Genomic DNA, 57671 nt, shown 5'->3' with positions numbered 1-57671 from the left:
AGGTCGTCACGGCGCAATACTGACGGCCAGCGGCAGGCGTTTGCTGCCAGAGGCCGAAAAAGTGGTCAGGCAGACCCGGCAATTTATGCAGCACGCTGAGCGGGTATCGAAAGGAGTTGAAGGGCATATCGCCGTCGGGTTCGGACTCTCAAGCTTTTATCTGGCACCACGCTGTATCGCTGACTTTCGTCGAGCTTACCCGGAAGTAGAAATGTCATTGACGGATCTGCCTTCCTTCCAGCAGTACGAGCGATTGCAAAACGATGAGCTACAGGTCGGTTTTGTCAGGGTTCCTCCCCCCGTGGCGCTTGAATACCTGCCGTTATTCACCGATCGGCTGGTTCTGGTTGCGCCCGCCGCGTCGCCGACGATGTCTGTTGGAGAGTGGCTGACGAAACGCCCTCTGTTGCGGCTGTATGATGAGCGAGGGCGGGGCTTAAACGCGCAGATTGACCGCTTCCTGCATGACAACGGCCTTTTCGTCTCATCGACTCAGCTGACTGATGATATCCAAACTATTGTCGCGATGGTGGTTGCGGGTATCGGTGCGGCTATTCTGCCCACCAGCGTGACGCATATCGCGCCGCCGGAGCTGACGATTATTCCGCTAGCGGGGGAGTCAATCAGCTGGAAGGTGGGCATCGCCTGGGACGCAAGCAGGGAAGATGTCATCCGTGACAATTTCATTGCTAGCGTAGTTGCTGCGATTCCGGGCCACCCATACTCCGCCGCCATGCCCCAGGCGCCTGACCATACTGACGCTTAAAGCTGCGGTTGAAGGACTGCTGGGAGTCGAAGCCCAGCGCGATCGCCACGTTCAGAATAGGCTCATCGCTGCGGGTTAAGCGCTCAACCGATTTTTGCAGCTTTTGCGCGCGAATATACCCGGCGAGGGGATAGCCCGTATGCTCTTTGAACAGGCGCTGGAGGTGCCATTTTGAGTAGCCGGATCGCCTGGCGACGGACTCAATGTCCAGACGGCTATCCAGGTTGTTGTCGATCCAGTCGAGTAAATCATGCATAAATGCGCCAGTGTTCATCTGGTTACCCCCACGCTGCCTGTCAAAAGGTATCTTTGTCTGTTGCATTAAAAGGTGGCGCGTTTTTGTATTAATTGCAAGTTTTATTGTTGCATTTAAAACCCTCGCCGAAACGGGTCTTTTCACATCCGCTCAAATAGCACATAAAGTGCAACAATTATTCTTGCACTTAGTTAAGCGCCTTCCTACAATCGCCGCGATAGTGTATTCGCAACTGTTACAGTTTTGTGGCGATGAACGACACAAATGGCCTTGAGACAGCCACCGGACAAAGGAAGTGGCGCGGTGCCTCCTGCTGCGTCTTGCCCGGCGGCGACAATTACCGGAATAAAAATAATGAGCCTGCAAAAAACCTGGGGTAACTATCATCTGAACGCGCTGGGGGTCATGTTGCTCTCCGTGCTGCTCGTCGGATGCGATAACAGCGTCGCGCAAAATGCCGCGCCGCCTGCGCCCGCCGTCAGCGCTGCTGACGTGGTGGTGAAATCCATTAGCCAGTGGGATAGCTTTAACGGCCGGATTGAAGCGGTGGAGAGCGTTCAGCTCCGTCCGCGCGTTTCCGGCTACATTGATAAAGTGAATTACACCGACGGCCAGGAAGTGAAGAAGGGCGAGGTGCTGTTCACGATTGATGACCGAACCTATCGCGCGGCGCTGGAACAGGCGCAGGCGAACCTGGCGAGAGCCAAAACGCAGGCCAGCCTGGCGCAAAGCGAGGCTAACCGTACCGATAAGCTGGTCAATACCAACGTTGTCTCCCGTGAAGAGTGGGAGCAGCGTCGTTCGGCCGCCACTCAGGCGCAGGCCGATATTCGCGCCGCGCAGGCGGCAGTGGACGCCGCGCAGCTCAACCTGGACTTCACCAAAGTCACCGCGCCTATCGACGGTCGCGCCAGCCGGGCGCTGATCACCAGCGGGAACCTGGTGACTGCGGGCGACACCGCCAGCGTCCTCACCACGCTGGTCTCGCAGAAAACCGTTTACGTCTACTTTGACGTGGACGAGTCGACCTACCTTCACTACCAAAATCTGGCCCGCAGCGGGCAGGGGGCGTCCAGCAATCACACGGCGCTTCCGGTTGAGATTGGCCTGACGGGCGAGGAGGGCTATCCCCATCAGGGTAAAGTGGACTTCCTGGATAACCAGCTAACGCCGAGCACCGGTACCATCCGTATGCGCGCGCTGCTGGATAACGCGCAGCGTCAGTTCACGCCGGGACTTTTTGCCCGCGTACGCCTGCCGGGCAGCGCGGAGTTCAAAGCCACGCTTATCGACGACAAAGCGGTGCTGACCGATCAGGATCGTAAGTACGTGTATATCGTCGATAAAGAGGGGAAAGCGCAGCGTCGTGATATCACGCCGGGCCGTCTGGCAGACGGTTTACGCATCGTGCGGCAGGGGCTGAATCCTGGCGATAAAGTCATCGTCGAGGGTTTACAAAAAGTGTTTATGCCGGGTATGCCGGTTAACGCGAAAACCGTTGCCATGACCGCAGCCAGCGCCCTCAACTGATCCCTTGACCTGAGAATCCATCCATGGACTTTTCCCGCTTTTTCATCGACAGGCCGATTTTTGCCGCGGTCCTGTCGATTCTGATTTTTATCACAGGGTTAATCGCCATCCCGCTGCTGCCGGTGAGCGAATATCCTGACGTCGTGCCGCCAAGCGTGCAGGTGCGCGCGGAGTACCCGGGCGCTAACCCGAAAGTGATTGCCGAGACCGTGGCGACGCCGCTGGAAGAGGCGATTAACGGCGTTGAGAACATGATGTACATGAAGTCCGTCGCGGGCTCGGACGGCGTGCTGGTGACCACCGTTACCTTCCGGCCGGGAACCGACCCGGATCAGGCGCAGGTTCAGGTGCAAAACCGCGTCGCGCAGGCCGAAGCGCGTCTGCCGGAAGACGTGCGGCGTCTGGGTATTACCACCCAAAAACAGTCGCCCACGCTGACGCTGGTGGTGCATCTGTTTTCGCCAAACGGTAAGTACGATTCGCTGTATATGCGCAACTACGCCACCCTGAAGGTGAAGGACGAGCTGGCGCGTCTGCCCGGCGTCGGCCAGATCCAGATTTTCGGCTCCGGCGAATACGCTATGCGCGTCTGGCTGGATCCAAATAAAGTGGCGGCCCGCGGGCTGACCGCTTCGGACGTGGTCACGGCGATGCAGGAGCAAAACGTACAGGTCTCCGCCGGTCAGCTTGGCGCCGAGCCGCTGCCGAAAGAAAGCGACTTCCTGATCTCCATTAACGCCCAGGGGCGTCTACACACCGAAGAAGAGTTTGGCAATATTGTCCTGAAAACGACGCAGGACGGTACTGTCGTCCGCCTGCGCGACGTGGCGCGGATTGAAATGGGCTCCGGGAGCTATGCCCTGCGTTCCCAGCTGAACAATAAAGACGCGGTCGGGATTGGTATCTTCCAGTCGCCGGGGGCGAACGCTATCGATCTGTCTAACGCGGTGCGCGCGAAAATGGACGAACTGTCGACGCGCTTCCCGGCGGACATGAAGTGGGCGGCACCTTACGATCCGACGGTCTTTGTGCGCGATTCGATCCGTGCGGTGGTGCAAACGCTGCTGGAAGCCGTGGTGCTGGTCGTGCTGGTGGTCATTCTGTTCCTGCAAACCTGGCGCGCGTCGATCATTCCGCTGATCGCGGTGCCGGTGTCGGTGGTGGGTACTTTCAGCATTCTCTACCTGCTGGGCTTCTCGCTGAATACCCTGAGCCTGTTCGGGCTGGTGCTGGCCATAGGTATCGTGGTGGATGACGCCATCGTGGTGGTGGAAAACGTCGAGCGAAACATAGAAGAGGGGCTTGCTCCGCTTGCGGCGGCGCATCAGGCGATGCGCGAAGTGTCCGGGCCAATCATCGCGATTGCGCTGGTGCTGTGCGCGGTGTTTGTGCCGATGGCGTTTCTCTCGGGCGTTACCGGGCAGTTCTACAAGCAGTTTGCGGTGACGATCGCGATTTCCACGGTCATCTCCGCCATTAACTCGCTGACGCTCTCTCCGGCGCTGGCGGCACTGCTGTTAAAACCGCACGGCGCGCCGAAAGATTTCCCGACCCGGCTTATCGATCGTCTGTTCGGCTGGATTTTCCGTCCGTTTAACCGCTTTTTCCATCGCAGCTCGAACGGCTATCAGGGGCTGGTGGGCAAAACGCTGGGACGACGCGGCGCGGTATTTGTGGTGTATCTGCTGCTGCTCTGTGCCGCAGGGGTCATGTTTAAAGCTGTACCCGGCGGGTTTATTCCGACGCAGGACAAGCTGTACCTGATTGGCGGCGTGAAAATGCCGGAAGGTTCGTCGCTGGCGCGCACCGATGCGGTGATCCGCAAAATGAGCGAAATCGGGATGAACACCGAAGGCGTGGACTACGCGGTCGCGTTCCCGGGGCTGAACGCGCTGCAGTTCACCAATACGCCGAATACCGGGACGGTGTTCTTCGGCCTGAAGCCGTTCGACCAGCGTAAACATACTGCGGCGGAAATTAACGCGGAGATTAACGCGAAAATCGCGCAAATTCAGGAAGGCTTTGGCTTCTCCATCCTGCCGCCGCCGATTTTAGGGCTGGGTCAGGGGTCGGGTTATTCCCTGTACATTCAGGACCGCGGCGGTCTGGGGTATGGCGCGCTGCAAAACGCGGTGAACACCATGTCCGGGGCGATTATGCAGACGCCGGGAATGCACTTCCCGATCTCAACCTACCAGGCTAACGTTCCGCAGCTGGACGTGCAGGTCGACCGTGACAAGGCGAAAGCGCAGGGCGTGTTGCTGACCGATCTTTTCGGTACGCTGCAAACCTATCTGGGCTCGTCGTACGTGAACGACTTCAACCAGTTCGGGCGTACATGGCGCGTGATGGCGCAGGCCGACGGGCAGTTCCGCGACAGCGTGGAAGATATTGCGAATCTGCGCACCCGTAATAGCCAGGGCGAAATGGTGCCGATTGGCAGTATGGTGAAAATCACGACCACCTACGGGCCAGATCCGGTGATCCGCTACAACGGCTACCCGGCGGCGGATCTGATTGGCGATGCCGACCCGCGCGTGCTTTCGTCTGCACAGGCGATGACGCAGCTGGACGCCATGTCTAAGCAGATCCTGCCAAACGGGATGAACATTGAATGGACGGACCTGAGCTTCCAGCAGGCGACGCAGGGCAACACGGCGCTGATCGTCTTCCCGGTCGCGGTGCTGCTGGCGTTCCTGGTCCTCGCGGCGCTGTATGAAAGCTGGACGCTGCCGCTGGCGGTGATCCTCATCGTGCCGATGACGATGCTCTCCGCGCTGTTTGGCGTCTGGCTGACCGGCGGCGATAACAACGTCTTCGTGCAGGTGGGGCTGGTGGTACTAATGGGGCTGGCGTGTAAAAACGCGATTCTTATCGTGGAGTTTGCCCGCGAGCTGGAAATTCAGGGCAAAGGCATTATGGAAGCCGCGCTGGAGGCGTGCCGCCTGCGTTTACGCCCGATTGTGATGACCTCCATCGCCTTTATTGCCGGGACCATTCCGCTGATCCTCGGCCACGGCGCGGGTGCAGAAGTGCGCGGCGTCACCGGGATCACGGTCTTCTCCGGGATGCTGGGCGTGACGCTGTTTGGTCTGTTCCTGACGCCGGTGTTTTACGTGACGCTGCGTAAGTTTGTGACGCGCGGGAAAAAAGAGGAAAGGGACGTTCTGCCCGCGTAGGAACGCTGCTGATAATAAAAAACCGCCTTCATTGTGAAGGCGGTTTTTTTTACATCACAATGTGGGCCGGGTAAGCACTGCGCCACTCAACAAGATCGTTAAGACGTTTTTTGATACTGGGCAATAAGGTCCGGGAGCGGATCCCATCCGCTGCTATCGGCGTTTTTGACCGCTTCCAGGGCGCTTGCCACGGTATGGCGGGCCAGTACCGCTAACGAAGCCTCCTCGGCTTCTTCGGATATCGATTTGAAGTACCAGCAGGCGTTAGCGCTGACCACACAGCGGGCCGGCACGTCAGGGCGCGACGCCCACAGCTTTTTATCTTCGATAACCGAAAGGTAGATGTCGCGCAGGGTGATCTCTTCCGGCGGGCGACCAAGATGAATTGAGCCGTTACGGCCAAGCGTTGAGACGATAATGCCGTCACGCGTCAGCGGAACCATCAATTTGCGGATGAAGCTCGGGTTCGCTTCCAGGCCGTAGGCCAGAATCGCACTCGTGGAACGTTCACCCAATTGCTCCGCCATCGCTACGCTGAGAACCATCTGCAAAGCTGTCGGGAAGCGGTAATCTAACATTTCTCTGTCCTGGGTTGCGGTGAATCTTGTTCTTTTTGGCACCGCAGAGGTGAATAAGCAATAAACAACAATATAACAAATACGGTAATTATTTTGAAGCAATCTGCGGCATTTGCGATCGAACTCCCTGTTCTGATTTAGCAAAACGTGCTGTTCGGGAAGTCAACCGTCACCATCAGGCCACCTTCAGCGGAAGTACTGAGGTTTACGCTGCTGTTGTGCTGCTGCGCCACCGTTTTGACGATGGCTAGCCCCAGCCCGCTACCGCTTTGCACCTGATTGGGGTCGCGGAAAAAGCGGTCGAACACGCGCTCGCGCAGTTCAACCGGAATACCGGGTCCTGCATCTGAAACGCGAAGCCGCGCGAAGCCATCTGCTATGCAGACATCAACCTGAATCCGCCCGCCCTCGGGATTGTACTTCACGGCGTTCTCAATGAGGTTATCAATAAGCGACACCAGGCGTTCCCTGACGCCAGCGATCCAGATGTCATCCTCGGCGAAGAATTCCAGTTCAATTCTGCGCGCAGAGGCCAGCGGCTCCAGCTCGGCCATTCGCTCCTGGATGAGCGTCGTCAGCGGCACGGGCTCCATGTCCGTATCAATCCGCGCTTCGCTATGCATCATCAGCAGCAGCTGGTTGACGAGACGCGCTGCCCGGCTATTACTGCGAATCACCCCCGCCAGCAGCTCCTGCTGGCTCTCGCTAATGACCCAGGACTGCAGCGCTTCCACGTTGATGCGCATCGCCGCGAGGGGGGTACGCAGCTCGTGCGCGGCATCCGCAATGAAAACCCGTTCCCTTTCCGCGCTTTCGCGCACTCTGGCAAGGAAGTCGTTGATCGCGTCCACCATCTGGCGAAGCTCCCTGTGCCTGGGAACGGCTTTTAAGGGAGAGAGATCGTCAGGCGCGCGCAGCATAATTTCATTGACCACCTTGTTCCAGGGGCGCATCGCAATACGGATTGACAGCCACGCGGGAAACAGAAGAAAAGGGAAGCAGACCAGCAGCGGCATGATGTAGTAGCCGCGCGAGTTCAGATAGATAAAGAAGTTCCAGCCGCCGGCCGGGGTGAAAAGGGTGACCTCCACGTCGGAATGAGCGGATTTAAGGGTTCGGCTGGTCCAGGTACGACCATCGCTTTGAACACGCTGCATTTCCCCAAACCGGGTGTTGGTTACTCCCGTTGGTGCATCAGGCGATGAAAAAATAATCGCGTTATTTTTGCGCACGATGAAGTTGATTGACAGCGCGGGATCTTCGCCGCCGCCATAGCCCTCACGCAGCGCCTTGCTAAAGGCTTCCAGCACCGTGGTGCGATCCTGCGGGCGTTCGTCCATCCGCTCGACCAGGGTAAAAAGGGTTTCGTAGGTATTACTGCCCGTAAGGATGGGAGGACTGCGCAGGTCCTCCCACAGAATAAAGGTTAAAAATAGACACCACAGCAGGGTAAGCAGCAGCAACTGGGCGATAATAATTCGCCGTACCAGCGTTGGGCGTCTCAGGTGGTACCAGACGTTTTGCATTACCCTGTTACCTTCTGGACTGAAACGGTATCAATGACATACCCGACGCCCCGCACCGTCCGCACATAGCCGTCGCCGATTTTTCGCCGCAAATTTCCCATATGCACGTCGAGCGCATTGCTGAGGTTCTCTTTGTTGCCGAATATCCGTTCTTCCAGAAACCGTCGCGTAATCACGCGGTCCGCGCGCAGCATCAGCGTTTCAAGCAGCGCATATTCACTCGCCGTCAGGTCTACGTGGCGCGCGCTCACCGTCACGCGACGCGTCGGAACATGAAGCGATAAGCCTCGAATTTCTATCGCTTCATTCTCGAAACCGTAGCTGCGCCGCGCCAGGGCTCTGACTCGCGCCAGCAGCTCGGCGAGAATAAAAGGTTTGACAAGATAGTCGTCTGCACCTGCATCCAGCCCGCACAGGCGATCCTGCAGCGTACCTCGCGCCGTCAGGATGATGACCGGGATCCCCTTGAGCTGCTGGCGTAAGCGCGTCATGAGGCTCATGCCATCACCGTCGGGCAGACCCAGGTCGAGCAAAATAAGTTCCGGCACGCAGACGTCCAGCTGATGCAGCGCATCCTCTTTGCGGCGTACCCATATGACGTCAAACCCTTGATCGGAAAGGGCTATACGTACGCCGTTGCCGAGATCCAGGTCGTCTTCGATTAGTAAAATTTTCACACTGGCAACTGTATCAACCGTGAATGAAGAACATCTTAAGAAAAAAACGGTATCAGGAAACCTGCCCGGTTTACAGCGCCTGCTCGCGCTTCAGTGTTTCTTCATGTTCGGCTCATAAGAACCTTAGGGTCGGTATTCAAAATGGGCGTTCTGGCGGTTAACCGCATGCATCGTCATCATTTGAATCCAAAAGGGCTTCTTTAATGAGAAACATCGAACTTCGTCAAACGTTCCCTCATTTACTTTCGGGCCGCAGCCTGAAAAACCTCGTGCCGGGCTTCGTTCTGACGTTACTGGCCATGCCTGCACTGGCGGCAGAACAGAGTCAGGGTAACGTCTTAACGCTGGGGGGCGGCGTTGACGTCGCGCCGCGCTACTCGGGTTCCGATAAAACCCGCGTCAGTGCGGCTCAGGTGGCGGATTACGCCATGGCAAACGGCTTCTTTATCGGCACCACGCGAGGGATCGGTTACGGCAACAACATTGGCAACCTGGATTACAGAGCCGCGCTGAGCTATCGAGTTGGCCGTAAAGATAAAGACGTGAGCAGCGATTCCATCAGCTCCGGCAGCGACGAGCTGCGAGGAATGGGCGAGATAAAAGGCTCGGCAATCATTGTGCCCGGGCTGGAGTACAGGGTGACCGACTGGCTTCACCTGCAGCTCCAGGCAGAGGTACCGGTTTCAGAAAGAGACAACGGTGAGGCGGTTCATTTCGGCATTTCCAGCCCGTTCTATACCTCACCAAAAAATGAGGTGACGCTGGCGCTGACCGGCAACTGGGGATCAGGCAAGTATATGCAGACCTACTACGGGGTCAGTGCCGCCCAGTCGAGCGCATCGGGCTTTGCCCGACATGACGCAGGGGCCGGGATTTATAGCTACTCGATGAATCTGGACTGGACCCACAGGCTGACCTCGCGCTGGAGCGTCCTTGCCTCAGCGGGCGTTACGCAGCTGACGGGGGATGCGGGTGATAGCCCAATTGTGCAACGCAAAACATCGCCCACGGGGAGTTTGAAGGTGACGTACAGTTTTTGATGTTGGCTGCGGTGGCTTAGCGTTTTGAGCACGCATTTGCGGTAATTTAAGCCGCTCCGGTTGAGATGGCGGGGCGGTTCCCTTTGCAGAAAGTTACAGCACTGCACACGTGGTTGACGGATTTATTTAAAGCTCCATTGTGCCGTAATGACAAACACGGAAGGTATGATAATACCCACATCCATTCCAAAATAAGACGTAAAATTATACTGGAACCCATGATATATATAGGGCGAAAATTCTATCCCCGTTGCTTTTTTTAAAATCATGGTATGAACCATGGTCACCACAATCATCGAAAGTATCAAAGAAAAATTCGCCTACATAGCCATAGATTCCTTTAAAAACCCAACCGTTATCCCATCCAGCCCAGTCTCTTCTTACGCCGGCTGCCAGGCATCTGTCATTAAAGCTGTTTTTCATTGTCCCTAGCACAAGACTGTATTTCGACGTATCCGAGAATTTCCTCTCCACGGATATGAACTTATTTTCAAAGTTCTCCGTATATTGTCCTCGATTATGCGTCAGATGATAAACGTATGAGCCGGTGTTTATTGAATACAGATTTATTTCATCTGCAGAGCAATGCAACGTAAAAAGATAAAAACCTCCGCACCACAGCCATGTTGGGCATCTTTTCCGATCTGTCTGCTTATGTGGAATATTATCCATATTCGCTCACTTTGGCTAACGTACTGAAATTATAAGGACTGTTTTCGGTCTTCAGCTGGATAAATTTTAGCATACATACCAAAACTCGAGATATTCACGTCACGGATTGGGGGCTGAAATTACTATAGAACATGTTCTGCGAACCCTTACCTTACGCGCTTACACGAGTGAAAATCAGCCTTTTTGCCGCCGCTAAAATCATAGCCTCTGAGGTATAATCGCTGTTCAGAAAAAGGCAAAGAGGATGTGACAAGATGCTGACTTATATCACTATAGGTACAAATGATCTTCAGCGCGCCGCGGCTTTTTATGACGCTATTTTTAAAGTGCTTGGCTATTCACGCTTGACTGCCTGGACCGAGGACTGGGCAATGTGGGGAGATGAAAATAATCCGGATGAGGGATTTAGCTTCTGTATTTGCCCTCCATTTGACCGACAACCCGCAACGGCGGGAAACGGGACAATGTTCGCACTCCGAGCAGCTAACGCGGAGCTTGTCAGACGTTTCCATGCAGCAGGCCTTCTTGCGGGAGGGAAGAGTGAAGGCATGCCAGGGACACGAACCGCGTACGGCCCCGATTTTTATGTTGCCTATCTGCGCGATCCTGACGGGCATAAGCTGGCATGCGTTTGTCAGCATTATTCTTCTGAAGCCGATACGTTCCCAGACGAAGAATAGTCACAAGCGGTCGTTTTTGAACTATGTTTAACACCAGTCAGAATAATAAATAGTTGAACTGTTATTAGATTCTGAACAGTGGCGGCCTTAATCCGGAGCATTTGAAAGCCAGAACCTCACTGAGAAGTGTGCCAGCATGACGTGGCTAATATCCCTATCCGGAGAACAACGTGTTCGGAAAACAATTATTAAACTACATGCCAGGTTTACAAACTTTGTTAGCCTACGATAAAAGCTGGCTAAAACATGATGTTAAAGCTGGCTTATCCGTTGCGGCTGTCGCGCTACCCGTGGCTATTGCTTATGCTGAGCTGGCGGGCGTTGGGGCAATAGTGGGGCTTTATTCCTGCGTTTTACCGATGATAGCGTATGCACTCTTTGGTTCTTCACGTCAGCTTATTGTGGGCCCTGATGCCACGACCTGCGCGGTGATCGCGGCCGTCGTGTTTCCTCTTTCTGCAGGTAATCCCGAACTGCACTGGCAGCTGACCATTATCATGACGTTGATGATGGGCGGGTGGTGTCTGCTTGCCAGTAAATTCCGCCTGGGCGCACTTGCCGATCTGCTTTCACATCCCATCCTTACGGGTTTGCTTAATGGCGTTGCCGTGACGATTATTGTCGGGCAATTAGGCAAGGTGTTGGGGATAAAACTCGACGAAGCGCAGGTTATTGAGAAAATAATGGCCTTGCCAGGACGTCTTTCAGACAGCCATTTATTAACCGTTGGGATATCGCTTTTAACGTTAATTATTTTAATGGCGATCAAAACGTATCGCAGCCACTGGCCAGCACCGTTGATTGCCATTGTGATGACAACGTTACTGGTATGGGCGACATCTGCACAACAGTATGGTATTGCCACTATTGGGGGGGAAGGCTTCCAGCCTGGTCTACCCGTCGTTAACTGGGGCGCGTTCCAGCCCGGTCCGATGCGTGATTTAGTGATCCCGGCTTTGAACCTGGCGTTGGTCAGTTTTGTCAGCCTGATGCTGACCGCCCGGAGTTTCGCCGCGAAAAATGGCTATGAAATTAATGCTGATGCAGAGTTCAGAGCGCTGGGTATTGCGAATATTATGTCTGGGTTATCTCAGGGATTTGCTATCAGTGGAGCCGATTCCCGGACCGCGGTTAATGATTCAGTGGGTGGGAAAAGTCAGCTGGTTTCCATCGTCGCAGCCTTACTCATCGGTATCGTAGTGGTGTTTTTCACTCAGCCATTACAATTTATTCCGGTATCTGCATTAGGTATTGTTTTGATGTACGCATCCTGGTCATTAATTGATCTGCGCGGGTTGTGGAATCTGAGGCGAAGAAATAAACAGGCATTTCGCCTGGCCTTTTTCACGTTCGGCTGTGTGTTAATTATCGGCGTTATCCAGGGGATCGGCCTTGCGGTGCTGCTTGGCCTGTTACAGTTCCTGCGTACGGTGTTTCGTCCCTCTGAGCACTTACTAGGCACTGACGACGATGGCATGATTCACTCATTAGGTAATACAACCGATATTAAAATGGTTCCGGGCGTGCTGATGTATCGATTTAACTCACCGTTGACCTATTTTAACGTCGCTTATTTTAAACGTCGGGTATTGAACCTGGTTGATGGTGCAGCAGTACAGCCTAAATGGGTGGTCATTGATGCCGTTGCTTGCTTCACCTATTCAGACATCAGCGTTCTGGCAACCATAAATGAGTTAAAGCGCGATCTGAAAGGTCGACAGATTACGTTAATCCTTGCGGGCAGAAAAACGGAATTAACGCGCTGGTTTAAAGATAGTCGGCCAACAATGAATGATGATGACATGATTCTGGCGCCAGACCTCTATCTGGCACTTCGGTTCATTCAAAGCAAAGAGAGTGCGAGTGAATCAGGTAGCGAGGTATAAGCTAAAGGCTTGCCCGCCAACCGCGAGCAAGCCACATCCCTTAGCGATACAGCGTTTTTTCCGCAACCGGAATAAGCAACCCGGATCGCCAGTCCGCGAGCGTCAGCTGCGCAAGTCTGCCCAGCGCGGCATAAAACGGATGCCCGGCGCTGTCGACAAACACGGACAGGAAGCGGGTGCTCCACGGCAGCAGGTGCCACGCCAGAAGCTGAGCGCACTCCGACTCGCGGCCATTCTCGGCCAGCCACGCCGCCAGCAGCAGCAGCGTACCGAAATGATCTTCCGGCTCATTCTGCTGCATCTCAAATGCGATAGTGTTCTCACGCATCCACTGGCGCAGCGCGAGGGTTGAGTCGCCAAACAATACGGATTCACGGTCTAGCCAGACGGAGCCCCACGGTGGCGCGGGCAGGGCATACGGACCAATAAATAGCCGTTGCCAGGCGTCCGCCAGCGGCTCATCGGAAGATGAGGCAAACGTATCGGCAACCGGCCGCAGCGTTTCCGAAGGCAGGGGCCAGTCCTGAACCCATTCGCCAGCGGTGAGCGCTTTCACCAGCGGCGCGGCCTGCTCGCTGTCGGGAGCGAAATAAAACAGCGCGCCCAGCACCCGGGCGCTGAACGCGAACGATTCATGATGTGAGACGTCTTTCATTAAACCTTCCTTGCTCGCGCGGATGACGCCCGCGCGACTGTGTTAACCGATAATACTGACCACAGAATAAACCAGGGTCTCGCGTTTCACCCTCTACACCTTCTCAATCTGCACCAGATTGGTGTGCTGCGGGTTGCCTTTTGCCAGCGGAGAAGGTCGATGGGTCGTCAGCGTGTTGATGCAGGAGCCGTGATCGATACGATCGCCACTCATATTGGCATCGTGCCACGCTCCCTGACCCATGGCGCTCACGCCGGGCATGATGCGCGGCGTGACCTTCGCTTCAATTCTCACTTCGCCGCGATCGTTAAATACGCGCACCGTATCGCCGTTCTTAATGCCGCGTTTTGCAGCATCGACAGGATTAAGCCACACCTCCTGGCGGCAGGCCGCTTGCAGCACGTCGACGTTACCATAGCTCGAGTGGGTACGGGCTTTGAAGTGGAAGCCAAACAGCTGCAGCGGGAACTGCGCGCGCTCGGGGGCGTCCCAGCCGTCAAAGGTCGACGCGTAGACGGGCAGAGGGCTGATGGTCTCATCTTTTGCCAGCTCCCAGGTGGCCGCAATCTCCGCCAGCTTGCTGGAGTAAATTTCAATCTTGCCCGATGGCGTTTTCAGCGGATTGGCTTCCGGATTCTCGCGGAATTTTTTATAGGCCACGAAGTGTCCGTTCGGATCTTTGCGCTTATAGATGCCCATTTTTTTCAGCTCGTCATAGGATGGAAGCTGAGGATCTTTCGCGAGCATTTTGGCATACAGAAACTGCAGCCACTGTTCCTGCGTGCGTCCTTCGGTGAATTTCTGATGGATATCCGGCCCGAGGCGTTTCGCTACTTCGCTCATGATCCAGTAGATCGGCTTACGCTCGAACTTCGGCGCGGCCACGGGCTGGAGGAAAATCAGGTAGCCCATGTTGCCCGCATAATCGTTAGGAATAATGTCTTCCTGCTCGACGGTCATCAGGTCCGGCAAAATAATATCGGCGTACTTCGCAGACGACGTCATGAAGTTGTCGATGACGACAATCATTTCGCACTTGCTTTCATCCTGCAGGATATCGTGGGTTTTATTGATATCGGAGTGCTGGTTGATGATGGTATTGCCCGCGTAGTTCCAGATGAACTTAATCGGCACGTCCAGCTTATCTTTCCCACGCACGCCGTCGCGCAGGGCGGTCATCTCCGGTCCGCGGGCGATGGCGTCCGTCCAGCTGAAGCAGGATATTTGCGTTTTGACCGGATTATCCGGTATCGGCATACGTTCAATGGTGATGGTGTAGGTAGACTCACGCGCGCCGCTGTTGCCGCCGTTGATGCCGACGTTTCCGGTAAGGATCGGCAGCATGGCGATGGCGCGAGACGTCAGCTCGCCGTTCGCCTGGCGCTGTGGTCCCCAGCCCTGGCAGATATAGGCCGGTTTCGCGGAGCCGATTTCCCGGGCCAGCTTGATGATACGATCAGCCGGAATGCCGGTGATGCGTGAGGCCCACTCCGGCGTTTTCGCCGTGCGATCATCGCCCTGGCCGAGAATGTAAGCTTTGTAGTGGCCGTTAGCGGGCGCACCTTCCGGCAGCGTTTTTTCATCGTAGCCAACGCAGTATTTATCGAGAAAAGGCTGGTCGACCAGGTTTTCGTCGATCAATACCCAGACAATGCCCGCCACCAGTGCGGCATCGGTACCCGGACGGATCGGGATCCATTCATCTTCGCGTCCGGCTGCCGTATCGGTATAGCGCGGGTCGATAACGATCATTCGCGCGTTGGACCGCTCGCGGGCCTGCTCCAGATAATACGTAATTCCGCCGCCGCTCATGCGGGTTTCTGCCGGATTATTGCCGAACATCACCACCAGCCTGGTGTTTTCAATATCCGAGGTGCTGTTGCCGTCGTTGCTGCCGTAGGTGTAGGGCATAGCGCAGGCGATTTGCGCCGTGCTGTAGGTGCCGTAGTGGCTCAGGAAACCGCCGTAGCAGTTCATCAGGCGCGCCACCAGCGAAGCGTAAGGGGAGGAACGGGTGATATTGCCGCCGACAATCCCGGAGGAGTAGTTAATATACACCGCTTCGTTGCCGTATTTGCTGACCACGTTTTTAAGGCTGGCGGTGATGGCGTCCAGCGCTTCATCCCATGTGATGCGCTCGAACTTGCCTTCTCCGCGTTTGCCCACGCGTTTCATTGGGTAGTTGAGACGATCGGGGTGATTGATCCGACGGCGAATAGAACGCCCGCGCAGGCAGGCGCGCACCTGATGGTTACCGTAAATATCCTCGCCGGTGTTGTCCGTTTCGACCCAGTACACTTCGTCGTCACGGACGTGCAGACGCAGCGCGCAGCGGCTGCCGCAGTTGACCGAGCAAGCGCCCCACACCACTTTATCTTCAGCAGGCTGGACGGCGTTCTTCACCGCCGCGGCGGCGCTTTTTAAGCCGAAAGGAAGCGAGATCCCGCCGGCGGCCAGCGCCAGAGACCCTATTGCCGTGGATTTCACGAGAGTTCGACGGCTAATTCCGCCGTGATGTTCAGTATCGGACATGGCTCACCCCATCATTATAATTACGTATTATTTTTCCCGAAATGATAACCGGGCTAATGATGGGGTGAGTGTTACTGATTTGGGAGTATTAAATCTTAATCCTCATCAAATCAAAGGGGATTGAGTGTAAATTACTGCGCTTCAGCAGCCCCGTTGCCTGTACGGGTGTACAAAATTTTAAAGGTGTCGTTGGCGCAGTGGCCTACCACCTGCGTGCCCGCCTGGTCGGCCTGATCGTTCGGCACAATGCTCAGCGTAAAACCTGATTCAGGCACGCCGTTGTTGATAATTTTCTGCTGAATGTCGCTTTTCACGCGCTCGCAGGAATCCGGTGCCGCCAGCGCGGCCGTTGAGGCACTCATTAACAGCAGGGCGGTAATCCAGGGTAACCGTTTCATCTGTAGCTCCTTTTCTCTGTGTAGAGATTAATTTTAGCAGGCTTCGTGTAAACAACTGTATTTGCTAATATGATTGGGAATAATCTCCCTGTACGGTAATAAATGTGAAGAAATACGCAGCGATAACGCTACTGGCAGCAACACTGGTGGGATGTGACAACAGCTCCGCGCCGCTGTCGTTTACGCCCGAGATGGCGAGTTTCTCGAACGAATTTGATTTTGATCCGCTGCGCGGCCCGGTGAAAGACTTCACCCAGACGCTGCTCAACGAGAAGGGCGAAGTGTCCAAACGGGTCACCGGCACCGTGTCTACGGAAGGGTGTTTCGATACCCTGGAGCTGCACGACCTGGAGGCCAATACCGGCGTGGCGCTGGTGCTGGATGCCAATTACTATCTTGATGCGGAAACCCAGCAGCGAAAAGTGAAGCTGCAGGGGAAATGCCAGCTGGCCGAACTGCCGTCAGCCGGGATAACGTGGGATACCGACGACAACGGTTTTGTGGTAGCGGCGCACGGCAAAGAGATGGAAGTGAAGTATCGCTACGATGCGGATGGCTACCCGCTGGGCAAAACCACCGTCTCCGGGGATCAGCACCTGTCCGTCCAGTCGACGCCGTCTAAAGACGTTCGCAAAAGAATGGATTACTCGGCAGTGAGCATGTTGAATGACAAGCCGCTGGGTAACGTGAAGCAGAGCTGCGATTACGATCGACACAATAATCCGGTGAGCTGCGACCTGACGATCACGGACGATAGCGTCAAACCTGCCGTTGAGCACAAATACACCATTAAAAACACGATTGAATACTACTGAGAATAAAACCGCGCAGGTTACTGCGCGGTCGGTTTCAGCAGGCTGGCGCCTGACGGCTTGTGTCCGACAAGATGCTGATGCTGGAAGATGCACATGCGAATGGTATTGCGGTATTCGCCGTTGATAAAGAACTCGTGAATCAGCTCGCCTTCCACCATAAAGCCCAGCTTGCGGTAGATATGGATCGCTTTCTCGTTCTCTTTGTCCACAATCAGGTAAAGCTTGTAGAGATTCAGAACGTTGAATCCGTAATCCATCGCCAGCTTCGCTGCCCGTGAGGCAAGGCCTTTTCCCTGATGCTCAGGGGAGATAATGATCTGAAACTCCGCCCGACGGTGAACGTGGTTGATTTCAACCAGCTCCACAAGCCCGGCTTTTTCGCCTTCACACTCCACCACAAAACGACGTTCACTCTGATCGTGAATGTGCTTATCGTAGAGATCGGACAGCTCAACAAAAGCCTCGTACGGCTCTTCGAACCAGTAGCGCATTACGCTGGCGTTATTGTCGAGCTGGTGGACGAAGCGCAGGTCTTCACGCTCCAGCGGACGGAGTTTAATGTCGCAGGGCGCCGACATTATGGGGCTACCGTGCGACCAGTGCGGCGATCCAGGCAGCGCAGGGTGTTTGGCTCCCAATAGGCGTTGACGTTTGCACTTTGCTGACACTTATCGCGCGCGTCAAAAGCGACATCTTCTTTATCCCACTCTTTCTCAGCACGTTTGTTGACCTTGTGGCGAAGGCTGCGGGTGTCATTCCATTGTTCTTTGTCCATGGCGGCGTTCTGGCGGCTTTGCGCGCTGTCACCAGACTCAATAATGAGCTTGCTGGTTTCCGCTGTCGCAGAGGCGGCAAAGGCGAACGATGACAGCGCCAGCAGGGCTGTCAGACAAAGGCGTTTGCTTAATGTGGTCATAGCGTTTCCTTTTAAATGGGTGCAGATAATCAAGTTACCCCGAACAGATTCTACACCAAAGCGAAATGACGTCATACCCGCGGAGCAAGTATGGAAAAGTAAAGGATATCATCAGGTATGATGTCTAAATAGATCCTCACCTGACGTGAACTATGCTCAAAACGACGCTGCTTTTTTTTGCCACCGCGCTATGCGAAATCATCGGCTGCTTCCTGCCCTGGCTCTGGCTGAAGAAGGGGGGATCCGTATTGCTGCTCATCCCGGCAAGCGTCGCGCTGGCCCTGTTTGTCTGGCTGTTAACGCTGCATCCTGCCGCGAGCGGCCGCGTCTACGCCGCTTACGGCGGCGTCTATGTCTGTACCGCGCTGCTGTGGCTACGCGTGGTGGACGGCGTCAAGCTCAGCGCGTACGACTGGGCCGGCGCGCTGATTGCTCTGTGCGGAATGCTGATTATTGTGGCGGGATGGGGACGGGCCTGATCCCCCGGTTTTGTGATCGTTAGCCGATTTTATGATCATTATACTTGTATGGTAGTAGGGTTGATGGGTAAGTTTCCAGCATCACAACGAATGATGTAAGGAAAGGAATTATGAAGATTGTCGCGGCTGACGTGTTTGTTACCTGCCCGGGGCGGAACTTTGTCACCCTTAAAATCACCACCGACGAGGGGATTGTCGGCCTCGGTGACGCTACGCTGAACGGGCGTGAACTCTCCGTGGCTTCCTACCTGAAAGACCATCTCTGCCCGCAGCTGATTGGCCGCGATGCGCACCGCATCGAAGACATCTGGCAGTTTTTCTATAAAGGCGCCTACTGGCGTCGCGGCCCGGTCACCATGTCGGCCATCTCCGCCGTGGACATGGCGCTGTGGGACATTAAGGCCAAAGCGGCCAACATGCCGCTCTACCAGCTGTTGGGCGGCGCATCCCGCGAAGGCGTGATGGTTTACTGCCACACGACCGGTCACACCATTGACGACGTGCTGGAAGATTACGCCCGCCATAAAGAGATGGGCTTCAAGGCGATCCGCGTGCAGTGCGGGGTGCCGGGTATGAAAACCACCTACGGCATGGCCAAAGGGAAGGGGCTTGCCTACGAGCCTGCGACCAAAGGCGACTGGCCGGAAGAGCAGCTCTGGTCCACCGAAAAATACCTCGATTTCACACCGAAGCTGTTCGACGCGGTGCGCAGTAAATTCGGCTTCAATGAACATCTCCTGCACGACATGCACCACCGCCTGACGCCAATCGAAGCGGCGCGCTTCGGCAAGAGCATTGAAGAATTCCGCATGTTCTGGATGGAAGACCCAACGCCTGCGGAAAACCAGGCCTGCTTCCGCCTGATCCGCCAGCATACCGTCACGCCAATTGCCGTGGGCGAAGTGTTCAACAGCATCTGGGACTGCAAGCAGCTCATCGAAGAGCAGCTCATCGACTATATTCGTACAACCATTACCCACGCGGGCGGGATCACCGGGATGCGTCGCATCGCGGACTTCGCCTCGCTCTACCAGGTGCGAACCGGCTCGCACGGTCCGTCGGATCTCTCGCCTGTATGCCACGCCGCCGCGCTGCATTTCGACCTGTGGGTGCCAAACTTTGGCGTCCAGGAATATATGGGCTATTCCGAACAGATGCTGGAAGTCTTCCCGCACAGCTGGCGCTTTGATAAAGGCTACATGCATCCGGGCGACAGGCCGGGGCTGGGCATCGAGTTTGATGAAAAACTGGCGGCGAAATACCCCTACGATCCGGCCTATCTGCCGGTGGCCCGTCTTGAAGACGGCACGCTGTGGAACTGGTAAACGAGGAGCGAACGATGAAAAGCGTAGTGATTCAACAGCCGAACGAACTGGTGATTGAAGAGCGGCCACTTCCGCAGCCAGGCCCGGGTGAAGTTCGCGTCAAAATCACGCTGGCGGGGATCTGCGGTTCGGACAGCCACATCTATCGCGGCCATAACCCGTTTGCGAAGTATCCACGCACGATCGGCCACGAGTTTTTTGGCGTGATTGACGCCGCAGGCGAGGGTGTCGACAGTGCCCGTCTGGGCCAGCGCGTCTCGGTCGATCCGGTGATCAGCTGCGGACACTGCTATCCGTGTTCCGTCGGAAAACCGAACGTCTGCATCTCGCTGGTGGTGCTGGGCGTACACCGCGACGGGGGCTTCAGCGAATACGCGGCGGTACCCGCAAAAAATGCCTGGCCTATCCCGGATGATATTCCTGATAGACACGCCGTCATGGTGGAGCCCTTCACCATCGCCGCCAACGTGACGGGACAGGCCTGCCCCACCGGGCAGGACGTCGCGCTGGTTTACGGCGCAGGGCCGATGGGGCTGGTCACCGTGCAGGCGCTGAAGGGCGTCTATAAGGTGAAGCAGGTTATCGTGGTTGACCGCATCGACGAACGCCTGAAAATGGCCCAGCGCAGCGGCGCGGACTGGGTGTTGAATAACGGCGAGCAGTCGCTGCAGACCGCGCTGGACGAAAGGGGCATCAAACCGACGTTAATCATTGATGCCGCCTGTCATCCGTCGATTTTGCAGGAGGCGATTACCCTGGCCTCTCCGGCGGCGCGTATCGTGCTGATGGGTTTCTCCAGCGAGCCAAGCCAGATTGTCCAGCAGGGAATCACCGGCAAAGAGCTGGCGATCTTCTCCTCGCGCCTCAATGCCAACAAATTCCCGGTCGTCATCGACTGGCTGAAAAAAGGGCTGATCGACCCGGAAAAACTGATCACTCATGCATTTGACTATCACTATGTAACAGACGCCATTGAACTGTTTGAGAAAGACCAGCGGCAGTGCTGCAAAGTCTTGCTCACGTTCGGGCAATAATCCTTTACGCGGTTAAGAGCCTGCGCAGACAGGCTCTATGTGGTACGCATCTTACCCTTCAGAGATAGCCATTATGACGCAAGCACAACCTCAAAGAACCACCTCCGATCTGGTGAAAGCCGCCGTTTCCGGCTGGCTGGGCACCGCCCTGGAGTTTATGGACTTTCAGCTTTACTCGCTGGGGGCTGCCCTGGTCTTTCACGAGATCTTCTTCCCGGAACAGTCAGCCGCGATGGCGTTGATCCTCGCGATGGGGACCTACGGCGCAGGCTATATCGCACGTATTGTCGGCGCCTTTATCTTTGGCAGAATGGGCGACAGCGTTGGTCGTAAGAAGGTGCTGTTTATCACCATCACCATGATGGGGATCTGCACCACGCTGATTGGCGTTCTGCCGACCTACGCGCAGATCGGGATTTTTGCTCCCGTTCTGCTGGTGACGCTGCGCATTATTCAGGGGCTAGGGGCCGGGGCGGAGATTTCCGGGGCCGGGACCATGCTGGCGGAGTACGCGCCGAAAGGCAAACGCGGCATTATCTCCTCGCTGGTGGCGATGGGCACTAACTGCGGAACGCTGAGCGCAACGGCGATCTGGGCGGTGATGTTCTTTGCCCTCGACCGTGAAGAGCTGATTGCCTGGGGCTGGCGCGTGCCGTTCCTCGCCAGCGTCGTGGTGATGATTTTCGCCATCTGGCTGCGAATGAACCTGAAAGAGAGTCCGGTGTTTGAGAAAGTGAACGACGCACAAACCGTGCAGCCGGACACATCGCTGGGCTCCATGGTGAAAAGTAAATCCTTCTGGCTGGCGACCGGCCTGCGGTTTGGCCAGGCGGGCAACTCGGGTCTGATCCAGACGTTCCTGGCGGGGTATCTGGTCCAGACGCTGCTGTTCGATAAAGCCATCCCTACCGACGCGCTGATGATAAGCTCCATACTCGGGTTTATCTCCATTCCGCTGCTGGGCTGGCTTTCCGATAAAGTAGGGCGCCGTCTGCCGTACATTATCCTCAATATCTCCGCCATTCTTCTCGCGTACCCGATGCTCTCGATCATCGTCGATAAGAGCTATGCGCCGGGGACAATCATGCTTTCTATCATCGTTATCCATAACTTCGCCGTGCTGGGGCTGTTTGCGCTGGAAAATATCACCATGGCGGAGATGTTTGGCTCGCGAAATCGGTTTACCCGCATGGCTATCTCGAAAGAGGCGGGCGGTTTGGTGGCGGTGGGCTTTGGTCCGGTACTGGCGGGGATTTTCTGCAATATGACCGGCTCCTGGTGGCCGATCGTCGCCATGCTGGTGGCTTATTCCGCGATTGGGCTGGTCTCGGCGATCCTGATGCCGGAAGTGCGCGACCGTGATTTGAGCGCGGCGCAAGACGCAGCGGAGTCCGCACCAGAAGAGAGCGTGAGTTACGGCGCGGTCTCCTCGCGGCGCTAGTGGTTCATAACTTACGTGACCTGTCGCATAACTTTATCTTTATGTCACACCACATGAGTAAAAGTTAATATAAATCAAAATCTCAAACGGCAGTATCAGTATGGTTGATGGCAGTTATTTTTTTACCCCAGCTGCCATTCTAGTTGGTGTAGTCAGCAGGCGCTGCCGCTTCAGAGGAGCGGCAGCGATCCACGGCTTTCTAATTAACGAGTCTTAATCATGGAAAACACCTTATTACAGGCCAACGCGACGCTGCCTCAGTACGATCGCGACAGCCTTAAAGCACGCATTGTACATTTAGGCTTCGGCGCATTTCACCGCGCGCATCAGGCGATGTATGCCGACATTCTCGCGGCCGAGCACGGCAGCGACTGGGGCTACTGTGAGGTTAACCTGATTGGCGGCGAGCAGCAGATTGCCGATCTGAATGCGCAGGATAACCTCTACACCGTGGCGGAGATGTCTGCCGACGCATGGACATCCCGCGTGGTTGGCGTGGTCAAAAAAGCGCTGCATGCTCAGGTCGACGGACTGGAGAGCCTGCTGGCAGCGATGTGTGAACCACAGGTGGCGATTGTCTCGCTGACCATCACCGAGAAAGGGTACTGCCACTCGCCGGCGACCGGACTACTGATGCTCGATCACCCGTTTATCGTCGCCGATCTGCAAAACCCGCACCAGCCGAAATCTGCGCCGGGCGTGGTGGTGGAAGCGCTGGCGCGACGCAAAGCGGCGGGTCTGCCCGCGTTTAGCGTGATGTCCTGCGACAACATGCCGGAGAACGGCCACGTGATGCGCAATGTGACCTGCGCTTACGCCCGAGCGGTAGACGGCGAGCTGGCGGACTGGATCGAGGCTAACGTCACCTTCCCGTCAACCATGGTGGATCGCATCGTGCCGGCGGTCACTCCCGATACGCTGGATAAAATTGAGCAGCTGACCGGCGTGCGTGACCCGGCGGCGGTCGCCTGTGAACCGTTCCGCCAGTGGGTGATTGAGGATAACTTTGTGGCAGGACGTCCAGAGTGGGAAAAAGCCGGTGCCGAGCTGGTGTCAGACGTGATCCCGTTTGAAGAGATGAAGCTGCGCATGCTCAACGGCAGCCACTCCTTCCTGGCGTACCTGGGCTATCTGGCCGGTTACCCGCATATCAACGACTGTATGGCAGATGAGAACTACCGCCTCGCCGCGCATACGCTGATGCTTAACGAGCAGGCGCCCACGCTGAAAGTGAAAGGTGTTGATTTAGGTCGCTATGCCGATCTCCTGATTGCCCGCTACAGCAACCCGGCCCTGCGCCATCGGACATGGCAAATCGCGATGGACGGCAGCCAGAAGCTCCCGCAGCGTATGCTGGACTCCGTGCGCTGGCACCTGGTGCATCAGAAGCCTTTCCCACTGCTGGCGCTGGGCGTGGCAGGGTGGATGCGTTATGTTGGCGGCGTGGACGAGCAGGGTAACGCCATCGACGTGAGCGATCCGCAGCTGGCGGTGATTCAGGCGGCGGTGAAGGGAAGTGCGGAAGGGGAAAGTCGGGTTAACGCGCTGCTCGGCATTGAGGCCATCTTTGGTAAAGAGTTACCGCAGGAGCCGCGCTTCGTTGCTGCGGTGATGACCGCGTACCGGGCGCTGCTGCAAAAAGGCGCGAAAGCGACCGTGGCGCAGTACGTGTCTCAACGGTAATTCAGCACATGCCGCCGTGCGCGGCGGCATGGCTGCGCACAGCTTAGTGCATTCCCAGGCGAATCAGCTCGATCGGCTCGTACTTACCTTCGCATCCTTCCACTTCAACCGTTTTGCTGCGGCGCACCTGCGCGGCATCCAGCCCGTCGCTGTGGATCGCTTTAATCACGCCGGTTTTGCCCGTGCCGCTAATCATGACGCGGCTGCCGGTGGTGATTGCATTGCGGTTACGGTCGTATGTCATCATAGTATTTTCTCCTCTCTAACCTGTTCGTTACGGCGCTATTTCGGGTTATGCCGTTCACGGGGCATATAAATACGCCTGTCCGCGCTTCATGTTTTTGTTTTTGATCAAACTCACACTTTTTTCTTTATTACGTCGGGCGCTGACGGTTCAGGACGGTAATTTACAAAGTGGACCGTTATTTTCATTAATTGATAGTTTCGACAGGGAAGCGTTGAGGGTTGGTTTATATTTCCGATGTCATCCTGTGTGCAGGAAATAACCCTTTCATCGGAATAAGGAGTCAGGCTTATGTATAAGAACATTTTGATGCCTGTAGACGTGTTTGAAATGGATTTGAGCGACAAAGCGGTTCGCCACGCGGCAAGCCTTGCGAAGGCTGAAGGCGCGTCGATTACCCTGGTCAATATTCTGCCTGCCAGCAGCCGGTCTCTGCTGCGCGGTTTCAACGCCGATATTAAAAAATTTGAAGAGTATATGACCGCAGAATCCGGCAAGAAAATGAACGAGTTAAAAAGACTGTTCGATATTGCCCCTGAGAATATTCACAGCATGGTGCGTTTTGGCAACGTCCGGGATGAAATTATCAAGCTGAGCAAGGATGGGAAATATGATGCGAATGTCATCGGGTCGAAAAATCCGAGCATCTCCACGCATCTGTTGGGTTCAAACGCGGAATCTATTCTGCGCTACGCTACGATCCCGGTGTTAGTCGTTCGCTAATCACCTCGCCGCACCCGAAAGGGGCGGCGCATATTACTCTTCGCTAAACCACTCGCTATTTTCCTGACGAATAAGCTGCACGGATTCGCTAATTTCCTGCAGATGCAGCGTCATCGCTTTTTCCACACCGTCCGGGTCGTGTTTTTCCAGCGCGCTGAAAATATCATGATGCTGTCGGAGCAGCATTTCCGGCGGGGAGACGTGATCGAGGCTCATATAGCGCACGCGGTCAATGGTGGCCTTGATGTTCTCGATGGTGTCCCAAGCCAGCTGACAATCCGCGATCTGCGCCAGCTTCTGGTGGAATTCATCATCAAGCTGGAAGAAATCATTGAGCTGCTTGCGGTCAATCGCAATACGCTGCTGGTACAGGTTCTGCTCAAGCTGGTAACACTGGTTGTCGTTGATAAGCGTTGCGGCACGGCGCGCCACCGCGCATTCAATGGCCTGGCGAACGAAACAGCCGTTGCGTACCTGAGAGAGTGAAATTTTGTTCACGTAGCTGCCGCGCTGCGGGCGGATCTGAATCAGTCCGTTTTCAGCAAGCTTAATAAACGCTTCACGTACCGGCTGACGGGAAACGTCAAAACGCACGGAGACCTCTTTTTCAGAAAGCGGCGTTCCCGGTGGGATCAGGCAATGGACAATATCACGTCGCAAAATGCGATAGATTTGCTGATTAACGGGCTGGGTGGGATTGAGTTGCGATTCAGCGGCCATGAGTTGTCATTTCTCAGAGAGTTAGCCTGAACATACTACCATTCTTTTATAACCCGAAACAGACCCGGCCCGCAGGCCGGGAAGGGCGGATTTAGCCACGATGGACGCTAAGTCCGGCAAAACTCTGGCTGACGGGCATCATTTCCACGGTATTGATGTTGACGTGTTTTGGCAGCGTCGCCACCCACCAGACCGTTTCGGTCACATCTTCCGGCGTCAGCGCATTAGCATTTTCGTAGGTTTTGCCCGCTTTCGCGTCATCGCCTTTGAAACGCACGTTGGAAAACTCGGTGCCGCCCACCAGGCCCGGCTCGATATCGGTAACGCGAATGGCGGTGCCGTGCAGGTCGGTACGCAGGTTAAGGCTGAACTGGCGCACAAACGCTTTCGTCGCGCCATAGACGTTGCCGCCCGCATAAGGCCAGCTTCCGGCGGTGGAGCCAATGTTGATAATGTGGCCGCGGTTGCGCTCGACCATGCCCGGCAGCACCGCGCGGGTCATATAGACCAGCCCTTTGTTATTGGTGTCGATCATGTTTTCCCAGTCTTCCACGCTGGCTTTGTGTGCGGGCTCCATGCCCAGCGCCAGACCGGCATTGTTGACCAGCACGTCGATGGCGCGCCACTCGGCGGGCAGGTTGGCAATCATCTCTTCAATGGACGCGCGGTTACGCACGTCCAGCTGCGCGGTCAGGATGCTGTCGCCTAATTCGTCCTTCAGCTCCTGCAGGCGCTCCTGACGACGGCCCGTGGCAATAACCTTGTGCCCGTTGGCGACGAAGCGACGCGTGATGCTTTCACCAAAACCTGCCGTTGCCCCGGTAACTAAAATAATCATCTCACTGTTCCTCAACGCTTTTTGTGTTGTACTAACATAGCACGGCCGCAGAGGGTGCGTTAAGGCAACATTTGTATGACGGCGTTGCAGGGGATGACGGCCTGGCCTACTCTGGGAGGATACCCGTACTCAGGAGCGAAAGATGACGGCCACGAATCCCTTTTTTGAAATCAGCCTGCTGCCCTATCAGGCCCCCCATTTTGATGAAATCACCGACGATCACTATCGCCCGGCCTTCGATGAAGCGCTTCGCCAGAAGCGGGCGGACGTAGACGCCATTGTGTCCCAAAACGCTGCGCCGGACTTCAGCAACACCGTGCTGGCGCTGGAGAAAAGCGGCGCTTTGCTCTCGCGCGTCAGCAGCGTGTTCTTCGCCATGACCTCCGCGCACACCAATGCGTACCTGCAGGAGCTTGAGGAGCAGTTCTCCACCGAGCTTGCCGCGCTGGCAAACGACATCTGGCTGAATGACGTGCTTTTCGCCCGCGTGGAGAGCGTCTGGCAGGACCGTGCCGCGCTTGACGCCGAATCCCGTCGTTTGGTCGAGGAGACGTATCAGCGGTTTATTCTGGCCGGCGCGCGTCTCAATGAAACGGAAAAAGCCGAGCTGAAGGCGCTGAATACCGAGGCGGCGACCCTGACCAGCCAGTTTAACCAGCGTCTGCTGGCTGCCGATAAGACGAGCGGGCTGGTGGTGGATTACGCACACCAGCTTGACGGGCTCAGCGCCAGCGAGATTGCCGACGCGGCGCAGGCTGCCGCAGAGCGAGGGCTAAACAATCGCTGGCTGATCCCGCTTCTGAACACGACCCAGCAGCCCGCGCTTTCCGCGCTGCGCAATCGTCAGACCCGTGAAAATCTGTTCAACGCTGGCTGGACGCGCACCCAGGAAGGGGATGAAAACGACACTCGAGAGCTGATCCTCCGCCTTACGGCGCTGCGCGCCCGGCAGGCCCGCCTGCTGGGATTTGACGATTACGCCAGCTGGAGTGTCGCCGACCAGATGGCGAAAACCCCGGACGCCGCGCTGGCCTTTATGCGCGGCATTGTGCCCGCCGCCCGCGCCCGGGCAGAGCGCGAGCAGGCCGATATTCAGAAAGTGATTGATGACGAACAGGGCGGTTTCACCGTGCAGGCCTGGGACTGGGCCTTTTATGCCGAGCGCGTGCGTCAGGCAAAATATGCCCTCGATGAATCGCAAATCAAACCCTATTTTGCGCTCAATACCGTTTTGCACGACGGCGTATTCTGGGCCGCAAGCCAGCTATTTGGCATCAGCTTTGTGGAGCGCTTCGATATCCCGGTGTATCACCCGGACGTCCGCGTCTGGGAAATTTTCGACCACACCGGTGAGGGCATGGCGCTGTTTTACGGCGACTTCTTTGCCCGCGATTCCAAGCAGGGCGGGGCCTGGATGGGGAATTTCGTCGAGCAATCCTTCGAGCTAGCTGCCCGTCCGGTGATCTACAACGTCTGTAACTACCAAAAACCGGCTAACGGCGGCGTTGCGCTTCTCTCCTGGGATGACGTGATCACCCTGTTCCACGAGTTTGGCCATACGCTGCACGGTCTGTTTGCCAGCCAGCGTTTCGCCACGCTCTCCGGGACCAATACGCCGCGCGATTTCGTTGAATTCCCGTCGCAGATCAACGAACACTGGGCCAGCCATCCGCAGGTGTTTACCCACTACGCCCGCCATTACGAAACCGGGGAACCGATGCCGGAGGCGCTGCGTGAAAGCATGCTCAACGCGACCCATTTCAACAAGGGTTATGACATGACGGAGCTGCTGGCTGCCGCGCTGCTGGACATGAACTGGCACGGGATTAGCGAAGCCGTTTCGAGCGTTGACGCGTTTGAAGCGGCAGCACTGAAAAAAGAGGGGCTGGATCTGCCCGCCGTTCCGCCGCGCTATCGCAGCAGCTATTTTGCCCATATCTTCGGCGGTGGCTACGCGGCGGGATATTACGCCTATCTGTGGACGCAAATGCTTGCAGACGACGGCTACCAGTGGTTTGTCGAACAGGGCGGGTTGACGCGTGAAAACGGGCAAAAATTCCGCGAGGCGATTTTGTCCCGTGGTAACAGCACGGATCTGGCTGAACTGTATCGCAACTGGCGCGGGCACGATCCGAAAATTGAACCGATGCTGGAAAATCGCGGGTTGAGCGAATAGAGTCAGTCTCGTCAGAAAAAAGAACCGGGCTTTACGCCCGGTTTTTTATACGCCTGTAATCGCTTCAGCCAAAAAATGTCTTAATATACATTCTTTATAAATAAAATGGTGACGTTAAACGTCACTCCGGTCTGTATATTTAATTTACCGAGTTTAGGTAGTAAAAGAGTGAATGATTAATAATTTGATCTGGGTTAGAGAAATCAAATATTCTTTAGCCTCAGATTTTTAGCTATAAATTTTTGTTATTTTGTGCCGATAAATGAAAATGGCATAAAAATCGACGTAGTAGCAGTTAAGAAGGCGAAAGATGACCCTACCTCTGAACAATCCGGGCTTCACCGACACCGAGCCTTCTAAAGGCCTGATAAATAAAACCTTTACTTATATTGTAACGTTGTTGATAAGTATTTTTATTGCGGCAATAATTTCCCTGCTAATAATAAAAGAAAATGTGAATGAAATCAGCGACACGCACGATGAATTTTTGTTAAGGAAAGCTCTCGATACCCGCCAGGAAAGCATGCGAAGCCATTTGAAAGATAATGCCGAGTGGGGAGATGCTTACAAACATCTTCATCTGAACATTGACGTTCACTGGGCATGGGATAAGCAGAACCTGGGTAAGTCCCTGTATGACAACTTTGGCTACGAAGGGGTGTTTGTTCTCTCTCCGGAAGGAAGCACGCGATACAGCGTGGTTGACGGGAAGCTGAAGCTTCAGGATCTGGAGCGCTGGTTAGATAAATCCACAAAAGACCGTTTACTGCGTGAAACGAGCATCAAAAATGGATCGCCGGTTTCTTTGCTGACGCTTATCGATTCCGTGCCGGCCATTGTTTCTGCGCAATCGATAACGACGGGTGATGATTCGAGCGTGCAAACCCTGCCCGGAAAACCTTCGACATTGGTGTTTATAGACAAGTTAACGGCTAAAAAACTTCTCACGATTGGGCAGGATGCCGGTATCCAGAACGTTCGTACTTCTCCCGCTACAGTCACGTCTCAAATAAATAATCAGACAGAATTTACCTTAAGCACCCAGAATGGGGATGTGAAAATTATCTGGGACGGTGAAAATCCCGGCCAGGCGTTAATAATTTATTTTTTGCCATTACTCATTCTTTCAGTCGTTCTGACGGTATCGATGACGGTGATATTAATGCGTCATATTATGCACAAGGCGAGAATGCTTGATGAAAATACTTATCTCCTCGAGCAGGCGCGGTTGAATCTTATTACGAGTGAAAAACGTTTTCGGGACGTGAGTGAAACAACCAGCGACTGGTTCTGGGAAACCGATTTATCGTTAAGGATAACGTGGCTATCGGGGCGTTTCTCTACAATAACGGGATATGAAAATAGCGAATGGATAGGCCGCAGGTTGGATGAACTTTTTCCGTCGACAAGCGGATTATCACATGACTGCGCCAGGCAGCGGGACTTAACCGAACGCTTTGAATTTAAAAACTGCCCTTATACTCACGCGCAACAAACCACGTCATATTGCACGCTTCTGGCAAAATTTTCTGCTCAGCCTGATGGAACGGTGGTGTTGCGAGGCGCGGCAACCGACGTTTCTCAGGAAGTTGAAGCAACAAAACGCGTGGAGTTCCTGTCACGCCATGATGAATTAACCGGACTGCCGAACCGGTATCATATTAAGGAATTTCTGGCTGGCAAGTTAGCGAAAGAAGACCTTAACCATTATCCCTTTGCCATGATTTGCCTTGATTTAGACAAGTTTAAACCCGTCAATGATATTTTCGGGCACTCCACCGGCGATGCCCTGCTTGGCGAGGTCGCTTCACGTCTTAAAAATTGCGTTCGTCGAGGTGATTTTGTCGCACGCCAGGGAGGGGATGAATTTATGCTTCTCCTCGGCAACACCAGCCAGCAAGACCAGATTGAGGAGGTGTGTCGTCGCATCGTGCAAGAACTTAACCGTTCTTTCGCCATTGAGGGCAATGATGTGGCGATAGGCGTAAGCATGGGCATTGCGCTGGCTCCCCGGGATAGCAGCAGCGCAAACGATCTTCTACGCTACGCGGATATTGCGCTGTATCAGGCGAAACAATCCGGCAGAAACCGATGGGTCTATTATCGCCCGGATATGTCGGAAAAGTTGACCGAACGCAGGAAACTGGAATTAGAACTCAAGACCGCGATTCGCGAAGAACAGCTCTACCTGGTTTACCAGCCGCGTTATAACCTCAGGTATTCTACTATTGATGCCGTCGAAGCGCTGGTGCGCTGGCAGCACCCGGCTCGGGGGACCATAATGCCCGATCAGTTTATTCCGCTGGCAGAAGAAACCGGGCTGATTATTAGCCTGAGCAACTGGGTCATACGCAAAGCCTGTACGGAGACGAAAGACAAATTGCCGGGATTATCGGTCTCCGTCAATATTTCTGCTATCGAATTCCAGGCAAGCGATCTTGCCGAAAGGATAAAAGAGATCCTTCGCGAAACGGGGCTTGAACCCAACCGGCTGGAAATAGAAGTGACTGAAAACGTTACGCTTTCCGATCCTGAAAAAACCTTGCAGACCATGAAGTCTCTCAAAAAAATGGGCGTCCGAATTCTGATTGACGATTTCGGTACCGGCTATGCCTCTCTGAGCTATCTGCGGAAGTTTCAGTTTGACGGGCTTAAGCTCGACAAGAGCTTTATTTTTACCCTGGGGGACTCGCCGCAGAACCAGTCAGTCGTGGAGAAAATTATCGACCTGGGGAAAGCCTATTCCATGGCGGTAACGGCCGAAGGGGTGGAGACCGCCGAACAGCTGTCATTTCTTAAAAAAAATAAATGTGATGAAGTTCAGGGCTACTTGCTTGGAAAACCGGCCGCCATTACGGACTTAAATTTAAACGCCAACAGACTAAATCTTTAAATCGCGCTTTCACTCAGGGCAGCGTAAATGAAAAACCGGGCATGTCGCCCGGTTTTTTTATCTTACAACCAGCACAGGGCATTTCGCATGCCGAACCACTGCCGCAGCGTTCGAACCCAACAGATACGTCGATATGTCAGGTTTGTGGGAAGCGATGATAATCAGGTCGGCATCGATCGTGTCAGCGAGCTTAAGGATTTGATCCTTTGGAGATCCCGTCACGGCGTGAGTCTGTATCTTGTCGGGAGGAATTTTGAATTGCTTAACGATTTCATCCAGCTTCGCTAAGGCCGCGTGCTGGAACTCTTTCAGCTTCGGCATTTCTACCGAGTAGGCCAGGCCTAATGATGAATAATACGGAAGCGATGGAATAACAGTAAGAAAGTGAACTTTAGCTGTGTTAAGTGCTGTATGTGCCTGAACGAAGGGGATAACCATGTGCGTCAGGCTATCCTCCGAAATGTCAATTGGAACCAAAATTGAGTTATACATTTGTCCCTCCTGAGTGTTTTTCACACAATTCAGGGTAGACCGTTAATTTCAGGAAAACAGAGAGCAAGCTGTCATAACGGGGACAAATTTCGTTTATGTGATAGGCGTACAGTCGAACATGCCATGATCTCGTCAACGTGGCGTGACAACGAACAGGGGCATTCGGGGATGAATCTCTCCGCGTCACGGTCCGTTTTCTGCTAAACGCCAAAGCCTGAACCGGGCGTAACGCCCGGTTTAGTATTTATATTGCGTGAAAGCTGACGGACGCGATAATTTTATTCCCGCCCATATTCCCCATAATCAGATCGAGTAATTTTCGGTATTCCTCCCGGGTCATAACCTCCGCGCGAATTTCAGTTTTACCTTCTGTTTGCGCAGTAGCGGAATAAATCGCTTTCAGACTTAACGTCAACTCTTTCGCCATGTTTACGACGCTTTGCCGCACCGCATCTTCATGCTCATCATTACAGGTGATTTTAAGGACATAGCATTTTTCGCCTTCATGTAGCACGGGCAATTGATTAATTCGCTGCGCGGCTTCGCGAAGCAAAATGTTGGCGCAGAGAATAATTAGGCTGGCCATGGCGGCATTCCAGAACTGGCCTAATCCGCACAGCACGCCAATTCCGGCCGAGCACCACAGCGTTGCGGCGGTATTCAGACCACGAATATTCATTCCTTCACGCATAATGACGCCAGCGCCAAGAAAGCCGATTCCGGAGACAATCTGCGCTGCGATACGCCCCGGGCTATCAGGAGAAGTCGATACCGAACTTAAAATGAACACTGCTGCACCCGTGGCAACCAGTGCATTGGTACGGAGCCCGGCCATACGCTGGCGCCACTGTCTTTCCGCGCCAATAATTGCGCCCAGCAGCATCGCTGCGAGCAGATGAGAGATATAAGGGAACATCAGCCTGTCGCCTGTTAACGTTATTAAATAATAAGCGTCAGTGCTTTGCTAAGCACATCATAACGCCGTTTAAATGCTAAGCGTGTCAGGACAACGGTGGCGGAAAGAGTGAATGTGTAAACATGAACATCGCGATGCCCCACAAATTGAGCGGTTTTACTATTTCGGGATACAATCGCTTAAAGAGGATTGCTGCCCACCGTTTAAGGTAAGCAGCGAGAAAATTGCGCTAGCTTACCTTCGTATCGACTATAAAATAACTTTCCAACGAAGGACTCCTGTGAAAATTTATTGCCAGTATAGTCAGGGCCGATAATGAGTAAAGCGAAAAAACAGCCTCCGTTATGAATTGTTTAAGTTCGGAGGGCATGTTTTTTAAGACGTCACCTGATTTTCAAAAATACCCGGTATACTACATTTTCTTTTTTACAGGCGATAACAGACAAAGGCAGGCAGTATGTCTCTTCGTTCGCTGCGGGCATTATGCCTGACAAGTTTTTTCATTGCGGATGTCCGCGATGGCCTCGGTCCTTTTCTCGGTATTTTTCTGACCGAACGCCACTGGACCCCCGATGATATTGGCATCCTGATGACGGCAGGTGGGCTGGCGGGATTACTCGCTACGCTGCCGGCGGGATTCATCACCGACACCTCGCGCAGCAAGCGGACGGTGCTGGCGCTGGTGTGCCTGCTCATCACCCTTAGCACGCTCCTGCTCTGGTTTAGCCAGCAGAGCGCTGTTGTCGCCGTTTCGCAAATCGTCTCCGGTATCTGCGCGGCGTTTGTCGGGCCGCTGATCGCCGGAATTACGCTGGGGCTGACCGGCCAGAGCGGGTTCAGCGCGCAGATGGGCAGAAATGAGGCGTTCAATCACGGCGGCAACTTTGTCACCGCGCTGATTGCGGGCGGCATTGCCTGGTACTGGGGCGTCGGCGGGATTTTCCTGCTGATGACCTGTACCACGCTGTTAACGCTCTGCGCGCTGCTTGCCATTCGCAACGGAGATATCGATAACGACGCGGCGCGCGGACTCTCTTCTTCAGCGAGCCTGCCGGTTCCCGGCTTTGCCGTGCTGATTAAAAACCGGGCGCTGTTTGTGACCGGACTGACGCTGCTGCTGTTTCACCTGGCGAATGCCGCTCTGTTGCCGATGCTGAGCATGAGGGTGGCCGCGGCTCCCGCCTCGATCAACCCCGGTTTGTACGCGGCGGCCACCGTCATTATCTCGCAGGCCGTGATGATCCCCGTCGCCATCTGGGTCGCCCACCGAATAGACCGCTACGGCTACTGGCGCTTGATTATGCTGGCGCTGCTGGTGATGCCGGTGCGCGCGGGGCTGGCAGCATTCACGGACGCGCCGTTAATGATGATCCCGGTACAAATCCTCGACGGGCTGGCCGCAGGGATCCTTGGGGTTGTGGTTCCGTCGTTTATCGTGGTGCTGTTGCGCGGGAGCGGGCACGTCAATGCCGGGCAGAGCGTGGTGATGCTGATGCAGGGGGTTGGGGCATCCATGAGCCCGGCGTTAACCGGCACGATTGCGGGTCATTACTCATTTGCGGCGGCATTCAGCGTCCTGAGCGCGATTGCGCTGGTGGCCGTCCTGCTATGGTGGTGCTTTGCGCACCGGGCCTGGGAAACAGACAGTACACCGGGTGGAGCATAGCCGCCACCCGGCGTCACGCTTATGCCAGTTCGTTAGGGCACGCTTCACCCTTTTCCAGCTGCTGCAGGTTACCCAGCGTGGTTTCCGAAATGCTGATCAGCGCTTCGGCAGTCAGAAACGCCTGGTGTCCGGTAAACAGCACGTTATGACAGGCTGACAGGCGGCGGAACACGTCGTCCTGGATCACATCATTCGATTTGTCTTCAAAGAACAGATCGCGTTCGTTTTCATACACGTCCATTCCCAGCGCGCCAATTTTCTGGGTTTTGAGCGCTTCGATAGCGGCCTGAGAGTCAACCAGCCCGCCGCGGCTGGTGTTGATGATCATCACGCCATCTTTCATCTGGTCAAACGCCGCCTGGTTAAGCAGGTGGTAGTTCTCCGGCGTCAGCGGGCAGTGCAGGGAGATCACGTCAGACTGCGAGAACAGGGTTGGCAGGTCGACGTACTCCACGCCCAGATCCAGCGCAGCGGCGCTTGGGTACGGATCGAACGCCAGCAGACGCATGCCGAAGCCTTTCAGAATACGCAGGGCGGCGACGCCGATTTTACCGGTGCCGATCACGCCCGCGGTTTTGCCGTACATGGTGAAGCCGGTCAGCCCTTCCAGCGAGAAGTTGGCGTCACGGGTACGCTGATAAGCGCGGTGAATACGACGGTTGAGCGACATCATCATGCCAATCGCATGTTCAGCGACCGCTTCCGGGGAGTACGCCGGGACGCGCACCACCTTCAGACCCAGCTCTTTCGCCGCGTCAAGGTCCACGTTATTAAAGCCCGCGCAGCGCAGGGCGATATATTTCACGCCCTGTTTTTTCAACTCTTCCAGCACCGGACGACTGCCGTCGTCGTTAACAAAAATGCAGACGCCTTCACAGCCGTGCGCCGTTTTGGCGGTTTTTTCGGACAGCAGAAAGTCGAAAAATTCAAGCTCAAACCCGTAAGCCTCGTTAACATGTTGCAGATACTTTTTGTCGTACTGCTTTGTGCTATATACCGCGAGTTTCATAAGACTTTCTCCAGTGATTTTGCATTCACGTTAGCATGATTAAAATTATCTTACAATTTCTAAAATATTATTGAATTCAATAAGTTCTATCAATTATTCTAGAGCATATGTGCACTCTAACTCCATGATATTCATATCCACCGATTTCTTAAGCGGGATTGACACCCGCGATATGTCTGCTTGTTTTACTCTAAGGGTGCTATGGGGGAGACTAAAGTCACAACAAGTGCGTATGTTTGGGTAAGTGGTTTCCCAATGCTTGAAAATGTGACTACCTTTAGCTGTTAAAATGACGTAGCTCTTTGAATGTACTAACATTGAAGGTAGTATTACTACTATCATTTTAAAATGACAGGGAGACCGAATGTACAACCATAATCGGGATAAAAGTCATTTCGAAGAGAAAGTCTTAGAGATTGAAAATCTTGCGCAGCGAATTGCCACAAAGCATTTGCTTTATGGTACCGCTGGTATGTTTTTCGAAACTCAACAACTTGTTGCTCACCTGAGAAGGGAGATCCAGTCGCATTGCTTGACCTGGTCAGGCGGGATTCAATTACTTGATGAACAGATACATCATCTTAAGGAACAGGATGATTTACTCACCTTCAATAAAGCTAAGTTATTTATTGTTGTTGAAAAAAACCGGACAACAACGACGACTTTAGCGCTTAAACAGATCGGTTTCGTTGCCGGTGGGGCGCAAGTGTATGGGGGCGCTAGTTTATGCGTCGGTTCGCTGGGTCTGGCCTGTGCTGCGTATGGTGCACCTATGATTACTCATGGGCTAAACAACATGTATGAAAATGGATACTATCTTCTTTATCGTGAAGATCGGTCTGGCACGCTAAGAGATGCTTATCGTTACGCAGCAGCGAAACTCGGCTATGGGGATAATGAAGCTGATATTGTCTATGGTGCAGTTGATATCTCTTTATCAGCCTATGGCGCGGGCAGGAGAGTACTGGCTCCCAGAGAAAAATCCTGGAGTCTGTTTCGCAACATCGAATCTGATTATATCAGAGGATGGCAAGAGGCTTCTAAAACAGCGATGGCTCTGGATTTAACCAGTGGAAGCGTCACAGGTTGGCAGATGTACCAGATAGCTAAAGAGAATTAATTATGTCGGAACAATTCGAGTTGTCATTAACCCCACCGATTCTACCTGCCGTATGCTATTTTATTGTATCTATTGTCATTTTTTTCTTGTTGTATCTCGGGAAACTCAAGGTCAACAGGCTTCATAAATATCCTCTGTTCATTGCCTATACGCTATTTGTGATAGCCATCGCAGCCATTCAAATTAACGTTTTTGCCAACGGCTATGAGTTTGTTAGCGGTTTTTTACATATTGATTTTGATCCCTGGCGGTACGACTCGGTGTATTGGGGGTCATTGATATTCGCCATGCTTTACCTGCTGGCAATGCCACGGAATAGGTATTAATGTCGCGAATCTGCTCTGCGATTATTCTTGAACTTATGCGTAACCAATTGAACCGAAGCTATATTCTTTAGGTTACGCATAGCAAAAAATTACCGCTTACTATTACAGCATCTATTCTTAACTTGGCGTCAACTTCAACTGACTGGCTAAACATGCGACAATGATCGGCACTGCCGGCTTAATTCTTTCGCTAAATCAGGATATTAACTGCCCATGAAGGGTAAATACAAAGCCGCTCTTGCGCTTTTACTGCTGTTCATATTGTTGCCGCTGACGCTGCTGATGACGCTCGCTCAGTGGGTACCGACGCTCGCCGGGATTTGGCTGCCCGTCGGGACGCGCATCGCTTTCGAAGAGAGTCCGAAACTTACCCGCCACGCGCTGGCGATCCCCGATCTTCGCTATCTGGTGGAAGATTGCGAAATTGCCCGTATCGAAAACGTGACGCTGTCACATCCGAGCCGCTGGAAGCTGGATATCGGCGCGCTGGATCTTAACTCCGTCTGTCTGAGCAAAATTCCCCAGTCTGCGCCCTCAACGGTCGCCCCCAAAACGCTGGCCCAGTGGCAGGCGGTATTACCGAATACCTGGATCACGGTTCACCGTCTGACGCTGTCGCCCTGGCAGCAGTGGCAGGGCGAGCTGCATGCGTCGCTGACGCCGTCCATTCAGGAGATCGCCTATAAAGGCGAACAGGTCAGCATTAAAGGCACGCTTCGCGGCCAGACGCTCTCGGTCAGCCAGTTCGATGTTCAACTCCCGGACCAGCCGCAGCCGATTAAGCTGGTGGGCGAGTTTACCTTGCCGCTGGTGCCGGACGGCGTGCCGGTGAAAGGCCACGCGGTCGCGACCTTTAACGTGCCACAGTTAACGTCTTTGGTCGATGCCGATCTGGACTGGGAAGACAATCAGGGACAGCTGGTGGTGATGGCGCGGGACAACCCCGATCCGCTGCTCGACCTGCCGTGGCAGATCACGGCGGAACAGCTGAACATCAGCGACGGGCGCTGGAACTGGGATCTTTCGGGTATGCCGCTGAGCGGTCGCGTTTCGCTTCGTGCCGACAACTGGCAGCAGGGGCTGGATAAAACCACCCTGACCGGACGGCTGAACGTGCTGACCCAGGGTGACGCGGGGAAAGGCAACGCGGTACTGAATATTGGGCCCGGCAGGCTCAGCATGGAAAACAGCGACATGCCCCTGCATCTCAGCGGCGAGGCGAAGCTAAACGATCTTATCCTTTACGCCAAATTGCCCGCAACGCTGACCGGCAGCCTGTATGAACCGCAGCTGGCCTTTGAGCCGGGCGCGCTGCTCCGCTCGCGCGGGCGCATCATTGACTCACTCGATATCGATGAAATCCGCTGGCCGCTGGCGGGCGTGAAGCTGACGCAGAAGGGCGTGGACGGGCGTCTACAGGCGATTCTGCGCGCCCATGAAAACCAGATGGGCGATTTTGAACTCCACCTGGACGGCCAGGCCAACGACTTTTTACCCGACAACGGCCTGTGGCAGTGGCGCTACTGGGGGAAAGGCGGTTTTACGCCGATGCATGCCCGCTGGGACGTCGCCGGGAAAGGCGAGTGGCGCGACAACGTGATTGAGCTGACGGCGCTCTCCACCGGTTTTGACAAGCTCCAGTACGGTACGATGGAGGTCAGCAAGCCGCGTCTGGTGCTGGATCAACCTGTGCGCTGGTTGCGTGACCCCGAAAAACCGGCCTTCAGCGGCGCGCTGTCGCTCAATGCCGGGCAAACCCTGTTCTCCGGCGGCAGCGCGTTGCCGCCCTCGGTCCTGACCTTCAGCGTCGACGGCACCGACCCGACCATTTTCCAGTTTAAGGGCGACCTCCATGCGGACAAAATCGGCCCGGTACAGGTGAACGGTCGTTGGGATGGCGTACGTCTTCGCGGGCAGGCCTGGTGGCCGAAACAATCGCTCACCGTGTTCCAGCCTTTGATTCCGCCGGACTGGAAAATGACGCTGCGCGACGGGGAGCTTTACGCTCAGGTCGCCTTTTCGGCGGCGGCCGATCAGGGCTTTGAAGCGGGCGGGCACGGCGTGCTGAAATCCGGCAGCGTCTGGATGCCGGATAACCAAATTAACGGCGTCGATTTTGTGCTGCCGTTCCGCTTCAGCGAGGGAACCTGGTCTCTCGGCACGCGCGGTCCGGTCACGTTGCGCATAGGTGAAGTGGAAAATCTGGTGACCGCGCGCAACATTACCGCCGATCTACAGGGGGACTATCCCTGGACGGAGGATAATCCGCTGCTGCTCACTAACGTGAAGGTGGAAACCCTCGGCGGGAAGATCACCATGCAGCAGCTTCGGATGCCGCAGCACGATCCGGCCCTGCTGCGCGTGGACAATATCTCCTCCAGCGAGCTGATCGGCGCCGTCAATCCGAAGCAGTTTGCCATGTCGGGGCCGGTTAGCGGGGCGCTGCCGTTCTGGCTGGACAATGAAAAATGGATCATTAAAGATGGCTGGCTGACCAACCCGGGGCCCATGACGCTGCGCATCGACAAAGATACGGCAGACGCCATCGTGAAGGATAATATGGTTGCGGGCGCGGCGATTAACTGGCTTCGCTATATGGAAATTTCGCGTTCGTGGACGAGAATCAATTTAGATAACCTGGGGGAATTAACCATGCAGGCGACCATCAAGGGGACCAGCCGGGTGGATGGCAAAAGCAGCTCCGTCAACCTGAACTATACCCATGATGAGAATGTCTTTACCCTCTGGCGCAGCCTGCGTTTTGGGGACAACCTGCAAACCTGGTTTGAGCAACACACGGCGATACCTGCTCCCCGCAGTTCGACTGGCAAGGAAAGTGAGGAACAACAATGAAAAAGATGGCTGGTGCGCTCACCGTTGCCGCGCTACTGACCGGCTGTACGCCGCGCATTGAAGTCGCTGCGCCAAAGGAGCCGATTACCATCAATATGAATGTCAAAATTGAACATGAGATCCATATCAAGGTCGATAAAGACGTTGAAACTCTGCTGAAATCGCGCAGCGATCTGTTCTGAGGATGCCATGAAACGATTAGCTCTGATTTTACTGGCGCTGGGGATGAACGTGCAGGCGGCTGCGCTGACCTTAAACGATGCCCGGGCGCAGGGGCGCGTGGGGGAAACCCTGAGCGGCTATCTTGCCCCGATTCAACAGGACGCGGAAACGCTGGCGCTGGTCAATCGTATCAATGCGGCGCGCGCGGAAAACTACCAGAAGCTGGCTGACAGCAATAATTTGCCGGTCGATGAAGTGGCTAAAATGGCCGGTCAGAAACTGGTTGCCCGCGCGCAGCCGGGCGAATACGTGAAGGGAATTAACGGAAAATGGCTCAAAAAGTAGTTAGCGGTAGCGCCTGCGGTATTCACCCGGCGAGACGCCAAAACGCTGCTTAAACGCCGTAGAAAAATGGCTATGGTCGGTGAACCCCCAGCTGTAGCCAATACCCGCCAGCTTTTCATCATCACCGGTAGATTGCAGTGCCTGCGCGCAGAGATCCAGACGACGGTTTTTGATGTACTGCGCCACCACTAGCCCCTTCTCGGCAAACATGCGGTAAAGGCTGCGCACGGACATGCCGCTCTCGGCGGCAATCCATTCCGGGCGCAGCGATTCAGACTGAATATGGTCGTCAATCAGCGCCACTACGTGCTGGAACTGGCGCTCCTTGCGCGGCTGAATGATTTCACGCTGCTGGAATGCGGGGCGCAGCAGGCAGATCATCGCTTCGAGCGCCGCTTCGTTTTCGCGGTCACTCAGGTCGGCATTGCTCATGCTCTCCATCAGCAGGCGATGGCTCAGCTGTACCGTGGGCAAGGTGCGGGAAAGGGCGGTCGCGCAGCTTATCTCCTGGAAGCGACACTGCTGCTCAATAATCTGACGGGGAACCAGCAGCGAAATCTGGCGGGATTTCTCCCGCCAGTTGATCGAGCAGGGACGCGACGCGTCAATCAGCGTGATATCACCGGTTCTGAGCAGCGCGCGACGGTCATCCTGCTCAATTTCCGCGCTGCCTTCGAGCTGGAACACGGTATAGAACCAGGCATCGTTACTCTGAGCGATCTCCTGACGGGAGCGGAACAGGTTTACGCCGCCTGCGGTCACGGTGCTGAGCTTCAGGCTGCGCGCATAGCTGGTCTCCAGCTCGCCGAAGAATTTCCCCCCGGTGGGCTGCGCGTTAAAACGCCCGCAAACCTGGTTAATTTGCGCCAGCCACTGCTGATACTGGTCCTGCTCGCTTGCACACGCCATCGTTTCTCTCACTGCACCGTCAACGTTTTCGCATTGTTGCATTTGTGTTGCATTTTGTCAGAGCTATGAGGCTGACTATAGGAAAGAACACTCACCGGTAACAGCGATATAAGCGGCAATTATCGCGATTTGCGGAGCCTGTCACAGGTGGCAAAGCGAATGTCACAGAGACAAAAGCGAGAACGCAAAACCCCACTTAGACTGGATGGAGACCCTGCGAAGAATAACGAAGGAGTATCCTATGTCTGAATCACAGGTGGCCATTCAGCCTGCCGTACAACAATTTTTAGACCGACAGCATGGCCTGTGGATTGAAGGGCGTCAGGCCGCGTCGGACAGTGAAAAGCGGCTGAACGTCTTCAACCCGGCCACGGGCGAGGTCATTGCCTCGACTGCCGATGCCAGCGTCGACGACGTTGACCGTGCCGTCATGTCCGGCTGGCGCGCGTTTGTCGCCCGCAGCTGGGCCGGAAAACTGCCGGCGGAGCGCGAGCGGATCCTGCTTCATTTCGCCGATTTGGTCGAGCAGCACAGCGAAGAGCTGGCCCAGCTTGAAACGCTGGAGCAGGGCAAATCCATCAACATTTCCCGCCTGTTTGAAGTCGGCTGCACCCTGAACTGGATGCGCTATACCGCCGGGCTGACCACCAAAATTACGGGTAAAACCCTCGACCTTTCCATTCCGCTGCCGCAGGGCGCCCGCTATCAGGCGTGGACGCGTAAGGAGCCGGTTGGCGTGGTGGCCGGGATTGTGCCCTGGAACTTCCCGCTGATGATCGGGATGTGGAAAGTGATGCCAGCGCTGGCCGCGGGCTGCTCTATTGTCATCAAGCCGTCAGAGACCACGCCGCTGACCATGCTGCGCGTGGCGGAACTGGCCAGCGAAGCGGGCATCCCGGACGGGGTGTTCAACGTGGTGACCGGGAGCGGCGCGGTGTGCGGCGCAGCGCTGACCTCGCATCCGCATATTGCAAAGGTGAGCTTTACCGGCTCAACGGCGACGGGTAAGCAAATCGCCCGCGCGGCGGCGGACACGCTAACCGGGGTGACCCTGGAACTGGGCGGGAAAAACCCGGCCGTTGTACTGAAAGACGCGGACCCGGCGTGGGTGATCGAAGGCCTGATGACCGGCAGCTTCCTGAACCAGGGGCAGGTGTGCGCGGCGAGCTCGCGCATCTATATTGAAGCGCCGCTGTTTGACACGCTGGTCAGCGGGTTTGAGCTGGCGGTGAAATCCCTGAGCGTCGGGCCGGGCATGTCGCCGGAAGCGTTTATCAACCCGCTGGTGTCGCGCGCGCACTGCGACAAGGTGCAGACCTTCCTTGACGAAGCGAAGTCGCGCAGCGCGGAGCTAATCGTCGGTAACCGGGGGCCGGAAGGCAAAGGCTATTACGTTTCGCCTACGCTGGTGGTGAACCCGGATGCCTCACTGCGCCTGACCCGCGAAGAGGTGTTTGGCCCGGTCGTCAACCTGGTGCGCGTTGCCGACGGGGAAGAGGCGCTCCAGCTGGCAAACGACACCGAATATGGCCTGACGGCCAGCGTCTGGACGCAGAATATCAGCAAGGCGCTGGAGTACACCGACCGGCTGCAGGCGGGCACCGTCTGGGTGAACAGCCATACGCTGATTGACGCCAACCTGCCGTTCGGCGGCATGAAGCAGTCCGGCACCGGGCGTGACTTTGGCCCGGACTGGCTGGACGGCTGGTGTGAAACCAAGTCGGTTTGCGTGCGGTATTAAAAAACAAGCCGGGTGGCGGCTACGCTTTACCCGGCTTGATTTACAGCGACCACCGATCCCGCCCGGCCTCTTTCGCCCGGTACAGCGCCGCATCGGCGCGGGCGATGATCTCGGTGCCCGCTAACCCTTCCGCCATGCTTGCAATTCCCATGCTCACGGTGACACGATCGCTAACGGTTGACGCGCTGTGCGGTATAGCTTCTGTGCGCAGGCCGTCCTGAATACGTAAGGCCACCTTTTCAGCGATGTTTTCCGGGCAGTTAAACAGGATCACCACAAACTCCTCGCCGCCGTAGCGTGACACCACGTCGTCAGGCGTGCGCACCGACTGCTTCAGCACCCGCGCTACGCGCGTCAGGCAGTCGTCACCCGCCTGGTGCCCGTAGGTGTCGTTGTAGCGTTTGAAATAGTCGATATCCAGCATAATCACCGAGAAGGTTTTTTTCTGCTCAACCGCGTTCTCCAGCACCACCTCCATTTTCCGGCGATTGGCGGTTTTGGTTAACGGATCCTGATGCGCCAGCGCATCCAGCCTGGAGATCAGCAGCTGATTTTGCTGGTTACGTCGCCAGGCCTCGTCAAACCAGCTCAGCAGGATGAAACGCCCGCAGATCAGGATCAGCGAAAACACGCTCCAGATAACAAAAAAGTGAAGGTTGAGGCCATCGTTCCGTATCCAGCTTGCTACCGGCAGGGTGATCCAGAGCGGGAGCACAAAGGCGAGAAGTCCTTCAGGATAAAAATAGAGCGCCGTTAAGCCGGCGAGTAATAAAATGACGCACAGCGGCCAGACGTGCGGGAGCAGCAGCTGGGTGATAAACCAGAAGCAGGAGACCGACCAGATGGCGCTGCAGATAAACAGCACCACGCTGATGCCGGCGATGCGCCGCCAGGCCATCAGGATCAGCGCAGCTGAGAGAATGATAATGCCGAGCATGGAGGCATCGACCATTCTCGTCAGCTGCGGCGAGTGGGGATAAAGGGGATCGCTGGTATTAAGCAGGACGTGGCGAAGCAGAATCATCACCGCGAAGCTGATATTAACGAAGGCCAGCCACGGCAGGTTCATCGCCAGCCCGTGCATAACCATAGCATGGCGCGTTGGCCAGGTTGCCCGTTCAAGTGTCGGTTTTTTTCTTTTTTCCATAAAGCCCTTTCCCGTCCGGGGGATAAATCATGCAGGTGAGATATCAGTAACTATAAGCAAGCCAGGACGATCCTCAAATCCAGAGGCAAAAAAAACCGGGCATTGCGCCCGGTGCGTTATTTATTTCTGTTCGTCTTTCTTCTTCCCGAGCGTTGGCGTCTCATCGAAGAAGTTCCACGGTTTAAGCAGGGTATGCACCCATTCTGTCGGCATGATCGGCCACTCTTCCGCGCGGGCGACATGGGTGGTGCCGGTGGTCATCCAGACCACGTCATCCCGATCGTTGAGCGACTCGTTATCCTTGCTGTACTGCCCCAGGCCCGTGTCGTGTACGGAGCGGTTCGGGAATTTTCCTTCCGGGTAGAGCTCATCCGGGTGGTAACGAGTCACCCACAGCTGTTTGTCCATAAAGCTCAGGCGATGGTAAATCCACTCGTCCGGGGCAAATTTCGCGCCGGTTGCCACCGGGTGCGTACCGCCCGCGTAAGGGATAATCTGGTACGAGACCGGGTTGCCCATGCGGTTCTCTTTACCGGTGTTGCTCAGCAGCCGAATGGTGCCCGGGTCGAATTTCTGCGCCGCCTGCTGCTCGGTATCAATATCGTACTGATTGATCTGCATGGTGCTGGTGCGCGGGCCCCCGGCGGTATTCGGCTTCACTTCCGGATCCATCGCCACCAGCTTGTTATTGATGCCGTCCACGTCCATATCAAGACGGAAGTTGTAGATGTGCTGGTGCGTGGTGCCCACGATGTTATGGTCGATCAGCGTGCCGTATTTGGTGTCGTCTTTGGCGGTGGCGTCGTGCATGGTTTTCGCCTGAACGCCTTTCACCGCCTCGATACCCGTCGCGCCGGCATCAATGCCGATGGTGCCATTTTCATGGAACACCCAGTCAAAGATGTAATCGTAGTTGCCCACGGTACTCACCCAGCGCACCACCAGCTCGCGGCGCTCGGTGCTGACGTTTGGCTGGCCCATCTCCTGATGCTTGTATTCCGGCCCCGCGTAGCGTTCGAAAATGGCGATCGCGCGCGGGATCTCCATCGGCGCGCCGGTGTAGTCGGGAATGGTTTCATTGAGCATCACGGCGTTGGACGGCACGTCTTTACCGCGTACCAGCGGTGAGGTCAGGGTGCCCATACCGTAGTCGCCGGAATCCAGATAGGCTTTAAAGTACCAGCCCACGTCCGGATCGCCATAAGGGACGATCATGCCGCCGAGCGACCCCTGATACATAATCTGGCGCTTTTTGCCGTTGTCGTTATAGGTGACGGTTGAAATCATCGGACCGACGCGGGAGTCCAGGCTCAGGTGGAAATCCCAGTTCTGCCAGTGCACCATATCGCCGGTGATGGTGTAGTTCTTGCCTTCCGGCTCAGTGATGTTAAGCGGTTTTTTCGGCGTCTCAACGCGGTCGCGGCCATCATAGGGACGCGGGGTCATGGGAACCGGAACAACGGCGCCTTCTTCAATCTTCTGGATCTTTTTCTGTTCAAGATCGACCACGGCCACCAGGTTTTCAATCGGGTGCGCCCAGTAGTTGCCGTCGCCCACGTCCAGATAGCTCACCACCTTCAGCAGGCGATCTTCCTGCTTCAGGCCGTCTTTACCGTCGAAATAGCCGACGGTCAGCGGCGTGGTAATCACTTTTTTCGGGTCGGTGATACCGTGTTTTTTAAGCACTTCGGCGAACTCGGTGCTTTCGTTGATGATCTGCTGAACCGCGGTGAAATCATCCAGCAGCACCATGCCGTGCGCGTCTTTTACCGGTTCCCAGCGCAGGATTTTTTTATCCTTCAGGTCCACCACGCTTTCGATAACGTGCTTGCCATCGAGCATGACGATCTTCGCCTGACGCGGGGCATCCACTGCCGTACCGTTAAGCACAAAGTCCCACACTTTGGCTTTCTCCGGCTCTGCCAGGGCGATCTGGGTAAAGCGGGTATTCGGTTTAAAGTCCGCGGAGGCTTTCACAATCTCAACGGCCTGCTTAATTTCGTCCGCCGTTAGCGCGTTTAACGGGTGAGGGCGTTTTTCTACCTGGAAGGTCTGGTCAAGGCCGGACTGGAAAACGTCGTTGATGAAGGTATCGGAAATAAAGGCTTTCTTGCCTTTCATCACCACCGGCACCTCAAGCCTGAGGGTTTTACCGTTGACGATGGCGGTTTTTGCGCCCGGTTTGACCTTCACAAAGGCACCGTCTTTCGCAATGGTGAACATCTGTGCGTAATCATCCCACTGAACGTCCGCGCCAAAGTCCTGCAGCGTTTTGTCCATCGGGACCATATGCGCCTCACTGCCGTGGGCGAAAACAGGGGATTGCCAGGCGCAACACAGCGCAACGGCCATGGCCAGCGCCGTTCTACGGGCAGAAAAAGAAGAATTGCTTCCCATCGTAGACCTCATCTTGTTGTGTTTATACCCGTCATACTTCAAGTTGCAGGTGCTTTGGCTGCACTCACTCACCCCAGTCACGTACTTATGTACGCTCCCGGGGATTCGTTCCCTTGCCGCCTTCCTGCAACTCGAATTATTTAGGGTTTATTGTGTTGTGACAGCCTTATCCTGACAGGCCTATGAGAAAAGCGTTTGCCTGCATCTGCCAGGTTATTTGCCAGTCTTGCCAGGTTAAAAAAAGAGCGGGGATAAATCACATGCGCGTGCAGAACAATCCCCTCTCCCCTTTGGGAAGAGGGTCAGGGTGAGGGGCGTTAGCTGAAATCACCCTGCTGGCGCGCCACCAGCGTCAGGATGGAGTAGAGCGCCACGGCCTGCTGGTGCTGGTTGAAGATCTCAACCGCCCATTCCACCACGCCGGTCGGTTTTTCCTCGGCGGTACGCTGTTTCTTCAGCGTTTTACGTTTGCAGGTCAGACGCACCTGAATGGTATCGCCCGGCTTAACCGGCTCGATAAAGCGCAGGTTCTCCATGCCGTAGTTGGCAATAACCGGCCCGACGCCCGCGTCGACAAACAGTCCTGCCGCGGCGGAAATCAGGAAGTAGCCGTGCACCACGCGCTCGCCAAAGATCGATTCTGCCGCGCCAATCTTGTCCATATGGGCGTAGAAGTGGTCCCCGCTCAGGCAGGCAAAGTTGACGATGTCCGCTTCCGTCAGGGTGCGGCGCGGCGTCAGCAGGCTGTCGCCCGGCTGCAGTTCCTCAAAGTATTTGCGGAACGGATGCACGCGATCCTCCTGAACCGTTGCGCCCCGCACCCACTGCTTGCCAATGGCCGCCAGCATGGTCGGACTGCCCTGAATCGCGGTGCGCTGCAGGTAGTGCTTCACCGCGCGCAGGCCGCCCAGCTCTTCGCCGCCGCCCGCGCGGCCCGGGCCGCCGTGCACCAGCTGCGGCAGCGGGGAGCCGTGGCCGGTAGACTCTTTTGATGATTCCTCGTTAAGGATTTGAATGCGCCCGTGGGCGCGCGCCGCGCCGGCAATAAACTGGCGGGCAATGTCCAGGTCTGCGGTGACCAGCGTACCCGCCAGGCTACCGCCGCCCGCGCGGGCAAGCGCCATCGCGTGCTCTGAATTGCGATACGGCATCAGCGTCGCTACCGGGCCGAAGGCTTCAGTTGAATGCACCGCCGGGGTTTCGTCCGGCTGCGGGCAGAACAGCAGGGTCGGTGGGAAGAACGCGCCAGCGGAGTGCGGATCCGCTTTGCCACCCAGACGGATCTGGCAGCCTGCGGCGATAAGTTGATCCACTTTCTCCTGCACGTCGGCGCGCTGTTCGGCATTCACCAGCGCGCCCATCTTTACCCCGTCCTGCGCCGGGTCGCCCACCACCACTTTTTCCAGCCGGGCAATCAGCGCCTGGCTCACGGCATCAATCTGGTTTTGCGGGACGATAATTCGGCGAATGGCCGTACATTTCTGCCCGGCTTTCGCGGTCATCTCGCGGACCACTTCCCGGACGAACAGGGCAAACTCCGGCTGGTCCGGCGTAACGTCTTCCCCCAGCACGCAGCAGTTCAGGGAGTCGGCCTCCATGGTGAACGGAATCGAATTCGCCACGATATTTGGGTGCACGCGCAGGCTTTGCCCGGTGCTGGCGGAGCCGGTAAAGGTCACCACGTCCTGGCTGTCGAGCTGGTCGAGCAGATCCCCCGCGCCGCCGCAGATCAGGCTGATGGTGCCGTCCGGCACCAGGCCGCTGTCGACGATGGATTTCACCATCGCCTGGGTTACCTGTGCGGTAGCGGTAGCGGGTTTGATGATGGCGGGCATCCCGGCAAGCCAGGTCGGCGCCAGCTTTTCCAGCATCCCCCAGCAGGGGAAGTTAAAGGCATTGATGTGTACCGCCACGCCGGATTTGGAGGTCAGGACGTGGCGCGCCGCAAAGCCGCCTTCTTTCGACAGCGGGATTAACTCATCTTCCGGCCACAGGGTGTCATCCGGCAGCTCGCGGCTGCCCAGGCTGGCGTAGGTGAAGAGGGTGCCGATGCCGCCTTCAATATCTACCCAGCTGTCCGCCTTCGTCGCGCCCGTCTGGGCGGACAGGGCATAAAACGTCTCTTTCTCGCTAAGCAGGTGCTTTGCCACCGCTTTCAGCATGGCAGCGCGTTCAATAAAGGTCATCTTATGAAGCGCTTCGCCACCGCGCTCAATCGCGTAGCGACGAGCGGCCGCCATATCCAGCCCTTCGCTGGTGACTTCCCACAAGGCTTCGCCGCTGATGGCGTGATGAATGGCGCGTTCGCGGCCCCGGCCAGACTGCCAGGTACCGGATAAGAAGCTGGCTAACTGCTGCATCGCTTATCTCCAAATGTTACGTGATTTACTCATTAATAGTTTGATCGTGAATCATAAAAATCAAGCTGAGTTTTAATGAATTGTTAACATTGTGATCTGGCTGGATGAATCGCATCGCCTGAAGACGCTTTATGAAAGGCCTTCTGCAAAAGCCTTGCGAGCAGCATCACAAAACCAGGAAACAATTCTTGGGGTTGTATTTAACCTTTGTGTAACTTTTAAAAAAAACAAAGTGATTCAGCATTACGCCTTAATTTGCAAACTAACGAATCATAAAGGTGATGACGTGACGCAAGAACAACGGTTTGAGCAGCGCATAGCGCAGGAGACGGCGATTGAGCCTCAGGACTGGATGCCTGACGCCTACCGTAAGACGTTGATCCGTCAGATTGGTCAGCATGCGCACTCCGAAATTGTCGGCATGCTGCCGGAGGGGAACTGGATCGCCCGCGCGCCGACGCTGCGCCGAAAAGCAATCCTGCTGGCGAAAGTGCAGGACGAAGCCGGGCACGGGCTCTACCTCTACAGCGCGGCGGAAACGCTGGGCTGCGCCCGGGAAGACATCTACCAGAAGATGCTCGACGGCAGGATGAAGTACTCCTCCATCTTCAACTATCCGACCCTGAGCTGGGCCGATATCGGCGTGATTGGCTGGCTGGTGGACGGCGCGGCCATCGTCAACCAGGTGGCGCTGTGCCGGACCTCCTACGGTCCGTATGCCCGAGCGATGGTGAAAATATGTAAAGAAGAGAGCTTCCACCAGCGCCAGGGCTTTGAGGCCTGCATGGCGCTGGCGCAGGGCAGCGAGGCCCAGCGTCAGATGCTGCAGGACGCCATCAACCGCTTCTGGTGGCCGGCGCTGATGATGTTCGGGCCGAACGACGACAACTCGCCGAACAGCGCCCGCAGCCTGGCCTGGAAAATCAAGCGCTTCGGCAATGACGAGCTGCGCCAGCGCTTTGTCGACAACACGGTGCCGCAGGTGGAGATGCTGGGCATGACGGTGCCGGATCCCGACCTGCGATTTGATGAAGAGAGCGGTCATTACCGCTTCGGCGAGATCGACTGGCAGGAGTTTGACGAGGTCATTAACGGGCGCGGCTTCTGCAACCACGAGCGCCTGGCCGCGAAACGTAAAGCCTGGGAAGAGGGGGCGTGGGTGCGCGAAGCCGCACTGGCGCACGCGGAAAAACAACACGCCCGCAAAGTGGCTTAAGAGGAATCACGATGAGCAACGTCTACTGGCCGCTGTACGAAGTGTTCGTACGCAGCAAACAAGGGTTATCCCACCGTCATGTAGGTAGTCTGCATGCCGCCGACGATCGCATGGCGCTGGAAAATGCGCGCGACGCCTACACCCGCCGCAGCGAAGGGTGTTCTATCTGGGTGGTTAAGGCGAGCGAGATTGTCGCCTCCCAGCCGGAAGAGAGCGGTGAGTTCTTCGACCCGGCGGAAAGCAAGGTTTACCGCCATCCGACGTTCTACACCATCCCTGACGGCATCGAGCATATGTGAGGCAAAGAATGAATTCAGTGACTGCCTATGCCCTGCGTCTGGGCGACAACGGTCTGGTGCTCTCCCAGCGTCTCGGCGCCTGGTGCGGCCACGCGCCGGAGCTGGAGATCGACCTCGCGCTCGCCAATATCGGTCTCGACCTGCTGGGCCAGGCGCGCAACTTCCTGACCTATGCCGCGGAGCGGGAAGGCCAGGGCGATGAAGATACCCTGGCGTTTGGCCGCGACGAGCGCCAGTTCCGCAACGTCCTGCTGGTAGAGCAGCCGAACGGCAGCTTCGCCGACACTATTGCCCGCCAGTACCTGATGGACGCCTGGAACGTGGCGCTGTATGAACGCCTGACCCGGAGCAGCGACGGCCAGCTTGCCGCCATTGCCGCCAAAGCAATCAAAGAGGCGCGCTACCACCTGCGCTTCAGCCGCGGCTGGCTGGTGCGTCTGGGCGACGGAACCGAAACGTCCGCGCAAAAAATGCAGCAGGCTATCGATAACCTGTGGCGTTTTACGGCGGAGCTGTTTGAAGCCGATGAGGTCGAGCTGGCGCTGATTGACGCCGGCGTGGCGGTTGACCCGCGCCTCCTGCGCCAGCCGTGGGAAAGCGAAGTTTATGCCGGTCTGCATGAAGCCTGCCTGCAGGTGCCCGCAGAGGTTGCGTATCGCACCGGGGGCAAGAGGGGGCTGCATACCGAACATCTGGGCCCGATGCTGGCGGAAATGCAGTATCTCCAGCGCGCGTATCCCGGTCAGCAGTGGTAAAGGAGAACGCTATGCAACGCCTCGTCGACATCGCGCCCGCGCAAATTCCGCAGATCTGGTCGCTGTTAAGCCAGATCCCGGACCCGGAAGTGCCGGTATTAACCATCACCGATTTAGGCATGGTGCGCAGCGTGAAGGCGCAGGGGGAAGGCTGGGTCATTGGCTTCACGCCAACCTATTCGGGCTGCCCGGCAACGGAACACCTGCTGGGGGCGATCCGCGACGCAATGACCGCGCACGGCTATACCCCGGTGCACGTTGTGCTCCAGCTTGAACCCGCCTGGACCACCGACTGGATGACCGCCGACGCGCGCGAGCGCCTGCGGGCGTATGGCATCAGCCCGCCCGTGGGGCACAGCTGCCACGCACACGCGCCAGCCGAAGTGAGCTGCCCGCGCTGCGCCAGCACCGACACCTCGCTTATCAGTGAATTTGGTTCGACGGCCTGCAAAGCGCTCTACCGCTGCAATTCCTGCCGCGAGCCCTTCGACTATTTCAAATGCATTTGAGGCTGCCATGACAACGTTTCATTCATTAACAGTGGCAAAAGTGGAACCCGAAACCCGCGACGCGGTGACCATCACCTTTGCGGTGCCGCAGGCGCTGCAGGAGGCCTACCGCTTTCGTCCCGGCCAGCACCTGACGTTAAAAACGAAGCTTGGCGGGGACGAGCTGCGCCGCTGCTACTCCATCTGCCGGAGTACCGCCCCGGGCGAAATCAGCGTGGCGGTCAAAGCGATTGAAGGCGGGCGCTTTTCCCGCTATGCCCGGGATGAGATCAAAGCGGGCATGGCGCTGGAGGTGATGGTTCCTCAGGGGCAGTTTGGCTACCAGCCGCGGGCTGACCGCGAAGGCCAGTATCTGGCGATTGCGGCAGGCTCCGGGATCACCCCGATGCTGGCGATTATCTCCGCAACGCTTGCGACCGAACCCAACAGCCAGTTCACCCTGATCTACGGCAACCGCAGCAGCCAGAGCATGATGTTCCGCCAGGCGCTGGCGGACCTGAAGGACAAATACCCGCAGCGGCTGCAGCTGGTCTCCATCTTCAGCCAGGAGCGGCTGGACAGCGATCTGCTCTTTGGCCGCATCGACGGGGAAAAGCTGCAGGCGCTGGCGAAAACCCTGATTAACTTCCGCCAGTACGACGAGGCGTTTATCTGCGGCCCGTCGGCGATGATGGACGACGCCGAAGCCACGCTGAAGGCGCTGGGGATGCCGGACAAATCCATTCACCTTGAGCGCTTTAACACCTCCGGAATCACCGTCAGGCGCGCGGCGCACGTGCAGTCGGAAGGACAAAAAGTGACCGTTCGCCAGGACGGGCGCGACCGTGAAATCACCCTGACGGCGGACGACGAAAGCATTCTTGATGCCGCCCTGCGTCAGGGTGCGGATCTGCCGTATGCCTGCAAGGGCGGCGTGTGCGCCACCTGTAAATGCAAAGTGCTGCGCGGGAAGGTGGACATGGCGACCAACTACAGCCTGGAGCCGGACGAGCTGGCCGCCGGATACGTGCTGAGCTGCCAGTCGCTGCCGTTAACCTCCGACGTGATTGTCGACTTCGACGCGAAGGGGATGGCATGAGCGAACTGATTATTACCCGTCATGGCCGCGTGCTGCAGCTGACGCTAAACCGTCCGGCGGCGCGCAACGCCCTCAACAATGCGCTGTTAACGCAGATTGCTGCGCAGCTTGAGGACGCCGCAGCAGATGCCGACATCGCCGTCTGCGTGATTTACGGCAGCGAGCGCTGCTTTGCCGCCGGGGCCGATCTCAACGAAATGGCGGAGAAAGACCTGCCCGCCACGCTGAACGATATTCGCCCTCAGCTGTGGGCGCGGATTAACGCTTTTCCTAAACCGCTGATTGCCGCCGTGAACGGCTTCGCGCTGGGCGCGGGCTGCGAGCTGGCGCTGCTGTGCGACGCGATCATTGCTGGCGATAACGCCCGTTTCGGCCTGCCGGAAATTACGCTGGGCATTATGCCCGGCGCGGGCGGCACCCAGCGTCTTATCCGCAGCGTCGGTAAATCGCTCGCCAGCAAAATGGTGCTGACCGGCGAGAGTATTTCCGCGCAGCAGGCGCTGAGCGCCGGGCTGGTCAGCGACGTTTTCCCGCCAGCGCTGACGCTGGAGTATGCCCTGAAGCAGGCGGCGCTGATGGCGCGCCACTCTCCGCTGGCGCTGCAGGCGGCGAAACAGGCGCTGCGCCAGTCTCAGGAGGTACCGCTCCAGGCCGGACTCGCGCAGGAGCGCCAGCTGTTTACGCTGCTTTCTGCCACCGAAGACCGCCGGGAAGGCATCGACGCCTTCTTACAAAAACGCACCCCCGACTTTAAAGGACGCTAATTGTGGAATTTATTCTCAGTCATGTTGAGCAGGGCGTAATGACCATTACGCTGAACCGTCCGGAGCGTCTGAACAGCTTTAACGACGTGATGCACGAGCAGCTTGCCGAGTGCCTGAAGCAGGCCGAGCGGGATGACGCCGTTCGCTGCCTGCTGATCGCCGGGGCAGGACGCGGCTTTTGCGCCGGTCAGGATCTGAACGACCGCAACGTCGACCCCAACGGCCCGGCGCCGGATCTGGGGATGTCCGTTGAAACCTTCTATAACCCGCTGGTGCGCCGCCTGGCAAAGCTGCCGAAACCGGTCATTTGCGCCGTTAACGGCGTGGCGGCCGGCGCGGGTGCCACGCTGGCGCTGGGGTGCGACATGGTCATTGCCGCTCGTTCCGCCAACTTCGTGATGGCCTTCAGCAAGCTCGGCCTGGTGCCGGACTGCGGCGGCACCTGGCTGCTGCCGCGCGTGGCCGGACGCGCCCGCGCCATGGGGCTGGCGCTGCTAGGCGACAAGCTCAGCGCCGAACAGGCGCAGGCGTGGGGGATGATCTGGCAGGTGGTGGATGACGAACAGCTTTACACCACCGCGCAGCAGATGGCGCTGCACTTTGCGTCTCAACCGACCTTCGGGCTGGGGCTGATCAAGCAGGCGATAAACGCCGCGGAAACCAACACTCTGGACGCCCAGCTCGATCTGGAGCGCGACTATCAGCGCCTGGCCGGGCGCAGCGACGATTACCGCGAGGGCGTCAGCGCCTTCCTGGCGAAGCGCGCGCCGAACTTTACGGGGAAATAAGATGCTGAACATACGGACTGTCGCCGTGATTGGCAGCGGTACGATGGGCGCAGGGATTGCCGAAGTCGCCGCCAGCCATGGGCATCAGGTGCTGATTTACGACATCTCCAGCGATGCGATATCGCGGGCCATCGACGGGATCCGCCAGCGTCTGGCCTCCCGGGTGACGCGCGGAAAACTCTCCGCCGATGCCGGGAGCCAGATCCTCGCCAGGCTGCTTCCGGTCACCGATATCGAGGCGCTCTCCGCGGCCGATCTGGTCATAGAAGCGGCCTCCGAGCGTCTGGAGGTGAAGAAGGCGCTGTTTGCGCAGCTGGCTGAGATCTGCCCGCCGCAGACGGTGCTGACCAGCAATACCTCTTCCATCTCCGTTACGGCGATTGCGGCGGACGTCCACCACCCGGAGCGCGTCGCAGGGCTGCATTTCTTTAACCCGGCGCCGGTGATGAAGCTGGTGGAGGTTGTCAGCGGGCTGGCGACTTCTCCGGAAGTAGCCGACGCGCTGTGCGAGCTGGCGCTGAACTGGGGCAAACAGCCCGTTCGCTGCCAGTCAACGCCGGGGTTCATCGTCAACCGCGTCGCGCGTCCGTTTTATTCCGAAGCCTGGCGCGCGCTGGAAGAGCAGGTCGCGCCGCCGGAGGTCATTGATGCCGCCCTGCGCGACGGCGGCGGTTTCCCGATGGGGCCGCTGGAGCTGACCGACATGATTGGTCAGGACGTGAATTTCGCGGTGACCTGCTCGGTATTTAACGCCTTCTGGCAGGAGCGTCGTTTTCTGCCTTCGCTGGTGCAGCAGGAGCTGGTGCTGGCGGGAAGGCTGGGCAAAAAGAGCGGGAAGGGCGTCTACGACTGGCAGGGTGACAAACCCGCCGTGCAGTGGGTGCAGGCCGTAAACGACAGCTACAGCCCGATGCGCGTGGAAAAAAGACGTGACGGTGTCACCGAAATTGATGATGTGTACCTGATCGAAACGCAGGGCGAAACCGCTCAGGCGCTGGCGCTGCGGCTCAACGGCCCGGTGGTGGTGGTGGACCGCATTGAGCGCGACGTGGCGGTGATTGCGTCGGCCGCCAGCAACCCGCACACCGCGACGCAAAAGGCCATCCGCTATCTGCAGCAGCAGGGTAACCGGGTGGTGCAAATTGCCGATTATCCCGGACTGCTGGTCTGGCGCACGCTGGCGATGATTGCCAACGAAGCGCTGGATGCCCTGCAAAAAGGGGTCGCCAGCGAGAAGGACATCGATACCGCCATGCGCCTGGGCGTGAACTACCCGAGCGGGCCGATCGCCTGGGGCGAACGGCTGGGCTGGCAGCGCCTGCTGACGCTGCTGGAGAACCTGCAGCGTCATTACGGGGAGGAGCGCTATCGCCCCTGTTCACTGCTGCGCCAGCGCGCGCTTCTGGAGAGTAGCTATGAGTCATAACGCCTGGCATAACGCCCGCGCGATGTACGAACGGGACGCCTGCGCGCAGGCGATGGGGATGGACATTGTCGACATGGATGAGGGCTACGCGGTGGTGACCATGACCATCACCCCGCAGATGCTTAACGGCCACCAAACCTGCCACGGCGGACAGCTTTTTTCGCTGGCAGACACCGCCTTTGCCTACGCCTGCAACAGCCAGGGGCTGGCGGCGGTAGCCTCAGGCTGCTCGATTGATTTTCTGCGTCCGGGCTTTGCCGGGGACACGCTCACCGCCACCGCGCGGGTGATGCACCAGGGCAAGCTGACCGGCGTATACGACATTGAAATCCAGAACCAACAACAGAAAACCGTCGCCCTTTTTCGCGGGAAATCTCACCGCATCGGCGGCAGCGTGACGGGAGAGGCAGATGCGTGACGCATTTATTTGTGATGGCGTTCGAACCCCGGTGGGGCGTTACGGCGGCTCGCTTGCCGCAGTCCGAACCGACGATCTCGGTGCCGTGCCGCTGCGCGCGCTGCTGGCCCGCTATCCCCAGCTCGACCTCGAGCGGATCGACGACGTGATCTTCGGCTGCGCCAACCAGGCGGGGGAAGATAACCGCAACGTGGCGCGCATGTCGTCCCTGCTGGCCGGGCTGCCGCAGACGGTTTCCGGAACCACCATTAACCGCCTGTGCGGATCGGGGCTGGACGCGATTGGTTTTGCTGCCCGCGCTATTAAGGCGGGCGATGGCGAGCTGCTGATTGCGGGCGGCGTGGAGTCGATGTCGCGTGCGCCGTTTGTGATGGGCAAAGCCACCGCCGCGTTTCAGCGTCAGGCGGAAATCTTTGATACCACCATCGGCTGGCGATTTGTGAATCCGCTCATGCATCAGCAATTCGGAACTGACAGTATGCCGGAAACGGCAGAGAATGTAGCTGAATTGTTAAATATCAGCCGTGCCGATCAGGACGCGTTCGCGCTGCGCAGCCAGCAGCGCACCGCGCAGGCGCAGCAGAACGGCATTCTGGCGCAGGAGATTGTGCCGGTACCGGTGCCGGGCAAAAAAGGGACGGTCACCGAGTTTAACGTGGATGAACACCCGCGCGCGGACACCACGCTCGAACAGCTCGCCGGACTCAAAACGCCGTTCCGTAAGAACGGGGTGGTCACGGCGGGAAATGCCTCCGGCGTCAACGACGGCGCGGCGGCGCTGATTGTCGCCAGCGAGAAGATGGCGCTGGCGCAGGGGCTAGTCCCGCGCACGCGGATCGTGGCGATGGCGACGGCGGGCGTGGAGCCACGTCTGATGGGGCTCGGCCCGGTCCCGGCCACCCGCAAGGTGCTGGAGCGCGCCGGACTCAGCATTAACGATATGGACGTGATCGAGCTTAACGAAGCCTTCGCCTCGCAGGCGCTGGGCGTGCTGCGTCAGCTGGGCCTGCCGGATGATGCCGCGCACGTCAACCCGAACGGTGGCGCGATTGCGCTGGGCCACCCGCTGGGCATGAGCGGTGCCAGACTGGCGCTGGCCGCGAGCAATGAACTGCACCGACGCGGCGGGCGCTACGCGCTGTGTACGATGTGCATCGGTGTGGGTCAGGGCATTGCCATGATCCTTGAGCGTGTTTGAGCATAAAAACAATGTGAGTACCCTACAATGACAAATACAACAAAGCTTGATCCGATTGAAACGGCCTCCCTTGACGAGTTACAGGCGCTGCAGACCGAGCGTCTGAAATGGACGC

52 protein-coding genes and 1 pseudogene (2 of these 53 cut by a window edge) are annotated in these 57671 nt (G+C 56.6%); 33 read left to right on the top strand and 20 right to left on the bottom strand.

Translation table 11 applies throughout. The features are described 5' to 3' along the window. On the top strand, window positions 1-766 hold the 3' portion of the coding sequence (locus UTM25_RS07825) for a LysR family transcriptional regulator (protein WP_194399100.1). It extends 149 nt beyond the left edge of the window; 766 of the gene's 915 nt are visible here — the last part of the coding sequence; its start codon lies off the left edge, out of view; the stop codon is at window positions 764-766. Here the strand turns inward: UTM25_RS07825 and UTM25_RS07820 are convergent. Beyond that, entirely contained in the window at window positions 690-1040 is a 351-nt protein-coding gene (locus UTM25_RS07820) for a helix-turn-helix domain-containing protein (RefSeq protein WP_194399101.1), read from the bottom strand. The genes UTM25_RS07825 and UTM25_RS07820 overlap by 77 nt on opposite strands. A gap of 336 nt (window positions 1041-1376) precedes the next feature. Here UTM25_RS07820 and UTM25_RS07815 point away from each other — a divergent pair, with 336 nt between their 5' ends. Next, a complete protein-coding gene (locus UTM25_RS07815; RefSeq protein ID WP_032657523.1) occupies window positions 1377-2552 on the top strand; it encodes an efflux RND transporter periplasmic adaptor subunit in 1176 nt (391 codons plus the stop codon). Between the two features lie 23 nt (window positions 2553-2575). Beyond that, window positions 2576-5731 carry a multidrug efflux RND transporter permease subunit OqxB gene (gene oqxB, locus UTM25_RS07810; RefSeq protein WP_032657520.1) on the top strand — a complete coding sequence of 1052 codons (3156 nt, stop codon included), beginning with the start codon at window positions 2576-2578 and terminating at the stop codon, window positions 5729-5731. A gap of 98 nt (window positions 5732-5829) precedes the next feature. Here the strand turns inward: oqxB and UTM25_RS07805 are convergent, their stop codons facing one another. The 3 genes from UTM25_RS07805 to UTM25_RS07795 form a co-directional block, all read right to left on the bottom strand. Beyond that, window positions 5830-6309 (bottom strand): RrF2 family transcriptional regulator, encoded by a 480-nt coding sequence (locus UTM25_RS07805; protein WP_029739386.1) that lies wholly within the window; start codon window positions 6307-6309, stop codon window positions 5830-5832. 137 nt (window positions 6310-6446) lie between these two features. Beyond that, window positions 6447-7835 carry a sensor histidine kinase gene (locus UTM25_RS07800; protein WP_194399102.1) on the bottom strand — a complete coding sequence of 463 codons (1389 nt, stop codon included), beginning with the start codon at window positions 7833-7835 and terminating at the stop codon, window positions 6447-6449. Beyond that, window positions 7835-8512 (bottom strand): response regulator transcription factor, encoded by a 678-nt coding sequence (locus UTM25_RS07795; RefSeq protein ID WP_033145395.1) that lies wholly within the window; start codon window positions 8510-8512, stop codon window positions 7835-7837. The genes UTM25_RS07800 and UTM25_RS07795 overlap by 1 nt, the downstream gene beginning before the upstream one ends. Window positions 8513-8715: 203 nt before the next feature. Between UTM25_RS07795 and UTM25_RS07790 the strand changes: the two genes are divergently transcribed. After that, entirely contained in the window at window positions 8716-9552 is an 837-nt protein-coding gene (locus UTM25_RS07790; protein ID WP_194399103.1) for a MipA/OmpV family protein, read from the top strand. 122 nt (window positions 9553-9674) lie between these two features. Here UTM25_RS07790 and UTM25_RS07785 read toward each other — a convergent pair. Next, window positions 9675-10224: pseudogene (locus UTM25_RS07785) on the bottom strand (hypothetical protein). Window positions 10225-10478: 254 nt separating this feature from the next. Here UTM25_RS07785 and UTM25_RS07780 point away from each other — a divergent pair. Next, window positions 10479-10904 (top strand): VOC family protein, encoded by a 426-nt coding sequence (locus tag UTM25_RS07780; RefSeq protein WP_194399104.1) that lies wholly within the window; start codon window positions 10479-10481, stop codon window positions 10902-10904. 170 nt (window positions 10905-11074) lie between these two features. After that, a complete protein-coding gene (locus tag UTM25_RS07775) occupies window positions 11075-12790 on the top strand; it encodes a SulP family inorganic anion transporter (RefSeq protein WP_194399105.1) in 1716 nt (571 codons plus the stop codon). 40 nt (window positions 12791-12830) lie between these two features. Here UTM25_RS07775 and dmsD read toward each other — a convergent pair whose 3' ends face one another. The 3 genes from dmsD to UTM25_RS07760 form a co-directional block, all read right to left on the bottom strand. Then, on the bottom strand, window positions 12831-13445 hold the full coding sequence (gene dmsD, locus UTM25_RS07770) for a Tat proofreading chaperone DmsD (protein WP_194399106.1): 615 nt from the start codon (window positions 13443-13445) through the stop codon (window positions 12831-12833). Between the two features lie 93 nt (window positions 13446-13538). Next, the gene (ynfE, locus tag UTM25_RS07765) at window positions 13539-15977 is read right to left on the bottom strand and encodes a selenate/tellurate reductase subunit YnfE (protein ID WP_320714578.1); all 2439 of its coding nucleotides are present in this window, start codon (window positions 15975-15977) and stop codon (window positions 13539-13541) included. Between the two features lie 131 nt (window positions 15978-16108). Then, window positions 16109-16375, bottom strand: coding sequence for a DUF1161 domain-containing protein (locus tag UTM25_RS07760; protein ID WP_029739394.1), 267 nt, complete (start codon window positions 16373-16375; stop codon window positions 16109-16111). 104 nt (window positions 16376-16479) lie between these two features. Here UTM25_RS07760 and UTM25_RS07755 point away from each other — a divergent pair, with 104 nt between their 5' ends. Further along, window positions 16480-17190 (top strand): YnfC family lipoprotein, encoded by a 711-nt coding sequence (locus tag UTM25_RS07755; RefSeq protein WP_047647900.1) that lies wholly within the window; start codon window positions 16480-16482, stop codon window positions 17188-17190. A 17-nt stretch (window positions 17191-17207) separates the two neighbouring features. Here the strand turns inward: UTM25_RS07755 and speG are convergent, their stop codons facing one another. Then, complete coding sequence (gene speG / locus UTM25_RS07750; RefSeq protein WP_194399108.1) at window positions 17208-17768, bottom strand: spermidine N1-acetyltransferase; 561 nt, start codon at window positions 17766-17768, stop codon at window positions 17208-17210. After that, window positions 17768-18106, bottom strand: coding sequence for a DUF1283 family protein (locus UTM25_RS07745; RefSeq protein ID WP_023311550.1), 339 nt, complete (start codon window positions 18104-18106; stop codon window positions 17768-17770). Before UTM25_RS07745 ends, speG begins: the two co-directional genes overlap by 1 nt. A 152-nt stretch (window positions 18107-18258) precedes the next feature. Here UTM25_RS07745 and UTM25_RS07740 point away from each other — a divergent pair, with 152 nt between their 5' ends. The 5 genes from UTM25_RS07740 to UTM25_RS07720 all read left to right on the top strand — a co-directional run bounded on the left by UTM25_RS07740 (window position 18259) and on the right by UTM25_RS07720 (window position 24068). Continuing rightward, window positions 18259-18585: a YnfA family protein gene (locus UTM25_RS07740; protein ID WP_021241222.1), complete on the top strand. Its 327-nt coding sequence runs from the start codon at window positions 18259-18261 to the stop codon at window positions 18583-18585. 110 nt (window positions 18586-18695) lie between these two features. Next, complete coding sequence (manD, locus tag UTM25_RS07735; protein ID WP_194399109.1) at window positions 18696-19910, top strand: D-mannonate dehydratase ManD; 1215 nt, start codon at window positions 18696-18698, stop codon at window positions 19908-19910. Between the two features lie 14 nt (window positions 19911-19924). Further along, window positions 19925-20944 (top strand): Zn-dependent oxidoreductase, encoded by a 1020-nt coding sequence (locus tag UTM25_RS07730; protein ID WP_194399110.1) that lies wholly within the window; start codon window positions 19925-19927, stop codon window positions 20942-20944. A 73-nt stretch (window positions 20945-21017) separates the two neighbouring features. After that, window positions 21018-22385, top strand: a complete 1368-nt coding sequence (locus UTM25_RS07725) for an MFS transporter (protein WP_194399111.1) — start codon at window positions 21018-21020, stop codon at window positions 22383-22385. Window positions 22386-22604: 219 nt separating this feature from the next. Next, window positions 22605-24068 carry a mannitol dehydrogenase family protein gene (locus tag UTM25_RS07720; RefSeq protein WP_194399112.1) on the top strand — a complete coding sequence of 488 codons (1464 nt, stop codon included), beginning with the start codon at window positions 22605-22607 and terminating at the stop codon, window positions 24066-24068. A gap of 43 nt (window positions 24069-24111) precedes the next feature. On the opposite strand, the gene ydfZ is transcribed toward UTM25_RS07720, so the two are convergent. Then, window positions 24112-24315 (bottom strand): putative selenium delivery protein YdfZ, encoded by a 204-nt coding sequence (gene ydfZ / locus UTM25_RS07715; protein WP_194399113.1) that lies wholly within the window; start codon window positions 24313-24315, stop codon window positions 24112-24114. Window positions 24316-24603: 288 nt separating this feature from the next. Between ydfZ and UTM25_RS07710 the strand changes: the two genes are divergently transcribed. Beyond that, entirely contained in the window at window positions 24604-25035 is a 432-nt protein-coding gene (locus tag UTM25_RS07710; RefSeq protein ID WP_320714573.1) for a universal stress protein, read from the top strand. A 33-nt stretch (window positions 25036-25068) separates the two neighbouring features. Here UTM25_RS07710 and UTM25_RS07705 read toward each other — a convergent pair whose 3' ends face one another. Further along, the gene (locus UTM25_RS07705; protein ID WP_320714571.1) at window positions 25069-25755 is read right to left on the bottom strand and encodes a GntR family transcriptional regulator; all 687 of its coding nucleotides are present in this window, start codon (window positions 25753-25755) and stop codon (window positions 25069-25071) included. 91 nt (window positions 25756-25846) lie between these two features. Beyond that, entirely contained in the window at window positions 25847-26593 is a 747-nt protein-coding gene (gene ydfG / locus UTM25_RS07700; protein WP_048980522.1) for a bifunctional NADP-dependent 3-hydroxy acid dehydrogenase/3-hydroxypropionate dehydrogenase YdfG, read from the bottom strand. Between the two features lie 142 nt (window positions 26594-26735). On the opposite strand from ydfG, the gene dcp reads away from it, so the two are divergent. Together dcp and UTM25_RS07690 are read left to right on the top strand one after the other, a co-directional pair. Beyond that, on the top strand, window positions 26736-28769 hold the full coding sequence (gene dcp, locus UTM25_RS07695) for a peptidyl-dipeptidase Dcp (RefSeq protein ID WP_194399116.1): 2034 nt from the start codon (window positions 26736-26738) through the stop codon (window positions 28767-28769). A gap of 310 nt (window positions 28770-29079) precedes the next feature. Continuing rightward, window positions 29080-31662 (top strand): EAL domain-containing protein, encoded by a 2583-nt coding sequence (locus tag UTM25_RS07690; protein WP_194399117.1) that lies wholly within the window; start codon window positions 29080-29082, stop codon window positions 31660-31662. A gap of 57 nt (window positions 31663-31719) precedes the next feature. Here UTM25_RS07690 and uspF read toward each other — a convergent pair whose 3' ends face one another. Together uspF and UTM25_RS07680 are read right to left on the bottom strand one after the other, a co-directional pair. Beyond that, window positions 31720-32154 carry a universal stress protein UspF gene (uspF, locus tag UTM25_RS07685; RefSeq protein WP_023292544.1) on the bottom strand — a complete coding sequence of 145 codons (435 nt, stop codon included), beginning with the start codon at window positions 32152-32154 and terminating at the stop codon, window positions 31720-31722. 244 nt (window positions 32155-32398) lie between these two features. Continuing rightward, entirely contained in the window at window positions 32399-33070 is a 672-nt protein-coding gene (locus UTM25_RS07680) for an MgtC family protein (protein WP_194399118.1), read from the bottom strand. A 457-nt stretch (window positions 33071-33527) separates the two neighbouring features. Between UTM25_RS07680 and UTM25_RS07675 the strand changes: the two genes are divergently transcribed. Further along, window positions 33528-34736: an MFS transporter gene (locus UTM25_RS07675; RefSeq protein ID WP_194399119.1), complete on the top strand. Its 1209-nt coding sequence runs from the start codon at window positions 33528-33530 to the stop codon at window positions 34734-34736. Window positions 34737-34755: 19 nt separating this feature from the next. On the opposite strand, the gene UTM25_RS07670 is transcribed toward UTM25_RS07675, so the two are convergent. Continuing rightward, entirely contained in the window at window positions 34756-35745 is a 990-nt protein-coding gene (locus UTM25_RS07670; protein ID WP_008502392.1) for a 2-hydroxyacid dehydrogenase, read from the bottom strand. Between the two features lie 364 nt (window positions 35746-36109). Between UTM25_RS07670 and UTM25_RS07665 the strand changes: the two genes are divergently transcribed. From UTM25_RS07665 to UTM25_RS07645, 5 genes are all read left to right on the top strand, one after another. Continuing rightward, the gene (locus tag UTM25_RS07665) at window positions 36110-36865 is read left to right on the top strand and encodes a DUF4225 domain-containing protein (protein WP_194399120.1); all 756 of its coding nucleotides are present in this window, start codon (window positions 36110-36112) and stop codon (window positions 36863-36865) included. Between the two features lie 2 nt (window positions 36866-36867). Beyond that, window positions 36868-37191, top strand: a complete 324-nt coding sequence (locus UTM25_RS07660) for a hypothetical protein (protein ID WP_033145413.1) — start codon at window positions 36868-36870, stop codon at window positions 37189-37191. A 213-nt stretch (window positions 37192-37404) separates the two neighbouring features. Beyond that, window positions 37405-40044: a YdbH family protein gene (locus UTM25_RS07655; RefSeq protein WP_194399121.1), complete on the top strand. Its 2640-nt coding sequence runs from the start codon at window positions 37405-37407 to the stop codon at window positions 40042-40044. Beyond that, entirely contained in the window at window positions 40041-40226 is a 186-nt protein-coding gene (locus UTM25_RS07650) for a YnbE family lipoprotein (RefSeq protein WP_080327221.1), read from the top strand. The genes UTM25_RS07655 and UTM25_RS07650 overlap by 4 nt, the downstream gene beginning before the upstream one ends. A 7-nt stretch (window positions 40227-40233) precedes the next feature. Continuing rightward, complete coding sequence (locus UTM25_RS07645; protein ID WP_023311566.1) at window positions 40234-40551, top strand: YdbL family protein; 318 nt, start codon at window positions 40234-40236, stop codon at window positions 40549-40551. Here UTM25_RS07645 and feaR read toward each other — a convergent pair whose 3' ends face one another. Then, window positions 40552-41460 carry a transcriptional regulator FeaR gene (gene feaR, locus UTM25_RS07640; protein WP_320714608.1) on the bottom strand — a complete coding sequence of 303 codons (909 nt, stop codon included), beginning with the start codon at window positions 41458-41460 and terminating at the stop codon, window positions 40552-40554. 241 nt (window positions 41461-41701) lie between these two features. Here feaR and UTM25_RS07635 point away from each other — a divergent pair, with 241 nt between their 5' ends. Next, window positions 41702-43201 carry an aldehyde dehydrogenase family protein gene (locus UTM25_RS07635; RefSeq protein ID WP_194399122.1) on the top strand — a complete coding sequence of 500 codons (1500 nt, stop codon included), beginning with the start codon at window positions 41702-41704 and terminating at the stop codon, window positions 43199-43201. Between the two features lie 40 nt (window positions 43202-43241). On the opposite strand, the gene UTM25_RS07630 is transcribed toward UTM25_RS07635, so the two are convergent. The 3 genes from UTM25_RS07630 to paaZ all read right to left on the bottom strand — a co-directional run bounded on the left by UTM25_RS07630 (window position 43242) and on the right by paaZ (window position 49105). Beyond that, window positions 43242-44348, bottom strand: coding sequence for a GGDEF domain-containing protein (locus tag UTM25_RS07630; protein WP_194399123.1), 1107 nt, complete (start codon window positions 44346-44348; stop codon window positions 43242-43244). Window positions 44349-44468: 120 nt separating this feature from the next. Next, on the bottom strand, window positions 44469-46745 hold the full coding sequence (gene tynA / locus UTM25_RS07625) for a primary-amine oxidase (RefSeq protein ID WP_194399124.1): 2277 nt from the start codon (window positions 46743-46745) through the stop codon (window positions 44469-44471). 317 nt (window positions 46746-47062) lie between these two features. Further along, a complete protein-coding gene (gene paaZ / locus UTM25_RS07620; protein ID WP_194399125.1) occupies window positions 47063-49105 on the bottom strand; it encodes a phenylacetic acid degradation bifunctional protein PaaZ in 2043 nt (680 codons plus the stop codon). Between the two features lie 286 nt (window positions 49106-49391). On the opposite strand from paaZ, the gene paaA reads away from it, so the two are divergent. The 11 genes in view from paaA to paaK are tightly spaced (at most 27 nt apart) and all read left to right on the top strand, a layout consistent with a single transcriptional unit that may run on beyond the window. Beyond that, the gene (gene paaA / locus UTM25_RS07615) at window positions 49392-50321 is read left to right on the top strand and encodes a 1,2-phenylacetyl-CoA epoxidase subunit PaaA (protein WP_320714565.1); all 930 of its coding nucleotides are present in this window, start codon (window positions 49392-49394) and stop codon (window positions 50319-50321) included. 11 nt (window positions 50322-50332) lie between these two features. After that, complete coding sequence (paaB, locus tag UTM25_RS07610; protein WP_003857353.1) at window positions 50333-50620, top strand: 1,2-phenylacetyl-CoA epoxidase subunit PaaB; 288 nt, start codon at window positions 50333-50335, stop codon at window positions 50618-50620. Window positions 50621-50628: 8 nt separating this feature from the next. Then, window positions 50629-51375, top strand: a complete 747-nt coding sequence (gene paaC, locus UTM25_RS07605) for a 1,2-phenylacetyl-CoA epoxidase subunit PaaC (RefSeq protein WP_194399126.1) — start codon at window positions 50629-50631, stop codon at window positions 51373-51375. 11 nt (window positions 51376-51386) lie between these two features. After that, window positions 51387-51884 carry a 1,2-phenylacetyl-CoA epoxidase subunit PaaD gene (gene paaD, locus UTM25_RS07600; protein WP_194399127.1) on the top strand — a complete coding sequence of 166 codons (498 nt, stop codon included), beginning with the start codon at window positions 51387-51389 and terminating at the stop codon, window positions 51882-51884. A 7-nt stretch (window positions 51885-51891) separates the two neighbouring features. Next, a complete protein-coding gene (gene paaE / locus UTM25_RS07595) occupies window positions 51892-52962 on the top strand; it encodes a 1,2-phenylacetyl-CoA epoxidase subunit PaaE (RefSeq protein ID WP_194399128.1) in 1071 nt (356 codons plus the stop codon). Further along, window positions 52959-53726: a 2,3-dehydroadipyl-CoA hydratase PaaF gene (gene paaF, locus UTM25_RS07590; protein ID WP_194399129.1), complete on the top strand. Its 768-nt coding sequence runs from the start codon at window positions 52959-52961 to the stop codon at window positions 53724-53726. Before paaE ends, paaF begins: the two co-directional genes overlap by 4 nt. After that, entirely contained in the window at window positions 53726-54514 is a 789-nt protein-coding gene (paaG, locus tag UTM25_RS07585; protein WP_194399610.1) for a 2-(1,2-epoxy-1,2-dihydrophenyl)acetyl-CoA isomerase PaaG, read from the top strand. The genes paaF and paaG overlap by 1 nt, the downstream gene beginning before the upstream one ends. A gap of 1 nt (window position 54515) precedes the next feature. Further along, a complete protein-coding gene (gene paaH / locus UTM25_RS07580; RefSeq protein ID WP_194399130.1) occupies window positions 54516-55940 on the top strand; it encodes a 3-hydroxyacyl-CoA dehydrogenase PaaH in 1425 nt (474 codons plus the stop codon). Beyond that, on the top strand, window positions 55930-56358 hold the full coding sequence (paaI, locus tag UTM25_RS07575; protein WP_023335572.1) for a hydroxyphenylacetyl-CoA thioesterase PaaI: 429 nt from the start codon (window positions 55930-55932) through the stop codon (window positions 56356-56358). The genes paaH and paaI overlap by 11 nt, the downstream gene beginning before the upstream one ends. Then, window positions 56351-57556, top strand: coding sequence for a 3-oxoadipyl-CoA thiolase (gene pcaF / locus UTM25_RS07570; protein ID WP_194399131.1), 1206 nt, complete (start codon window positions 56351-56353; stop codon window positions 57554-57556). The genes paaI and pcaF overlap by 8 nt, the downstream gene beginning before the upstream one ends. A gap of 27 nt (window positions 57557-57583) precedes the next feature. After that, window positions 57584-57671 carry the 5' portion of a phenylacetate--CoA ligase PaaK gene (gene paaK, locus UTM25_RS07565; RefSeq protein ID WP_121423609.1) on the top strand. It continues 1229 nt past the right edge of the window, so 88 of the gene's 1317 nt are visible here — the first part of the coding sequence; its start codon is at window positions 57584-57586; the stop codon falls past the right edge of the window.

This window comes from Enterobacter sp. 61D5 (assembly GCF_034107965.1).
Taxonomy (GTDB): Bacteria; Pseudomonadota; Gammaproteobacteria; order Enterobacterales; family Enterobacteriaceae; genus Enterobacter; species Enterobacter cloacae_M.
This window is presented reverse-complemented; position numbering and strand designations above follow the sequence as displayed.

Excerpts from the sequence above, each read along its gene's own strand:
- UTM25_RS07820 (WP_194399101.1), bottom strand. The coding sequence starts at position 1,040 with ATGAACACTGGCGCATTTATGCATGATTTACTCGACTGGATCGACAAC.
- UTM25_RS07815 (WP_032657523.1), top strand. The coding sequence starts at position 1,377 with ATGAGCCTGCAAAAAACCTGGGGTAACTATCATCTGAACGCGCTGGGG.
- oqxB (WP_032657520.1), top strand. The coding sequence starts at position 2,576 with ATGGACTTTTCCCGCTTTTTCATCGACAGGCCGATTTTTGCCGCGGTC.
- UTM25_RS07805 (WP_029739386.1), bottom strand. The coding sequence starts at position 6,309 with ATGTTAGATTACCGCTTCCCGACAGCTTTGCAGATGGTTCTCAGCGTA.
- UTM25_RS07800 (WP_194399102.1), bottom strand. The coding sequence starts at position 7,835 with ATGCAAAACGTCTGGTACCACCTGAGACGCCCAACGCTGGTACGGCGA.
- UTM25_RS07790 (WP_194399103.1), top strand. The coding sequence starts at position 8,716 with ATGAGAAACATCGAACTTCGTCAAACGTTCCCTCATTTACTTTCGGGC.
- UTM25_RS07780 (WP_194399104.1), top strand. The coding sequence starts at position 10,479 with ATGCTGACTTATATCACTATAGGTACAAATGATCTTCAGCGCGCCGCG.
- dmsD (WP_194399106.1), bottom strand. The coding sequence starts at position 13,445 with ATGAAAGACGTCTCACATCATGAATCGTTCGCGTTCAGCGCCCGGGTG.
- ynfE (WP_320714578.1), bottom strand. The coding sequence starts at position 15,977 with ATGTCCGATACTGAACATCACGGCGGAATTAGCCGTCGAACTCTCGTG.
- UTM25_RS07760 (WP_029739394.1), bottom strand. The coding sequence starts at position 16,375 with ATGAAACGGTTACCCTGGATTACCGCCCTGCTGTTAATGAGTGCCTCA.
- speG (WP_194399108.1), bottom strand. The coding sequence starts at position 17,768 with ATGTCGGCGCCCTGCGACATTAAACTCCGTCCGCTGGAGCGTGAAGAC.
- UTM25_RS07745 (WP_023311550.1), bottom strand. The coding sequence starts at position 18,106 with ATGACCACATTAAGCAAACGCCTTTGTCTGACAGCCCTGCTGGCGCTG.
- UTM25_RS07740 (WP_021241222.1), top strand. The coding sequence starts at position 18,259 with ATGCTCAAAACGACGCTGCTTTTTTTTGCCACCGCGCTATGCGAAATC.
- manD (WP_194399109.1), top strand. The coding sequence starts at position 18,696 with ATGAAGATTGTCGCGGCTGACGTGTTTGTTACCTGCCCGGGGCGGAAC.
- UTM25_RS07730 (WP_194399110.1), top strand. The coding sequence starts at position 19,925 with ATGAAAAGCGTAGTGATTCAACAGCCGAACGAACTGGTGATTGAAGAG.
- UTM25_RS07725 (WP_194399111.1), top strand. The coding sequence starts at position 21,018 with ATGACGCAAGCACAACCTCAAAGAACCACCTCCGATCTGGTGAAAGCC.
- UTM25_RS07720 (WP_194399112.1), top strand. The coding sequence starts at position 22,605 with ATGGAAAACACCTTATTACAGGCCAACGCGACGCTGCCTCAGTACGAT.
- ydfZ (WP_194399113.1), bottom strand. The coding sequence starts at position 24,315 with ATGATGACATACGACCGTAACCGCAATGCAATCACCACCGGCAGCCGC.
- UTM25_RS07710 (WP_320714573.1), top strand. The coding sequence starts at position 24,604 with ATGTATAAGAACATTTTGATGCCTGTAGACGTGTTTGAAATGGATTTG.
- UTM25_RS07705 (WP_320714571.1), bottom strand. The coding sequence starts at position 25,755 with ATGGCCGCTGAATCGCAACTCAATCCCACCCAGCCCGTTAATCAGCAA.
- ydfG (WP_048980522.1), bottom strand. The coding sequence starts at position 26,593 with ATGATTATTTTAGTTACCGGGGCAACGGCAGGTTTTGGTGAAAGCATC.
- dcp (WP_194399116.1), top strand. The coding sequence starts at position 26,736 with ATGACGGCCACGAATCCCTTTTTTGAAATCAGCCTGCTGCCCTATCAG.
- UTM25_RS07690 (WP_194399117.1), top strand. The coding sequence starts at position 29,080 with ATGACCCTACCTCTGAACAATCCGGGCTTCACCGACACCGAGCCTTCT.
- uspF (WP_023292544.1), bottom strand. The coding sequence starts at position 32,154 with ATGTATAACTCAATTTTGGTTCCAATTGACATTTCGGAGGATAGCCTG.
- UTM25_RS07680 (WP_194399118.1), bottom strand. The coding sequence starts at position 33,070 with ATGTTCCCTTATATCTCTCATCTGCTCGCAGCGATGCTGCTGGGCGCA.
- UTM25_RS07675 (WP_194399119.1), top strand. The coding sequence starts at position 33,528 with ATGTCTCTTCGTTCGCTGCGGGCATTATGCCTGACAAGTTTTTTCATT.
- UTM25_RS07670 (WP_008502392.1), bottom strand. The coding sequence starts at position 35,745 with ATGAAACTCGCGGTATATAGCACAAAGCAGTACGACAAAAAGTATCTG.
- UTM25_RS07665 (WP_194399120.1), top strand. The coding sequence starts at position 36,110 with ATGTACAACCATAATCGGGATAAAAGTCATTTCGAAGAGAAAGTCTTA.
- UTM25_RS07660 (WP_033145413.1), top strand. The coding sequence starts at position 36,868 with ATGTCGGAACAATTCGAGTTGTCATTAACCCCACCGATTCTACCTGCC.
- UTM25_RS07655 (WP_194399121.1), top strand. The coding sequence starts at position 37,405 with ATGAAGGGTAAATACAAAGCCGCTCTTGCGCTTTTACTGCTGTTCATA.
- UTM25_RS07650 (WP_080327221.1), top strand. The coding sequence starts at position 40,041 with ATGAAAAAGATGGCTGGTGCGCTCACCGTTGCCGCGCTACTGACCGGC.
- UTM25_RS07645 (WP_023311566.1), top strand. The coding sequence starts at position 40,234 with ATGAAACGATTAGCTCTGATTTTACTGGCGCTGGGGATGAACGTGCAG.
- feaR (WP_320714608.1), bottom strand. The coding sequence starts at position 41,460 with ATGGCGTGTGCAAGCGAGCAGGACCAGTATCAGCAGTGGCTGGCGCAA.
- UTM25_RS07635 (WP_194399122.1), top strand. The coding sequence starts at position 41,702 with ATGTCTGAATCACAGGTGGCCATTCAGCCTGCCGTACAACAATTTTTA.
- UTM25_RS07630 (WP_194399123.1), bottom strand. The coding sequence starts at position 44,348 with ATGGAAAAAAGAAAAAAACCGACACTTGAACGGGCAACCTGGCCAACG.
- tynA (WP_194399124.1), bottom strand. The coding sequence starts at position 46,745 with ATGGGAAGCAATTCTTCTTTTTCTGCCCGTAGAACGGCGCTGGCCATG.
- paaZ (WP_194399125.1), bottom strand. The coding sequence starts at position 49,105 with ATGCAGCAGTTAGCCAGCTTCTTATCCGGTACCTGGCAGTCTGGCCGG.
- paaB (WP_003857353.1), top strand. The coding sequence starts at position 50,333 with ATGAGCAACGTCTACTGGCCGCTGTACGAAGTGTTCGTACGCAGCAAA.
- paaC (WP_194399126.1), top strand. The coding sequence starts at position 50,629 with ATGAATTCAGTGACTGCCTATGCCCTGCGTCTGGGCGACAACGGTCTG.
- paaD (WP_194399127.1), top strand. The coding sequence starts at position 51,387 with ATGCAACGCCTCGTCGACATCGCGCCCGCGCAAATTCCGCAGATCTGG.
- paaE (WP_194399128.1), top strand. The coding sequence starts at position 51,892 with ATGACAACGTTTCATTCATTAACAGTGGCAAAAGTGGAACCCGAAACC.
- paaF (WP_194399129.1), top strand. The coding sequence starts at position 52,959 with ATGAGCGAACTGATTATTACCCGTCATGGCCGCGTGCTGCAGCTGACG.
- paaH (WP_194399130.1), top strand. The coding sequence starts at position 54,516 with ATGCTGAACATACGGACTGTCGCCGTGATTGGCAGCGGTACGATGGGC.
- paaI (WP_023335572.1), top strand. The coding sequence starts at position 55,930 with ATGAGTCATAACGCCTGGCATAACGCCCGCGCGATGTACGAACGGGAC.
- pcaF (WP_194399131.1), top strand. The coding sequence starts at position 56,351 with ATGCGTGACGCATTTATTTGTGATGGCGTTCGAACCCCGGTGGGGCGT.